This is a genomic window from Bradyrhizobium sp. INPA03-11B, assembly GCF_040446015.1.
In the GTDB taxonomy this organism is placed as follows: domain Bacteria; phylum Pseudomonadota; class Alphaproteobacteria; order Rhizobiales; family Xanthobacteraceae; genus Bradyrhizobium; species Bradyrhizobium macuxiense_A.
In genome coordinates this window covers 1-45061 of record NZ_JASGSR010000066.1, presented here as the reverse complement: position 1 = coordinate 45061, position 45061 = coordinate 1, and the positions used below count along the sequence as shown (strand labels likewise).

29 protein-coding genes and 1 pseudogene are annotated in these 45061 nt (G+C 57.3%); 14 read left to right on the top strand and 16 right to left on the bottom strand.

The window, feature by feature from the left end:
* Window positions 1–34 precede the first annotated feature (34 nt).
* Complete coding sequence (locus tag QMZ05_RS25295) at window positions 35–175, top strand: hypothetical protein (protein WP_353703216.1); 141 nt, start codon at window positions 35–37, stop codon at window positions 173–175.
* Window positions 176–204: 29 nt separating this feature from the next.
* Here QMZ05_RS25295 and QMZ05_RS25290 read toward each other — a convergent pair whose 3' ends face one another.
* Window positions 205–393: a hypothetical protein gene (locus QMZ05_RS25290; RefSeq protein ID WP_353703215.1), complete on the bottom strand. Its 189-nt coding sequence runs from the start codon at window positions 391–393 to the stop codon at window positions 205–207.
* A 694-nt stretch (window positions 394–1087) separates the two neighbouring features.
* On the opposite strand from QMZ05_RS25290, the gene QMZ05_RS25285 reads away from it, so the two are divergent.
* The 5 genes and pseudogenes from QMZ05_RS25285 to QMZ05_RS25265 all read left to right on the top strand — a co-directional run bounded on the left by QMZ05_RS25285 (window position 1088) and on the right by QMZ05_RS25265 (window position 4191).
* Window positions 1088–1309: a hypothetical protein gene (locus QMZ05_RS25285; protein WP_353703214.1), complete on the top strand. Its 222-nt coding sequence runs from the start codon at window positions 1088–1090 to the stop codon at window positions 1307–1309.
* Window positions 1310–1327: 18 nt separating this feature from the next.
* A pseudogene (locus QMZ05_RS25280) lies at window positions 1328–1640 on the top strand (ATPase, T2SS/T4P/T4SS family); the annotation flags it as partial.
* Between the two features lie 352 nt (window positions 1641–1992).
* Window positions 1993–2163 carry a hypothetical protein gene (locus tag QMZ05_RS25275; RefSeq protein ID WP_353703213.1) on the top strand — a complete coding sequence of 57 codons (171 nt, stop codon included), beginning with the start codon at window positions 1993–1995 and terminating at the stop codon, window positions 2161–2163.
* Between the two features lie 697 nt (window positions 2164–2860).
* Window positions 2861–3829 carry a hypothetical protein gene (locus QMZ05_RS25270; RefSeq protein ID WP_353703212.1) on the top strand — a complete coding sequence of 323 codons (969 nt, stop codon included), beginning with the start codon at window positions 2861–2863 and terminating at the stop codon, window positions 3827–3829.
* Between the two features lie 11 nt (window positions 3830–3840).
* Window positions 3841–4191, top strand: coding sequence for a hypothetical protein (locus QMZ05_RS25265; protein WP_353703211.1), 351 nt, complete (start codon window positions 3841–3843; stop codon window positions 4189–4191).
* A 174-nt stretch (window positions 4192–4365) separates the two neighbouring features.
* Here QMZ05_RS25265 and modC read toward each other — a convergent pair whose 3' ends face one another.
* Window positions 4366–5532 carry a molybdenum ABC transporter ATP-binding protein gene (gene modC / locus QMZ05_RS25260; RefSeq protein WP_353703210.1) on the bottom strand — a complete coding sequence of 389 codons (1167 nt, stop codon included), beginning with the start codon at window positions 5530–5532 and terminating at the stop codon, window positions 4366–4368.
* The gene (locus QMZ05_RS25255; RefSeq protein WP_353703209.1) at window positions 5529–5918 is read right to left on the bottom strand and encodes a hypothetical protein; all 390 of its coding nucleotides are present in this window, start codon (window positions 5916–5918) and stop codon (window positions 5529–5531) included. The genes modC and QMZ05_RS25255 overlap by 4 nt, the downstream gene beginning before the upstream one ends.
* Before the next feature lie 2251 nt (window positions 5919–8169).
* Between QMZ05_RS25255 and QMZ05_RS25250 the strand changes: the two genes are divergently transcribed.
* Entirely contained in the window at window positions 8170–8322 is a 153-nt protein-coding gene (locus QMZ05_RS25250; RefSeq protein ID WP_353703208.1) for a hypothetical protein, read from the top strand.
* Window positions 8323–10812: 2490 nt separating this feature from the next.
* A complete protein-coding gene (dctA, locus tag QMZ05_RS25245) occupies window positions 10813–12126 on the top strand; it encodes a C4-dicarboxylate transporter DctA (RefSeq protein ID WP_353703207.1) in 1314 nt (437 codons plus the stop codon).
* Window positions 12127–12487: 361 nt separating this feature from the next.
* On the opposite strand, the gene QMZ05_RS25240 is transcribed toward dctA, so the two are convergent.
* The 3 genes from QMZ05_RS25240 to QMZ05_RS25230 form a co-directional block, all read right to left on the bottom strand.
* A complete protein-coding gene (locus QMZ05_RS25240; RefSeq protein WP_353703206.1) occupies window positions 12488–12928 on the bottom strand; it encodes a VirK family protein in 441 nt (146 codons plus the stop codon).
* Window positions 12929–13566: 638 nt separating this feature from the next.
* Window positions 13567–14238, bottom strand: coding sequence for a hypothetical protein (locus QMZ05_RS25235; RefSeq protein WP_353703217.1), 672 nt, complete (start codon window positions 14236–14238; stop codon window positions 13567–13569).
* A gap of 61 nt (window positions 14239–14299) precedes the next feature.
* On the bottom strand, window positions 14300–15049 hold the full coding sequence (locus tag QMZ05_RS25230) for a hypothetical protein (RefSeq protein WP_353703205.1): 750 nt from the start codon (window positions 15047–15049) through the stop codon (window positions 14300–14302).
* A 648-nt stretch (window positions 15050–15697) separates the two neighbouring features.
* On the opposite strand from QMZ05_RS25230, the gene QMZ05_RS25225 reads away from it, so the two are divergent.
* Complete coding sequence (locus QMZ05_RS25225; protein ID WP_353703204.1) at window positions 15698–16915, top strand: hypothetical protein; 1218 nt, start codon at window positions 15698–15700, stop codon at window positions 16913–16915.
* Window positions 16916–18409: 1494 nt separating this feature from the next.
* On the opposite strand, the gene QMZ05_RS25220 is transcribed toward QMZ05_RS25225, so the two are convergent.
* A complete protein-coding gene (locus tag QMZ05_RS25220) occupies window positions 18410–18754 on the bottom strand; it encodes a hypothetical protein (RefSeq protein WP_353703203.1) in 345 nt (114 codons plus the stop codon).
* Between the two features lie 1830 nt (window positions 18755–20584).
* Here QMZ05_RS25220 and QMZ05_RS25215 point away from each other — a divergent pair.
* Window positions 20585–21820 (top strand): acyl-CoA dehydrogenase family protein, encoded by a 1236-nt coding sequence (locus QMZ05_RS25215; protein ID WP_353703202.1) that lies wholly within the window; start codon window positions 20585–20587, stop codon window positions 21818–21820.
* A 446-nt stretch (window positions 21821–22266) separates the two neighbouring features.
* On the top strand, window positions 22267–23127 hold the full coding sequence (locus tag QMZ05_RS25210) for a MaoC/PaaZ C-terminal domain-containing protein (RefSeq protein ID WP_353703201.1): 861 nt from the start codon (window positions 22267–22269) through the stop codon (window positions 23125–23127).
* Between the two features lie 170 nt (window positions 23128–23297).
* On the opposite strand, the gene QMZ05_RS25205 is transcribed toward QMZ05_RS25210, so the two are convergent.
* Window positions 23298–23585 carry a hypothetical protein gene (locus tag QMZ05_RS25205; protein ID WP_353703200.1) on the bottom strand — a complete coding sequence of 96 codons (288 nt, stop codon included), beginning with the start codon at window positions 23583–23585 and terminating at the stop codon, window positions 23298–23300.
* An 863-nt stretch (window positions 23586–24448) separates the two neighbouring features.
* On the opposite strand from QMZ05_RS25205, the gene QMZ05_RS25200 reads away from it, so the two are divergent.
* The 3 genes from QMZ05_RS25200 (at window position 24449) to QMZ05_RS25190 (ending at window position 31334) form a co-directional block, all read left to right on the top strand.
* A complete protein-coding gene (locus QMZ05_RS25200; protein WP_353703199.1) occupies window positions 24449–25909 on the top strand; it encodes an MDR family MFS transporter in 1461 nt (486 codons plus the stop codon).
* Between the two features lie 1882 nt (window positions 25910–27791).
* Window positions 27792–28532, top strand: coding sequence for a class II aldolase/adducin family protein (locus QMZ05_RS25195; protein ID WP_353703198.1), 741 nt, complete (start codon window positions 27792–27794; stop codon window positions 28530–28532).
* A 1641-nt stretch (window positions 28533–30173) separates the two neighbouring features.
* A complete protein-coding gene (locus tag QMZ05_RS25190; protein WP_353703197.1) occupies window positions 30174–31334 on the top strand; it encodes a Xaa-Pro peptidase family protein in 1161 nt (386 codons plus the stop codon).
* A 1707-nt stretch (window positions 31335–33041) separates the two neighbouring features.
* Here the strand turns inward: QMZ05_RS25190 and QMZ05_RS25185 are convergent.
* The 8 genes from QMZ05_RS25185 to QMZ05_RS25150 all read right to left on the bottom strand — a co-directional run bounded on the left by QMZ05_RS25185 (window position 33042) and on the right by QMZ05_RS25150 (window position 44227).
* A complete protein-coding gene (locus tag QMZ05_RS25185) occupies window positions 33042–33371 on the bottom strand; it encodes a hypothetical protein (RefSeq protein ID WP_353703196.1) in 330 nt (109 codons plus the stop codon).
* Window positions 33372–34519: 1148 nt separating this feature from the next.
* Window positions 34520–35977 carry a lyase family protein gene (locus tag QMZ05_RS25180; RefSeq protein WP_353703195.1) on the bottom strand — a complete coding sequence of 486 codons (1458 nt, stop codon included), beginning with the start codon at window positions 35975–35977 and terminating at the stop codon, window positions 34520–34522.
* A 10-nt stretch (window positions 35978–35987) separates the two neighbouring features.
* On the bottom strand, window positions 35988–37277 hold the full coding sequence (locus QMZ05_RS25175; protein ID WP_353703194.1) for an ATP-grasp domain-containing protein: 1290 nt from the start codon (window positions 37275–37277) through the stop codon (window positions 35988–35990).
* The gene (locus QMZ05_RS25170; RefSeq protein ID WP_353703193.1) at window positions 37211–38245 is read right to left on the bottom strand and encodes a pyridoxal-phosphate dependent enzyme; all 1035 of its coding nucleotides are present in this window, start codon (window positions 38243–38245) and stop codon (window positions 37211–37213) included. The genes QMZ05_RS25175 and QMZ05_RS25170 overlap by 67 nt, the downstream gene beginning before the upstream one ends.
* Window positions 38246–38255: 10 nt before the next feature.
* The gene (locus QMZ05_RS25165) at window positions 38256–39287 is read right to left on the bottom strand and encodes a hypothetical protein (RefSeq protein ID WP_353703192.1); all 1032 of its coding nucleotides are present in this window, start codon (window positions 39285–39287) and stop codon (window positions 38256–38258) included.
* Between the two features lie 1123 nt (window positions 39288–40410).
* Window positions 40411–42063: an MFS transporter gene (locus tag QMZ05_RS25160; RefSeq protein WP_353703191.1), complete on the bottom strand. Its 1653-nt coding sequence runs from the start codon at window positions 42061–42063 to the stop codon at window positions 40411–40413.
* 472 nt (window positions 42064–42535) lie between these two features.
* Window positions 42536–43012, bottom strand: coding sequence for an Lrp/AsnC family transcriptional regulator (locus QMZ05_RS25155; RefSeq protein WP_353703190.1), 477 nt, complete (start codon window positions 43010–43012; stop codon window positions 42536–42538).
* A gap of 522 nt (window positions 43013–43534) precedes the next feature.
* Window positions 43535–44227 (bottom strand): hypothetical protein, encoded by a 693-nt coding sequence (locus QMZ05_RS25150; RefSeq protein WP_353703189.1) that lies wholly within the window; start codon window positions 44225–44227, stop codon window positions 43535–43537.
* Between the last annotated feature and the right edge of the window lie 834 nt (window positions 44228–45061).

Here is a 45061-nt window from a genome sequence, read left to right as displayed (position 1 = left end):
GCGCCCTCGGATATAGGACCGGTGGAGGAACAGGATGAAGGCAACGCAGAGAGAATTGCAGGCGCTCAGGCTATTTCGTGCATTTTCGAAGATCGACGACGAATACAAACGAAAAGCCGTGCTTGAACAGGTCGAGGCCGAAGCCGAGTCTGAGAAGAATCCTAAAAAGAAATAGGAGCCGGGCCGGCTTGTTTAGGGGGCAGCCTAGCCATCGTCCCCGTGGTCGAGATGCTCCTCAACGTTTATGGAGGGGAGCACCAGCGGCTTGGTCTTCCGGGGCTGCTCGTACCGGGACGCAAGATCCAGGAGCCGCCGCTTGATAAACGGGTCGGCCCGATCGGCAAGTTCGCGAACCAGACGAGCCCGCTGCCTGTTAAATTCATCGTCCAGCATGGGATTCACCAAATAATCTCGTTTGTACGGCGGATCGTTCAAGATAGCTAGCTGTTGGATGGCGTGTGGTTAAGCGAGCCGGGCCTGATGAAATTACGAAGCCGGGACGATGCTCACACCGGCGGCGGTCGCGCAGTTTACTGTAAGAGAGCTGGATGGGACCAATGCGTGACGGGCGTTGGCGCTGCGATCGTCAACGCGATCCAATCCGACAAGGCCAGTCGGCGCCCGGCGTCGGCCACAGGCCTTGTCGAGGCAGGACCCTGTATGCGACGCAAGAGCTGCTAAGTCTTTGATTCATCGTGCTCTGTTAGGTGTTCCCGCCACGTTTCGCTTAGGATCGCGCCTGATTCATTGCGATTTAGCTGCGGAACACTCAAGATAATCAGAGCTATAAAGGGTCGCTCGCCGGCATTTTTCGGCTTACATTGTGACCAAGTTGTCAGGAGACGAGTATGCCTGCCCGCACCGAAGTCGCCGGTCGCTCGCACGCTGATTTCATGCGAGCGGCGAATGACGAGCTAACAAAATTCGAGCACCGCGAGCGCGAGTTTCGAAATGAAGACCGCCACGAACGAGCCACAAGATTGCAGTTGCCGGTGGAAAGGTACGACAGCGAGGATTGGCGCGTAAGGAGGCCATCAAGGCCAATTCGTAGAACCTGAGAGGTCATCGACCTCGCCTTTACGATGTCGTGCGCAACTCGACACACGACTTCGGCAGCGATAAATCAGGCGAACGCGTCGTGCCGCCGACGAAGCGAGACATCTACATGGAGCGTATCTCCCTTGCTGAGCGTCACGTTCTCGATCAGCAGGCCCAGCATGCACGACACAACCTGATTCAAGGAACCGCCGACGTGGTGCAGGAAGGCTGCGTGCAGGGCGTCTCCACCCGCTCCGTCAGACTGGTGTAGGCGTTGAGCATGACGCGGATCACCAACGAACTGCTCTTTCGAGATCGCCGGCACCACCGATCGCGTGGTCCTGATCGAGGACACACGCGAGCTGCAGTGACGCGCCCCGAATCTGGTCGCGCTGCGCACGAAGGATGGTGTCGCGTCCCTGTCCGATCTGGTCCGATCCTCCCTGCGTTTGCGCCCCGACCGCATTCCGATTGGCGAGGCGCGGAGCAGCGAAGCCGTGGAGCTCCTCAAAGTCTGGGGTACCGGTCATGCCGGTGGGATCAGAACGATTCACGCCGGCGGGGCGCTGGGCGCGCTTCGCCGCCTTGAACAGCTGATTCAAAGCTGATGAACTGGATAACCTCTGTAAGCGAGCCGCGACATCCGATGGTCAGGGCGTGTCGCACCAAATTCGGTGAAAGCCTTCTTTTGCCATCCCGAGAGCGATGTTGATGTCAACGTCGTCACGGTTGTCGATCGTGCGGCAGCATCTTCATGACCCGCTCGCGCTCAAGCCAGTCGTGGACGGGGCGATTTTCGGGATGCGTTCATCCGCACGTTGCATCGTCTACGGAGCGGACAGGCGTCCAGCAGCTGGGTTGACGATCGTACGTTTCGGACAGGGTGTCTGATTGCGCCGTCAACGTTCGATTGTTATCAACCATTACTCAATCGTCGCTATTAGAGGACGTTAAATGTCAAAAGTAGCTCCCTACCACACTGACTCGCCCGAATATCCGCCGTCCCACCGTAACGTCTATCACGACCGCGACAATTGTCCCGCCGGAAAGACGATCAAGCAAGCTCACCGCAAGCCTGGTGAGGCTGCAAGGCCGCGCTGCAATGACTGCAAGAAGCTCGACTGATCCAAGGTCCGCCGTCCAATTTCCACGCCTACCGACGGACTGCAGCGCGCGGCGACAGGCCCAACGCGTTAACAATTTGCGGTAGGCGAGTCTCTCCGTCTTTGACGGTGGAGCGACAAGACATGGACTGGATAAGCTGCACCTCGCCCCGAGGAGAACGCGAGGCAAGTTGATCTGCCCGGCACCACAGCAAGAGAGCGCGTTGGCTGGAGCATCGCGGGCGGCCGCAATTGAGCAGTTTGTTAGATTTCTCAAAAGGAGCTGTGCATTCTGCAGTCTGTCGGCGAGTGGAGGCGCTGGGGAGCCAACGCTAGCGTCACCTCGGGGCGAGCCAAGCCCGCCGGGGCGTTGTCCTTGATCCGAAGGGGGAGCTCTATTCTATGATGAGACCTCGGCTTTCGCAAAGAACACGTCGGACCGGTCTGCCGTATCGCGCTCTTTGCTTGCCGTTCGGAGGAGAAGGCTCACGGCTTTTCGGAGCACGGGGCTTAACCCGCTGGCGTGGTCCGCTCGCAGCAGCACTAGCACGCGCCTCCGTTTTCGAAGGCTCGATCCATAACCTGCGAGATCGAATTTCTCGATCTTCTGCTTTCTAAGCCGATTTTTTGGCTTCAAGATTTTCGGATGTTTTTCAATGATTTGTTGGGGCGCGATGAGATTACGGACGAGGGGCAATCGCCCAGTTTTGTTTTGTGCATTGTCCGTACTGAGCGGATGCGCCATTGCACCGGTCACGGATGACGTCGCGCATGTTTCAGCATCCAATATTGCAAGGCAGATCCGCTGTGAAGCACGGCAGGCTGTAATTGACGCGTTGCTCGGCTATCTCACGAGCTCCGACAACAACATGAACAAGAAGAAACTCGACGATTACTCCTTTGCCGTCGGTAACGAGCTGAAGCGGGCCTACAACGAGAATCCCGAGGCGATCCGAGCCTTCGATCCGTCTCAGGTGACTGGTTTCGCCCGTACGGTGACAAAGCTGCTCTACAGCACGGGCATTGCCTACTATTACGATCTGGCGGGCCTGGAGACGAACAACATAGATCCGGCTGCGAACCTCATTCGGCCGACGCCCATGACTTCACTGGTGACCCTCGGCCTCACCGGAAACTTCGACAGGCAGAGACAGAACGAATGGTCGTTTACGATCACGGACAACTTTGGGAACCTCGTTCAAAAGACGAGCGGGAGCTATTGCGCGAACCATCTGGTGAGAACTGAGGATTACGTCTACCCGATCGCGGGAAAAGTCGGGCTCGCCAAGTTGATCAAGGAATTCACCTTGATGAGCCTGTTTGAGAATCTCGATGAGCTCAACAAGGACGTTGCGACGGTGAAAAAGGGGCCGCCGAGCATGGTTCAGCAGCTTCAGTTCACCACGGCCATCGGCGGCGGAGCATCGCCCAAGATTGTCTTCGCGCCCTCAGGGCCGCAGCTACAAGTCACTGACGTGAGCTTTCCCGTTACGGTATCGCGCAAGGATACGCACCAGCTGACGGTGGGCTTGTATCTGGACAAGGGTGAGGCAAGGATCCTCGATATGGCCCGGGGTCCGATTTATGAAGGTTCGCTTATCACCGCTTCAGGTGGAAGAGCCGAACAAGGCGCCGCGCTGGCAGTTCAGCAATTTCTAGCACTGAAGATTTTCAAGCCAGCACTATAAGGGAGTCTGACATGGCAAAAGTCAAAAAGGCGAAGACCCGAAAACCATCTCAGGCGCGGAAGGCGCGGAAAGCTAGCAAGAAGGCCGCTCCGCCAAAGCCTGCTCGTTCGGGAGGAACCCACGTCGACTTCGGAGTGCACGGCTTGGCAAAGATCATGACTGCCATACACAACGCCGGCCTGGGTGATGAGCTCAATGCGCATCTTGCGGGTTCCGGACAGTTCCTCAAGGTGCGCCGCAAAAGCCTGACGGCGATCAAGGACTTCGTGAAGGATAGGCCGCAACTCTTGAATCTGTCTAAGATGATCGGCGATTGTGACTGTCCACCCGACGATCCGGGATGCGTTTACATTCCGGGGTGAGTGGGCAGGGCGCTGACGACACTTGAAGGTGCGTGATCGTGCCCGCCGTGTCGTCAGTACGTTCGCTGAACTTCTATTCCTGAGCTCCCGTCAAAGGACATGCTGGGTCGAGGCGCTGCGGCAGCCGTTTTGGAAGGGGGCCGACAGTCGCAGGCTCATCCTATTGTCGTGGCGTCACCTCGCGGTGCTTGTCGGTCCAGCATTTGTCGATAAGTTCGAGGTCGAAACGGCGTGCAGCGGCCGTTCAGAGGCCGAGACCAGAGAGATGCGTGCGATCTCGGCGAATATGTCCATTCCATCCCTGAGGCCCAGTTCATGAAAGGCGCGGCGCGTGATGCGCGCCAGGATCTGTGCGCCTGAATCTCCAGTCTCGAGCGCAAGCACCAATGTGACCTCCGCCGCGCTGAACGGCAAAGAGGCCTTGATGCGCGCTGGAAAGACATTGAGGATGGAGTTTGCGCGCGGTGCCTCGCGAGCAATGCCGACGTCGCTGGCTGCGATGCGTAGCCTTTGACGTGCGCCGGGTTTGAGCGGTGGTCCCGGCACCAACAGGCGCGCACCTTTGAGGCGGAGGATGATGAGCCCATAACGCCCGTCATAGCCGCCGACCAGGGCATCAAGGCTCATGGCGGCTTCGCTACGCGCCGCAAGCCAGAGCGTTGGATCGCTCTGCAAGATATGCAACGGCCCTGCCGCAGTCACCCTGCCGTGTTCCATCATGACAAGATGATCAGCAAAGCGCTCGACGTCAGCCAAATCGTGGCTGACATAGATCATCGGCAGCGTGAGCGTTTCATGCATGCGCTCGATGAACGGCAGAATCTCGCGCTTGGCGGAGCGATCGAGCAAGGCAAGTGGTTCATCCATCACAAGTAATCGGGGCTGGGACAGCAGCGCGCGGGCCACGGCGACGCGCTGCCGCTCGCCGGCGGAGAGATGTGAGGGAGAACGGTCAAGGAGTGATGTCAAGCCGAGCAATTCGACCACTTCCTCAAAACCGATCAGCGTTGGTTCCGATTTGGGCGCGGCATAGAGCAAATGGCATCTGACAGACAAATGGGCAAGAATGGTCGGATGCCGGAACACATAGCTGACGGGACGCAGATGCGCCGGGCGGAACGTGGTCTCATCCTGCCACACCTCGCCATCGATCTTACAGAAACCAGTCGGCAAATGCTGGAAGCCTGCGATGCAACGCGCCACCGTGGTCTTGCCGCACCCTGGTGGGCCGAAAATAGCCGTCATGCCACTTGCCGGTAGGCTGAATTGCGCATCGATCGGAATGCTCGCGATAGAGCCGCTGAAGGCGACTTCGATACGGCCCGGTTTTGCTGTCCTCACGCGCTCGTGCCCGGGCCGTATCGTTCGATCAAGGTTACGATCAAGACTACCGCAAGCCCTAACATCACGATGCTGCCGGCAAGCCAGCCTGTCTCGCTTGAGGATGACGTCTGCCCCGCGGCTATGCCATAAGGAGCGGGGGCAGGATTGCAGACCATCGGTTTTATGATGCCCGGCATTTTGAGCGCCTCCGTGTCACTCATCAACGCCGCGGTCGAATTGCGCGGCGCGCGGCCGCCGATCGGGCAGGTGAAGTTGCTTGGCGGAACTGCGGTGCCATGGCCGATCACTCTGCTGGGGCGGGACTCGTCGGTAGGCAGAGCCACCTGAAATGAATCGGCCTGGATAGTCTGGCTGTAGAACGATCGGCTCGTACCATAGCTCACCAGGGCCTCGTGTCGGGGTCTTCGGTTTAAACGGCGCTGCAATTTCCTGGGCGGGTAGCGCAAGGTGAGCTCTGACCGCCACAATTGATGTTCACCGCTTCAGCCCTTCCGAGCGTGAGCAGCATCAGAGCTGCAACGATCAGAATCAACTGGGCTAGTCTCAGCTTCATCAGGAACCCCGAGCGCGAGCTGTCGCGCCGCTTTCCTTGCGGCCGCCCTTGGCTCCTCATCACAGCAATCTGCGTGCCGCTCGATGAATGTGCGCGCGTTGCTTGATCGTGGTGAAATTCGCAAGTACAGCCGGCGCAGCGTCCTGGAATGGCCGCGCGGTATCCGTCCAGCTTCCGACGTTGGTGTCTCCAACCGGACACGGACAGCCGACGAGAGGCGGACTCGAACTCGACGGCGACGCCTTTGGGGGCCATCTGCATCGATGCGCGGACCGGTTCGATCATCGGCAGCGGCTCAATCGCACCGGACTACCGCCACCGTCAACGAACCTTCAACGCGGACGAGGTCGTCCGCCTCCTCGCTGGATCGCTGGAAGTGACCGCCTGGCCTCGATCGCTGTCGAGATCGAGACGGATGATCTGGTCGGACAGGGCCGCCGGATAACTGACGATCAATCCGTTTGCAGTGAAGGAGGAGGCGGTCACGGTTTTGAATCTCTCTGCACCGTCGGTTTGAACGGTCGTGGCCGGCCAGGTGCTTCGAGACGTACGAGGAAGAATATCTTCGCAACCAGCGCGCAAAAGAGCTTGAAGCGTACGTAGCGTCAGGTTGTACGATCGAAGGCGGGCGGCTGTCGCCTCTCGAAGCTTCACGTCGGGCAGTAAAGAATTCGAATGCCACTCGGATCGCGCACTTCGCAAGGCCCCTTGCGTATCCTTGTGAAGAGCTCAGTATGCGAAGTGGCATTGCTCGGCATAGGTGGTGCGGGTCAAGCTGCACCAAAGCAGGACGAGCAGTGCGAGATCAGAGCGGAACGTCCTAGCGTTGGCGCTGCTGGATTGGAGAGCGGACTCCGGGGCGAAGTGCGGTCTTCGATGTTCCGCGCGCCGCTCTTCGCAGATGGTCGAATTTGGCATGGCCGCACGTGTCATAGACGTCAGGTGCCGACGATTGGGGTGAACTGCTTACTCTCTTCAAACGGCTATGGCATCATCGACGCACTGGATTTGATTGACGCGGGATCACCGGACATCCCGGCCCGGATTCGATCCTCTTGTCGGGGTGTCGTTCGTCCAACTCTTATCGCAGCAAAGATCGTTTGGGTCTGCGCGCGAGCCAACCGGGTCATCGCTTGATGGTCAGATTATGAACAGGCGTGAGCGGCGCCCTCAAATTGATCGCGCGCTCAGGTCCGCAGCGAGAGCTTCGTATGCCAATTTCTGCCGCTGCTCGGCCGCAAATCAAGTTGGTCTCGGTTGCGAGTATTGCGTGGCGTCAAGGAGCCGAGAGCGCTGCCCTGATCTGGGGAGGTAAGAGAGCGCGTCCCTGCCGACTATGCTTCAAGAGCTTCGCCTTGTCTTCTGGTTGACAGGCCATGTTGCACATTGCGCAAGACAAGAGCGAAGGACGTCTAGCTTAAGAGAGATATGGTGAATCAAAAGCGACGCACGTATTGGATCTGCATGGCATATCGCTTTGTAGTAGCCCTCGCTATTTTAGCGACAACAACTGTGTATACAAAACACGCTCGAGCGCGAGATCTGAGGCCGGCAGGGACGTTAGCGTCTTGCAGGCCGGACTTGATACGCTTCTGTGACCACTTTACTGGGCGTGATGACCCAGACGCCGCTATGTTTTGTCTCAGGGATAACTTTAAAGCGTTGCGTGACAAATGTCGTCGCGCGGTTCCGGGCGCGACGGAGAGAAGGGGAGGCTTGCGACGAGGCGGCATCAACAAACGGCCACCTCTGAGCGTCTCCGCTCAGAAGAGAGCGTCCGGGCTGCAAGATCGCAACAGTATCACGACAAGCCGTCGAACTGATGCGACCCAGACTGTTGTTGCGCCGAGGGAATCGAGGCAATCAGTAGGGAAGAAAGAGACCTCGCCCCGCCAAGATTGGTAGCTGGTCCCCTGACGGACACGTGACTACGAGCGTAGCTAATTGTCATCCGGCCATCGATAGATGGCACACGTCGCGACAGTGGGGCTACGATGCGGTCTGGAGTACGGTCTTGGGCGGCCGCCGCAGTTGCGATCATTGGAGGCGGTGCAGGCAACTCCGCGAACCTTGATCCAACAGTGAAGCTGCCATCGCCGCTGTGGAGTTGGTGGGCGAAGTTTCTGTTCCAGTTTTATCGAGTGGCGCTCGATCTGATTGGTCGTTTGCCGCACGCCGAGTTCACGGTGCTCGCGAAGATGCGGGAGGCGGTGCCGTTGTTGCGGGATTGTTGACGGGGATCGGTTCGCCTTGCTCGAGGATCAGTCACCGGATCGAGCAAGAAAGGCCGTCTACGTCAGCTTCCAACGTCTTTCTGGAATTGGCAATTGTGCCCATTACGGCATTCTCTAATGAAACTGCACTGTGAAGGCGAAGAAGTGCGCTTAGGCAACTCTCAGTAACGGTATGCCATGGTCCGAAAGCATCCAAACATTCATCGCACGGTTTTGGCGGCACCGGCCGCGAACTTATTTCAGAGCCGGAAAGTCAAAGGAAATGTTTTCGCTAACAGCTTCTCAAAGGCAGAATGCTGTTCAAGAAGGCGATTCTCAATGAGCTTCCGATCCACATCCGGTAATTCTGTCTGAAGCAACTTACGACAACGCCAAATGTGGTTGCGTACCGATCTGATTTCACTGAGCTTATCATCAACCGAGCTCATCGCGCACGCCGACTAACTTCCAACTAACCCTTGAAATGACCAATCGTGCCGTTACGCAACAAGCCACCGCTCCATCACGCCACGTTATGCCGACTGGTTTCGTGTCTAAGCTTTTGCAAGGCGCGGGCCAATCTGCTTCGGGGGCTTTGCCGATAGTTCAGTATACGCGAAGCGTTCAATCGATATCACTCTGTCACCGCGCGTTTGATGGTCATTTGCGGTAGATCACGAATTTTATCCGCATTGTCGGCGTGCCCGTTGGGGAATTCCTGCACCGTCCCGAGGAGGTTGGGTACACACCACATAGCAGCAAAGGCCTTAAACCGAGGCTGGTCGCAGCGGAAGCCGCAAGTCCTATGAAGTTTCTAAGGCAATACGCTCATGGAGTGATAAAGGTATCGATATTGTGACGCTTGAGTGCCTTGCGAACTTTGCGAGTTTTCGATTGGAGACGTCATGTTCCGTGAGTGGCGGAATCTCACTGTATGCAGGCTCGAAGAGGTCCGTGGTTGCGAGCAGCATCGCTCTCAATTGACGCGGGATGCGGTCACTATCGATTGCGGAACAAGAAAGGAAATTGTCGTGCAGGAGGCATTCGCGGTTATTGTCCTGACAACTGGTACTCGGACGAGATGTGCTCGTTTGATGAATCAGCTCTAAAACACCAGATTGCCCATCCGGCATGTTCCAGGCGTGGGTGTCGAGGAACGAGGGGCCATCGTCGCGCCGTGGGTTTGGAGTTGGCGCCCCGCGAGCTTGATATCGATGCCGATGACGTGGCGGTTCTCGCGGACGTCCGAGAACGTTGCACCTGCTTTTCAGGTGGATGACGTTCGACCTTACCGCAAGAGCCAAGATTGATGTCCTGACGGATCCTTCCCGGTCCGAAGGAGCTCCGCCGCTGTGACCGTCCGAGAACGATCGTTAGCACGTGCTCGATCAACAGAGATGAGCCGAGACAGCGGACTGCCCGGCACCGAAAACTCGTCAGCAGACTTTGGAAACCCGTTCGATCCGGCCGCGCCGAACCCGGTGATGCTTTATCGCCGGCCGTGTCACATTCGAACGGTGCTGAATTGAAAATCTCGGACCGGGCTCGGTCGCGCAAGCCGGTAGGCAAGCCCCTGAGTGAGACCTTCATAGGAGGACGTGGTCCAGAGGGGCTAGTCCAGCACGAAAAGCACGTCAGCCTGTCAACGTTTTGTCGTGTTTCCGCAATGTCCAGTTGAAGGCCTCATGTCGCAAGTCCGACTAAGGTGCAAACGTCCCGCAGAACGTCGCAAAGCGCCTGGTGTTTTGCCCGTTTAGGGCAAAGCTCGCCCCCTTCTTTGGCGGCATGCCATTTGCTGGATGGGGAGAACAAGATAAGCGGCGACCATTGTAAGCGTTGCAGTCGCCAGTGAGGGAGGTTGGACGTGGCGAAGAGATTCGTCGAAGGTGGGCTGATAAGGAAGATACGACAGATCCTTATCCTGGGAACCCGTGCCGGCATTCGTTGGCCGTCCTCAGGATCCCGTCATCGCTACTCGCATGTCGCGGCACTGGCGAATTATCTCGATCGGGTCCACGACCGAAATGTCATCCGCTTTCCGCTCGCACACAGCGGACAGGCCCGTGGCAGCGCACACCATCGAACGACAGCCGCAAAATCCGGCCAACTTCGTGTTGGGCTTGTCGCGGCTCGCGCGGTCGCGACTTTCGACGGTGACGAACTAGCGGCGGTCAAGTGCGACCATGCGGAAATCATCGCCGTACCTATCTATAGTTTGCCGGGAGCCGCGCTCCGAAATCCTGTCCGGCGTAGCAACCGTGTGGCTCTATGCCGACGTCTCCGGTCTCGCGTGAGAGCGTCGTTCGTCAATGTAAAAATAATGCTGGGGGCGCCAATCGGATGTTGGTCCGGCAAGACGCGACCCGGCTCTTCCGGCTCGCTCGGCCTCATGAGGCCACAAGCAGCATTGGTTGCCCTGAAAAGCGGGGCTTCAGGTAATCCCGCCGAGATGAGAAGACCTGCCGCGTGCGGCTGCGGCGCGTGTCCTTGTTCGCCTGGGAAGGGGCCATCATGGTAATCATCGCAGCCGCTCCGCAGGCGGCGCCCTCGCGCTCCTGGTATAAAGTCACCTATGTCCAGGTACTTGTCGCAATCCTGATCGGCGTCATGGTCGGCTACTTGTGGCCTTCTGTTGCGACAAATGACTGGATCAAGGCGCTCGGCGATGGGTTCATCAAGCTGATCAAAATGCTTGTCGCGCCGATCATCTTCTGCACCGTCGTGTCCGGCATTTCACATATTCAAGATGCCGGAAAGGTCGGCCGGGTCGGCATCAAAGCGCTGGTCTATTTTGAGGTCGTTTCCACTTTTGCGCTGCTCCTTGGTCTGGTCGTAGGCAATCTGTTCCCGATCGGCCATGGGCTCGCGGTCAAGCCCGATGCCGCGGCTGTGGCCGGCCTGGTCAACAAATCCGAAGCGCAGAAGGGGGTCGATTTCGTCCTCAACATCATTCCGGACAGCGTGGTCGGCGCGCTGGCGCGGGGCGACATCCTGCAAGTGTTGCTGTTTGCCATTCTGTTGGGCTTTTCGCTGATGGCCCTGGGCGAGAAGGGTGAGCGGTTGCGTGGGATCATTGACGATGCCGCGCACGCAGTATTCGGCGTCATTGCCATCGTGATGAAGGCGGCGCCGATCGGCGCCTTTGGCGCCATGGCCTTCACGATCGGCAAATTCGGACCAGCTGCGCTCGGCAATCTGGTCGGATTGATCATCCTGTTCTATGCCACGGCCGCGCTCTTCGTTGTGCTTGTGCTCGGCCTGATTGCGCGCTTGATCGGCTTTTCCATCTTCAAGTTCATTGCGTATATCAAGGATGAGCTATTGATCGTGCTGGGTACCTCGTCTTCGGAAAGCGCGCTGCCGCAGCTGATGAAAAAGCTGGAACGGCTGGGTTGCTCGAAGCCGCTGGTGGGCCTCGTGGTGCCGACTGGATACTCATTCAATCTCGACGGTACCAACATTTACATGACGTTGGCGACGTTGTTCATCGCGCAGGCGCTCGACATTGAGCTGACCTTAGGCCAGCAGTTTACAATCATAATTGTAGCGATGCTTACATCGAAAGGCGCAAGCGGTGTCACCGGCGCCGGCTTCATCACGCTCGCAGCGACCTTAACCGTTGTAAGTCCCGCGCTGGTGCCGGGCATCGCGATCGTCTTCTCGATCGATAAGTTCATGAGTGAGGTGCGTGCGCTGACGAATGTCACGGGAAACGGTGTTGCGGCAATGTTTGTGTCCTGGTGGGAAGGCGAGCTCGACCAAGCGACGCTACGCAAGCTGTTCAACCGGAAAGACCGACCCGCCGATAGCGGGACGCTCGAATGAGACGGGTAAGTGCCAGTGTTTCCGCGAGCAGTGTCGGCGAAGGAACATGGCGCCGGTCGCGATCCTTTGATCGCCATCAGCGACATCGTCGCCGGCTATGGGGGGCATTTCAGCTTGAATCTCATGTTGCCTCTGGCGGTGGATGGCGGACCCACATCCGTGCCGGGAACCTGTGGAGAGGGCACCCCGACCCATAGCTTGATGTTGCAATCATGCCATCGGCGGAGTTGATGGCCTAATCTCGCGCAGGGCGACGCATCGGTTATCGCCCGGCAAAGGTCCCGTGGACTAGAGCAGGACGTGCCAGCCACCAGTATGATGCGCGAAACTGCGCTCCGGCCGTTGGCTGCGCTTTCCCCGATTACCAGACGAACTTCGCGCCGTCCGGCAGTTCGCAAACGAATTCGCCCTGGTTCACGGCTTCTGCAGTTCCGGCAGCCAGCTTGGAGGCCCGCACGGTGAGCTTGCCGTCGCGGCCGAGGCTGTGGCGAATGTATTCGGTCACAGGATGTCCCGAGGTGTCCAGGGTTTGATGCGCATCGGCGAAGCTGATGCCGTTCTGGGCGGACACTCTGAAGGCACGGATCGCCAGGCCGCCCTGCACGGCCGGTCCGGGCTTGCCGCCATCGGCGGTAGTGCATCGGTTCAGGTCCAGTATGACCTTCACATTCTTGCCGTCCTGCAGGGCACTGAGCACCTCGGCGTATTTCGGCGAGGGCTCGTCGGCCCTGGCGATCGCGCTCACGCCTGCAACCGACAGCAAGGCCAACACGATCGACAAGCATCTACCACTGAACTGCATATGGTATTCTCCTCGATAGGAATCAAAGTTCGCGCAAGCACCAACTGGCCCGGCGTCGTGTCCCTAACCACGTTGGCAGAACCCAGACATCTGGCGCGTTTGCCTTCCGACAACACCATGCGTTGCAACCGCTGGCTAGTCATCGCGAAGGCTAATCGAACGTCACAACCTCGTATGTAAGGTTTTCGAAGTGACGTTACGGTTTCCGCGTCCCTTGCTTAGAACCGAGCCGCACACCCGAATCGGTCGCTACTGTGCGGCAGAATTTCGTGAGCCTATTGGTTAGGCGGCTACGCGTATCTCCGTATTCCGCGATCAACTCCAGATGCGCGCGCCGCCATGATCTGGGCGGAGTAAGACCAAACAGTCCAAAGTGTGATGGGAAGACCCATGGACCGGATCATGTAGGTCCGAGCGAGATCAACTCATTCCGCTGTGCTCAAGGCTCGGCAGGTTCGACCGTCATCGCACCGCCCGCGCGATTGCCTATCGCAGGTCGCGCGGTGGCCCCGCATAGCGGAGGTCATCTTGGCCAATGGCCAACGACCGCGCTCATAACCGGACATTTGATGCAGTCGACCCGATTGAGCTTCACCAGCAATGGTGCCGCCTGGGCCAGCGACATTGAATCCTGGAGTCTAATATGATCTGCGTATCCGAGCGCTCAGTTCCAAGTCGCGAAGCAGGGTGTAATTCCCCCGGATCCATTGATGCAGCTCGGTCGACCAATCCTTCTCGTTGCGCAGATATCCAGTGAAGGAAAAACTCAGTCTGTCTATGTAGGCCTTTAGAAATGCCGGCAGCGCCGGGATGCGGATCACACGCCCGTCATCCATGACGTCAGGCAATGCGCCGCGTAGCACGAATTCATTGTGGACGGTGACCAGCGCTCCTGGCGGGGTCTGCCGCCTCAGCATCTCATAACTGCGCCAGGACATGCGATCTGTGCCTGCAATGAACAGGATGATCGGGACGACGTAATGGCGCACCGTCTCCTTCATGAAGCGGATCTCTTCGCACGTCTTGAAGAATTCGTCGAAGGCATGAAAGCCGAGATCAATCACCTTGGCGACCCGATCGTTGACGATAAGCGGGTCGATCAGCTGGATCTTGCCATAGGTATCGATCACATCTGCGGTCTCCGTGATGTGAGGCAGGTAATCGAGTAATGACGGCTCCCTCAGATTGACATCGAAAGAGAGCGCCGTGCCGTTCTGCAGCACCAGGAACTCGCTTACGAGGCGAGCGACCAGGGTTTTACCGACCTGCGGGCTAGGAGAGCAGATGATGTAGATGGGCGTTGCTAACATAGCCGGCAGAATCAATCGCGTTTCGTACGTGGGCTCAGCCCGTCGCTCGCCGCGTACGCGGCTATTTCTCGCCGCCGCGGGTCACCGGTTTGGCGCCGGTCAATTCGGTCAAGTTGATGCGGTCATATTCGCTCCAGACACTCGCCAGCCAGTGGCGGACATAACCGCGTAGCACGAAGGAGTAGTTCGCTGGCTCATCGCGTCGAGCCTTGTTTGCGACGAAGTCGACGAAGGGCACGGACGCGACTTCTACCTGCTCATAGGCCATCGCGTCGAGCTTGGGTATGGTCAGCTCGGTTGCATACTTGATACGATGGAAATAGGAATTGTAGGTCGATTGGTCCCACTGGAAGAACTGGGTGTCGTTGATGAAGTTCTTCACCAGGAAGTATTTCGTGCCGTTCATGAAATCGGCGGTCTCGGCGATCTCGTCCAGCGAAGCGATCGAGGGCCCCAGGATATGGAACACGGCAAATGTGATCTGGCCGGATCGCGCGGCATCCAAAAATCCGATGTCGCGCAAGGAACCCAATGCCGAGGACAGCAAGCCAGCGCGAGCATCGATCACGGTGACGGATAGCCCAGAATTCAGGGTGTCGAAAATCTTCATCTGATCCGCGGTCGTCGTCATGTCGACGATCTCGGTGATGTCAGGGTGGAAGCGCTTCAACGTTCCCCGCGGTGACTCCGTGTCGAAAGCGCGTGTCTGCACGGTGTTGTTGCTGAAGTAGTCGAGAAGCGTTCGCGATACTGTCGTCTTTCCAACGCCACCCTTGTCCGCGCCGACCACAATCACAACTGGCTTCACCATGGAATTCCCCTGAGACACTCGCTTTCGCGCCGGCGCGACATGCGCCAGCGGCGGGCGCCTGCTTTGGATGCGAACATGGCAGAACGAGGGACGATTGACGCGTTGACGTATCATCAAAGCGTTTCGTCGACAGCTTTCTTTGCCGAGCTCAGGACGTTGAATGCAATGACGATGAGAGAGCGGAGAGAGCGACAGTCGCAAATGTTGGCTCTAAGAATTTCCCACATCCGATCGAGCATTCGGAACAAGGCCAAACTGCTGAGACGATAGCGCGGATAACTGTCTCGTCGTTGGAATATGCATCATTACTAAAATGGCTTGAACCGCACGTAGCGTCAGGTTGTAGAGTTGGAAAAGCCGCGACGGAAGAGATGGCACACGGGCATCGATGATGAACAGGCAAATCAAGAGGGGGCCCGGCAGTGAGTGAGCTAGTTGGGACGCAGTCAGCTCAAGGATGAGGGGCATCCGGTGCAGGGCCACGCGCATTCTCTTGATGTGAGTGTGATGATGGAAAATGCCGCGATGCGTGGTGACGGAGTTGGTGTCGAATGTGCTCGTGTCGAGCCCGCGCCTGAGCCGGGCAATAAGGGGTTCTCAAACACCAACAGCTCCTTAACCACTGCTCTCGCGCCGTAGAGACGACCAATGTCGAACTTGGTCCCGGAGAGGAATGACGACGATGCGGAGCCGCGCAGAGTGCCGACGACGCACCTCGGAAAGGATTGTGCGTTGCTTGATGCCGCCCTGAACGAGATTGAGTGCGCGAGCGACATCAGCGACTTCTCGACTGCAGTGGTGAAGCACGGCAAGAAGTTGCGGATGATGGCGGACCGCGCAATGTGCCTGCAAAAGGCGGCCGCGGACTTCCAATTGAGATTTGTGGCGTGCTTCGAGCAAGACATTCGCGCCGGAACATCGTGGGGATACGCCACGACATGCAACGTGCTGAGTCGGGAGGCTGCAGGCCAACCTGGCATCGAAGCCTGCAAGGCAATAGCGGCCCGGGTATCGAGGCTCGATGATGATCTGCTCGGAAACATGCAATGCAAGACCCTCTCGCTGTTGGCGTCATCGTTCGGACGGCACTCCGCGATGGCCGATTGTCGCAATGGAACGATCAGAATTGCTGCATTTTGTCAGGCAAAGAGCGAACTAGTTCAGCGGCTGAACAGTCAACATGTGTCATTGCTGGTGAACGCTTTCAGCAAGTGGCCCCACGAGCCGACCCTTCGCCATGCCGCGGTCGCAATTGCGGATGAAGTCGTTCGCCGCGGGGACTACCGCGCGCGGCTCTCCGAGTGTACTCCGCAGGGATTATCGACGCTGGTGAATGGTTTCAGCATGTGGCGTGAAGATGAGAGCACTAGAAAGGCCATAGTCGCGATCGCTCGCGAAATCCGTCGCCGCGACGATTGCGCCGACATCGGGCTCTCTGAGTTTATTCCGCAGGGACTGGCGGTCCTCGTAAACGGGTTCAGCAAATCGCCGGAACAGGAAGGCTGTCGTCACGCCACAGTCGCCATCGCTGGTGAGATGTTGAAGCGCGGCGGCAAACTCTCTCGCTTTGCGCCAATAGGGCTCGCGAACCTGCTGAATGGAGTCAGCAAGTGGCCGGAAGAGCCCCCTTGTCAGAAAGTCACGATCGCGATCGCCCGGGAGGTTCTTGGCCGTGGGAATCAAATTGTTTGCTTTAATCCGCATGACTTGGCGAAGCTGGTGAGCGGCTTCAGCAAGTTGCCAGAAGAGACGGCGTCTCGTCAGGCTGCAGGTGCGATCGCGAACGAAGTCGTTTGCCGTGTCGCCCGGCTCTCTCAGCTTGCTGAGCAGGATCTATCGAACTTGGTGAATGGTTTAAGCACATAGCCCGGAGACGGTGCCTGTCGTCAAGCCACGACCGTGATCGCAGCTGAGCTCGTTCGCTGCGCTGATCGGCTCCGTGATCATGCGCAGCAGGGACTTGCGAATCTGGTGAACGGGTTCAGCAAATGGCCGGAAGAGTCTGCCTGTCGGCGGGCTGTAATCGCAATTGGTCGTGAGGTCCTTCGTCGTTGCGATCAAATTGCTTGCTTTACTCCGCAGGACCGGACGAACCTCGTGAACGGCTTCAGCAAGTGGTCAGAAGAGGCCGCGTCTCGCCAAGCCACAGTCGCAGTCGCAAATGAGATCCTTGGCCGTGTCACTCAGCTTTCTCAGTTTACGGAGCAGGATCGATCGAGCCTAGTGAATGGTTTCAGAAAGTGGCCGGAAGATGCCTCCCTGCCGGCAAGCCACAGTCATAATCGCGAGTGAGGTCGTTCGTAGCGCCGATCGTCTCCCCGACTATACCCAGCAGGGACTTACGAACCTGGTGAACGATTTTAGCAAATGGCCCCTGGAGCGGGCCTGTCGCCAGGCCGGGGTCGCATTCGCTTTATGAGGTCTTTCGCCGCGCCGACCATGATAGGCGGCTCTCTGATTTCAATCACCGGGATCTGACGAGCCTTGTAGACGGTTTCAGCACGTGGCCGGAAGAGGCGGCATGCCGGCATGCGATAGATCGTATCGCCAGAAGGCGACATGACCAAGGATCTGAATAATAATGGGAGCTGCTGACCCCGCGGAGGCGTCATTCGCGATAGCCACATGCGAGGACCTTCGTCAAATTGGCCATGGGTGACCTATCGGGAGGCGCAATGCGGAACGGCCAAGTTCATGACGTCTGAGCGTTAATTGGCATCAAGGGGGATCAGCTTTCCTCGGCCAGAATTTCTAACGACGAGCGAATTTATCGGCTAGCTGAGATGGATAGTCCTTGACCAGGGAGTGTACTGGAACAGCGCGCCACTCGTGCTCAAGAGGGACCGTGCTCACATGTGGCTCCAAACGAGCGCTAATAATCGGATGAATTGGATTTCATCACGCTGGCGTGGCGAGACTGTGCTATCGGCTTCGCGCTTATAATTGCGCGGTCGTCAGGTGAGTGGGCACAATAGCGGCACCTACGGAGAGACGATCAGAGATATGATGGTTACATGGAAGTGACTTGGCAGAGTGCCATTCCAAAAACCGGAGGGGCGCCACAAACATGCCCGCGTCGTGGAAGGCTGGAGGATTGCGGTGAGGGAACGAGTGCCCGGCGTAATATCGATTGGGAGACCTTCGGCTGCCGCGCATGTCTCATTTGCGGGAACGAGACGCGCGCCTTCGACCGAAGCGCTCTCCAATCCAACCATGCGCAGATCTTGACTAGACGTAGAGCGCCGTCAAGAAACATTTCGTTCCCGCGCGTTCGAATTGAGCAGAACCGACCTCGCGGGACTCCTTCCAAGTGCGATCTTGGCCGAAGCTGCCGCCCGTTTAAACCCACTCAGAGCACGCTCATAAAAATATCGCAGCGAGCGTGCCAAGCGCGCCGAGCGCCAGCCCGATCAGCGAACCGGCCGTAGGCGCGTCTCGAAACAGCAGAAGCGTGAGAAGCGGTTCTACCACTAAAATTGCTCCCACCGATATTGCGATGATTATCCAGATATTCTTGAGATGCATGTAGCAGAGTGCGTATCCGCAGACTAGCAGGACACCACCGAATGTTATCAGTAGGAACATCGTCAGGAGCGTTGTCAGATACCCATCGGCTTTTCCGAGCTGCTTTGAGGCGAGCAACTCCGCTATTATCGAAAGGGTTTCTCCTAAGAAAATTGCCCCAACCGCTACAATCGTCGACATTGAGCTCATCGTCTGAGAGTACCGGAAAGGACGGACGAAAGGCACCTCCCAATATTCGACTTGATTTCTGGGTTACCTTTGACAGCTGGTAACCGCTACGACGTGAAAAGCGATCGCATTGCTCCCCCGCATACCTAAGCCTGCAATGCGGGGATGTTCGAAGCTGCAATGTCGATCCAGAGGTCGATGCTTGCACAATTGCGCGCAGGGAAACGGATTGATCGGGACATCGCCGCGCTTGAAAGTCTCAGCGAGGCTTTTGGCCATGTCATTGCTGTCGGGGCTTTCCACGCGGGAAGCCGTTCCTAATATTTGGCGCGACGGCGATCATAAGGTGCGATTGGCGCCGAACAAGCGGACCGTCGTCGGTCGATCACCGCATGGTGCATCTCGGAAAATCGGTGCTAGTATCCTGATCCGGAAGTTCGCGACGTCGCGTCGTGTTCTGCTGGGGCATTGTAACGGCAGAAGCGCTCGATGGAACCAAGGATGTCATCCGCGGATTTGACCACTACCCAAGCGTGCCTTCAGATTTGCGCGTAGCATTCTGCCCGACGATCGGGCTCGCCGACTCCACAACGAGGCATTCGAGGCAGCGGATGAATGAAACGCCTTGGTCACCCGGACTATCACCGGCTTGGAGCAGAGCAGGAAGAGTGCGGCGGCTGTGCTCGACCGGATGCGTCAGTTCAACGCTCCGCCCGACCAGCTGAGCCGCGCGGTTTTTCAGCGTGGCGAAACACTACTTGGCCTGCACGGAGTGTCGGAGAAAAACGCATTACGCTCGGAACGGATGCAGTCGGTCTGCGCGGCCACTGCCGATCCGGGACGCCGAAGAGGCCGCGCTACGTCTGCACACTGGCCGGTTATTGTATAAGTGCATGCATCTGCAATCGCGGATCGCTCTCGCGCAGTTCATGATTCAGCCGCAAGCGAGCAGGTTCGAGCCAGCCGTGAGTGAAATTGTCATGGACGAGAACGGGCGGGTGCGTCTGCTCGGGACTTTCATCAAGGATGTGTTCCCCGCGTTCCTCTCGACGGCCGACGCTGTTCTGAAACAGCACCCCAGCCGCGCGGCGCCATGTTGGTCTTGATCCACGTCTCATCGATAAAGACCAGGCGCGGAGCGTCGATCCGGCCCTGCCGGACAGAACCGGCTTCTTGTGACCGCCGATCTCGCCAGGCGAACGCCTCCCGTCTTGCGCCTCAGAGTCTTCCACTTCGTCACACGGGAGGGACTGATCTGAAGCGCTTCTGCAATCGAACGGACGGTCTCGCCCGCGCCAGAGCGCGTTTGTGAATGTCTTCCGAATAGAGGCGCGTCATCCATGCTGGCGCCCGTTGCCCAGCATGGAGCTTGAATCAGAAAAAACAACATCCTCTAGCTCGCATCGATGAGCATTTCCGGACAGTTAGATAGCATGTTTCGACAGCATCCCGTCTTTTTTTGATCTGGCGAGTACATTCAGGCAGGCGCCGCCTTTGCACGCTGCCTGTGAGAATAATTCCGCAATTAAGTCGTCTTGGAGCGAGATTTATAATTCATGGCGGAGAGATGACATTGGTTAGTGCCATACGGTTGCGCCGCCGAATATCGCCCACGCGACATTGGCATGAATCGTTTCCGCAGACTGGGGCTGATCGCCCGGGTGGCCCCCCAACCTTGGGAGTTGTACATCGAGCCTTTGTGCGAAAAGCTCGTTCGCAGATGGACGTTGCCTGTCCGATCGCAGACATCGCCCTCCGCCATGAAGAGCGCGCCAACGGCCTATTGCAACGCGGTCTGGCGGGAGAACAGTGCGGTGCATGTATAGAAAAAAGGAGCGTCAAATGAACTTCACAATGTCCCCAAAACAGAAAGAGTGGCGGTACCGCGTGCAATCGTTCATGATTGAGCATGTCCATCCGGCTTTGTCCCTCTACCAGCAGCAGAACGCCGAGGGCGACCGCTGGAAGGTGATCCCCCTTATCGAAGAACTAAAGAAGAAGGCGCGTGCCGATGGTCTATGGAACATGTTTCTGCCTCCCTCCTCGTGTGATGACGATGAATTTCGCGGGGCAGGATTGAGTAATTTGGAATATGCACCGGTTGCGGAAGAGATGGGACGCATCGTCTGGGTTTCCGAAGCATTCAATTGCTCCGCGCCCGATACGGGCAATATGGAAGTGTTGATCCGCTACGGCACCAAGGACCAAAAGCGACAATGGCTTAAGCCCTTGATGAACGGAAAGATGCGCTCCGCCTTTCTGATGACGGAGCCGGCCGTGGCCTCATCGGATGCCACTAACATCGAAACCCTGATCGAACGCGATGGCGATCATTACGTGATCAACGGCCGCAAATGGTGGTCGTCCGGTGTCGGCGATCCCCGCTGTAAGCTTGCTATCGTGATGGGAAAGACCGATCGTAACGCGCCCCGCCATCAGCAGCAATCGCAGATCCTAGTTCCGCTCGATACGCCGGGTATTAAGATTGAAAGGATGCTTCCTGTGTTCGGCTATGACGATGCGCCGCACGGGCATGGTCAACTCCTACTTGAGAACGTTCGCGTTCCCGTGGGCAATCTATTGCTAGGCGAGGGTCGGGGCTTTGAGATCGCGCAAGGTCGGCTCGGCCCGGGACGCATCCATCACTGCATGCGCACCATCGGCAAGGCCGAAGAAGCGCTGGAAAAGATGGCCAAGCGGCTTAATTCGCGCGTCGCTTTCGGCAAGAAGATCGTCGAGCACTCGGTCTGGGAGCAGCGCCTCGCGGAGGCTCGCATTGACATCGAAATGAACAGGCTATTGTGCCTGAAGGCTGCCGACATGATGGACAAGCTCGGCAATAAGGGTGCTCAGCTGGAGATCGCTATGATCAAGGTGGCGGCACCTCGCATGGCGCTCAAGGTCATCGACGAGGCGATACAGGCCTTTGGCGGAGCTGGCGTCTGCGATGACGCAGGACTTGCGCGCGATTATGCGTTGATCCGTACCATGCGTCTTGCGGACGGACCCGATGAAATTCACTGCCGCGCCATTGCCAGGCTTGAACTTCGGAAGCATGCAGACACTCCTGAAAACTAAAAAGGGGAGATCGCGTAGCGTGGCTTGCGCGGTGGGTTTGGCATCGACTAGGGCTGGGCCAATAGGGCTCCGGAAAACGGAAGTTTCGAGCATCAACTAGGAAACCGAGGTACGCTTGACGGTTGGTTGGTAGGACAGATTTTAGATAAAGGGCTGCATTTGAATGCAAGAAGGTACAGACCTCCCGCGCGCATCGCGTACATTCTGCTAAAGCAACACGGATCGGGTGGAGAGGAGCGAACGGGCATTTGTATCTGCAATCAGGCAGAGGCCTCCGACCGGAGCGGTTTTGAGGCTTATTGTCCCGCTCAGGGAGCATCTATCACCTATGCGAACAGGAACGGCGCGCAGTGAAGTTTGTCGTCGTGTCGACAAAACAAGGGCCTCCGCTGTCACTGTTGACGGCGGCCTACGGCCAATAAGCGCGGCAGCAAGGAAGGGGCTCGATGCCAATCGACTATCCCGCAATACTCAACCTCAGAACGGCAGCCGCTCGCTATTCGTGGAGCGATCGTGAAGTGATGCTTTATGCGCTTGGCATCGGCATGGGCTCTGATCCTCTGAACGAAAAGGAGCTGCAGTTTGTCAACGAGGCGTTTGCAGGACCTAAGCGGCTGAAGGTGGTGCCGACCTTTGCTTCAGTCTGCGTCTCCGGGGCGCGACCCGGAGCGATGGATCTCAATCGCGTCATGCTCGTTGATGGCGAGCGCGACATCACATTTCACGAGCCGATGTCTATTGCCGCCAGCGTTACCGCGGATGCGCGGGTGCTCGGCGTGTATGACAAGGGCAAGGAGAAAGGCGCGATCATTCAGGACGAAGTAGTTGTCAGGGATGGCGATGGCCACAAGATCGTCACTATCGTTTCTTCGACCTTTGCGAGAGGCGACGGCGGCTTTGGCGGACCACCGAAGGGAATGCCCGGTCCGCACCTAGGACCCAACCGGGCGCCGGACAGATCAATAGATATTGCGACACGGCCCGACCAAGCGCTGATCTATCGTCTGTCAGGAGATCGAAATCCCTTGCATAGCGATCCGGAATTCGCGCGTCGGGCCGGATTTCCTAGGCCCATTCTCCATGGCATGTGCACCTATGGAGTGACTTGCAGGGCGGTGTTACAGACGTATGCTGACTACGACCCTTCTGCATTCCATCGGCATCGAGTCCGGTTTTCTGCTCCGGTGTTCCCGGGTGAGGTCGTCACAGTCAATCTATGGAAGGATGGTGATTCGATTTCGTTCGAAGCTGAGGTTCGAGAGCGCCAAGTTACCGTCGCCAAGCATGGGCACACGGTATTGCGCTGAGCCTTTCGCCCTGCTCCGCGCCAACAGAAGCGCGAGGCATATTGTTCGATTCTACCATGAACTGCCATACGCGAGCATCACGCTCGCTCAACGAGCTTCGGTCAGATTGCCTTGATGCATTCGCAGCTCGTTGAGCGCTAATTCGACGGGCGCGACATCGATGAAGGTCGCTATGCTAGTGATGCCGCTTCTCCCTGGTTCGAGTTGGCCGACACGATACCGACGGAGGCCAATTCGTCGTAGACATCGAGTCGCGCCAGCTTGACGGCGACACTCGGGATCGAGGTCCCCTCAGATCGGAAGGCATCGCGCAGCGAGGCAAGATCGGATAACCGTCCGGCATAGAGATCGGTTGCGATCGCCTCGGCAACTTCGGCTTCGCAGGCGCGCGTGTGGGGCAGCAGTGCCGATGATGCGGTCTGGCTATCGGCAACACCACCTGTGCCGAAGAGGGACAAACATACGGTGTCGCGGTCAATATGATTTGTCTCTCACAAGACGGAAGTTGCCAAAACACTGGTCTCAATGACACGCTTGGTGGTGAAGTCCAGTGATGATCGCATCCTGTCTGTTCCTGGGTGAGAGCTAGACGAGCCATGTGGCCATCGTCGCCTGGCGGCATTGATCCCAGTCGAGACAGGAATATTGCGGTAAGCCGACCGTCGTATGTCTCACGTGAACTGAACCGGAAGTCCATTGGAATCAACTAGCGGATAGTTCTCACTGGTGAACCCGCGAAGCAGGTCCCATAGATCTCCTATTCGAAGGGATGCAGCGCATCCATGCTGATGCGCGAAGATAATCAAGGCAGCCGCATCACAAACGGCCTCAGTGTATCTAATCCGCGGCTTCGCTGGCCAGTCGCCAAATAGCGCGCCGTGCGCGAAAACTGGTGCGGGTCTTGCTTAAAGGAAAAAGGCAAGCCATCCGGCTTCTGCCGAGTCGGCAGAGTGCGACGTCGCCAGTTGGAGTTCCGACATTAGAGTCTTCAACCGGACATGGATGGGCAGAAAACAGATGTATAAGTGGGGGATTGAGATGGCGTCAGTCGTGTGTCGTGCCCAACGCGAATGGCTGCATCTCTATTTCCATCCGCCGAGCGCCTCACAAAATAAGCCGCCGACCGTTGTGCGCCGGCGAACACAGCGGTCGAATCCGAAATGCGGAGGAGCTAACCTCCGCGACTGTGGAGCCGGCCCGCGATAAGCGGCGATCATACAGTACACGGAAGAGCGGAGTGCTCGCTTAGAGTCCGATTGCCCACATTCCGAAGTGACTGTAGGCACTCTCTCTCTCTCTCTCTCTAAAACAGAACCTTATCATGTCCAATCAGACCGTCTTACCTGCCAAGACCGAGCGCACCCGCATCGTCATCAGTGTATCGATTGCTCTCGTCTTATCGGCGCTCGATCAGACCAGTGTCTCCCCTGCCATGCCGGCCATTGGAGCGGCGCTCGGCGATAGGCTGTGGCTTAGTTGGATCATCTCTGCGTATTTGCTAACGTCGACGGCGGTCTCACCGCTTTTTGGTAAGATTGCGGATCTCAGAGGACGACGATTGGTCCTTCATTCATGTATTGCCATCTTCACCGTCGGTTCGGCGATCTGCGCGCTGGCGCCAACCATGGCTGTGTTTATCGGTGGACGCGCTATCCAGGGTATCGGTGATGGAGGTCTTGTTGCGGTGGTGCAAACGATCATTGCTGATATGGCGCCCCCGAAGGAGAGAGGGCGCTATTATGTATACATCTCTACGCTCTGGGCTGTGTCCGGCGTTGCGGGACCCGTCATTGGTGGCGTCCTCGCCGAACACGTTCACTGGACGATGATCTTCTGGATAAATCTGCCAGTCGGAGCAGCCTGTTACGCCGTCTCGTCGCGAGCACTGACCAACGTACCCGACGTTCGTCGCAACTACAACCTCGATGTTCTAGGCGCGATCATGGTGATTGTCGCAACCATGATGCTGCTCTTGGCGCTCACGTGGGGCGGCACGGCTTATCCTTGGATCTCACTGACGATCTGCGGGCTCGTCTCTGCGTCGCTGCTGCTATTTGGTACGTTTGTCTGGTATCAACTACAACGGGAAGAGCCGTTCTTGCCAATAAGCGTGCTTGGCAATCCTGTCATTGCTTACGCCGGTTCTGCTGTCTTCTTTTCAATGGCATCCTTTATTGGGCTATCGGTGTATTTTCCGGTCTATCTGCAGCTAATTGAAGAGTTCGGTGCAGCCGCGTCCGGATTGGCGTTGGTTGGGTTGATAAGCGGCATGTCGCTGGGGGCCAATATCTCGTGCCGATATATAAATAAGTCAACTCACTATAAGCGGGTTGCCCTGCTGGGCGCCTGCATCACCGCCTTAGCGCTGGTGCTGCTCGCGCTATTCACTGGCAAGGCGTCTTTCGCGGTAATCGAAACGTTGGTCACAGTGGCGGGCTTCGGTTCCGGATCGTTGTATCCGATAGCCTTGATATCGGTGCAGAACGCTTCCGAACGCCGCCACCTCGGCATCGCTACAGCAATGTTTATCTTCTTACGATCACTCGGGCTGGTCGTTGGTCTCGCGTGCCTGAGCACTATCGTCCGCGCGACCGGCATTGCCTCTCATATCGGCTCGGGACCCTCCACCCTTGGCGGTGATGTGCGCGCGCAGATAGTTGATGGCTTTCGTTGGGTGTTCTACGCAGCGGCCTCATCGCAAGTGTTGTCTATACTGTTCTTGATGCGCATGGAGGAGAAGCCGTTGCGCGGGCACGCGCCGGGCTCGACTCGGGAGGATTGAGCGCAAGTGTGAACTGCTGTCATCGTCCAAAAACGGGAATCGCCCGTAGATCGGTCTGCTCCAAGGTAGGTGAAAAGCAGCGCGCAAGACACATTACATCGTGCGAACAGCGGTATCCCATCCGTTGAGGGCCGCCTTGTTTGACGGAGGCGAGAGCTGCAGGTCCTAGGGGTGATCCTAGGAGAAGCGCTATGACGATTTTGCGGGCAGAGGTGATCACGTTGGTTGAGCGGCGGCGTCGGTGGTTGCATGACGAGAAGGTTCAACATCGGTCGAGCGTGGAGCCACTGTTTCAGAGGTAGCTCGCAAGGCGGGCCTTCATTGTGAGCCAGCTGTTCAGGTGGCGCAAAGAGCTTTGCAAGCACAGTGAGACGAGTGTACCGCACGTTAGTTCCGGTCGAGATTGGGCCGTCTGTGCCGCCGCGGGATGTGCCGAAGCGCCGCTGTTCCCGCTGAAAGCCTTGATCGTATTCGTGCCGAGATTGGAATCGTGGACGTCACCTCACGTTGAGAGGTGATTCCGACCGCCGCGTAGACAACTAAGGCAGCAGTCTCTCCAATTATGCTGGCCATCATGGAGCGTCCACGCCGGGTGCGGATCACCGGCAGCTGTCAATACCTGCTGATCCCCCCGAATCTTGCTCGACCGCAACTTCATCGCCACTGCTCCGATACAGATTCGCCTTGCTGATGTCACCTAGGCCGTTTAGCAGCCGAACCAGGATCGCGCGTTCAGAAAGCCGCGCGGTCAGGGAGCATCGCGTTCTTGAGCTGCAGTCTCGTATCTCGCACGGACCTCGCTCGATTCGGTCTCCGGACCGTTTTCCGTTCAGATCTCACGGGCGACGGAATTCATCGAGGTACACGTCATCGTCGGTGGTTCTATCTAACTGCCATGATGGACCTGTACAGCCGAAGATTGTCGGCTGGGTGCTTGCGGATCTGTCTTTGGCGGCAAGCGGATGGCGATCTCGGCTCTGCAACCAGGTGCCAGCCTGATCAGCCATTCTGATCGCGGCGTTTAGTATGCCTTCGCGGACTACCGCAAGCTGACGCAATCCGCGGGACCAATGACGTCAATGATCGCAAGGGCCACTGTTATGACAATGCTCGGATTGCGAGCGTCTTGCACAAGCTCAAGACTGAGCTCGCCCACCCGAGGTGCGATCCAATATCGGCAGCTGCCACACAGGTTATCGTTGCCTATATCGATGGCTTCTACAATCGTACTCCTCTAGTCGCGATTTGGCTATGTCAGGCGACCGAGATGGAACTGAAAGCGACGTAACTCTGCCCACTTTCGAAGGACGATCTATTAATCTCGAGGACGTTTGGTGGAAAGAGAGTGTCCGACCTATTGCAGAATGGACAGCCGTGTTGCCTCGAAAAAAAATCGAGATTGCCCCACTAACCTGCGGTCAACATTAATGCGATGGAGAACCAATTTTGCCAAGATCTTAATCTGAAGACGCGAAGGCACATCGTGAAGCAATACGACGCAATCGGAATCACCGCGGATGTGGAGGCGACCGATCCGATCCACGAAATGAGTTCAGGCAGGAAGAGGGAGCGAATATTGTGATGAGAGCAGAAATCTGCAAGGCCCGCTGCTTCCGAGCGGTGACGGACCCTCACGTGTAGTTGCGGCCAAGCTTCTCCGGCTTCGTTGCCCTTCGAAGTGGGCACCTCCCAACATTCGTAGCTTGTGGCTTCGGGCGGTTAAGTGCAAATTCCTCTGTAGCGCAGTCGAGCTGAGGCGAGACTACTATTGAGTAAGCATGTGACGAAAGAAGAGAGGTGGCGGTTTGCGAGAGCCGGAGAGTGCCTCGCTGCATGTTCTCTGGCAGCGTACGACTTGCGGTGGATAATTGGAGGAGGAAATATGTGTAACGACGCTTCCCAGGAATGGGAGATCCGCTGCGATCTGGCCGCCGCCTACCGTTTGATCGCCCATTTCGGTATGGACCATCTGATCTTTACTCACCTGTCGGCACGGCTGCCTGGCAAGGAGCGCCGTTTCCTCCTCAATCCGTATGGCATGATGTTCGACGAAATTACGGCATCCAGCCTTGTCGTGGTCGACCCTGATGGCCATACAATCCAGCCAGAGGAAGAATCTAAGATTAGTAGCGCAGGCTTCACGATCCATTCCGCCGTGCACATGAACCGTGACGATGTCCAGTGCGTCATGCACACGCATACTCTGGCCGGCATGGCGGTGGCCGCTCAGGAGCAGGGGCTGCTACCACTTAATCAGATGTCGATGGCTTTCTATGGCAGCATTGCCTATCACGACTATGAAGGCTTGGCGCTCAATCTCGAGGAGCGCGAGCGGCTGGTGAGTGATCTTAGCGACAAAGACGCGATGATCCTGAAGCACCACGGTTTGCTTACGGTCGGGCGCACGGTCTCTGAATCATTCCTCAACATGTATCTGCTGGAACAATCGTGCCGCATTCAGATTACGGCTACGCAAGGCGGGCAGGAGATCGCTCTACCATCGGACGATATCGTCGCTCACACGGCCGCGCAGTTTAAGCAAAATCAATATAATAGGAGTCCGCGCCCCTGGGCGGCGCTCAAGCGCCGCCTCGATCGTATCAGCCCAGATTACGCGACCTGATCGGCGGGCACCCAAGCGAGTAATGGGCACACGTTCCGCGACGTCATCGAGGACACCGCGGGGCTTGCCGGCTCTCAATCGAGTGAGCTCATGTCGAAGGATTATCGGAGCCACAAACGCGCCGCGCCTTCATCGCTGATCAGAAGCATGGCGTCTTCGGCTTGTTCATATACGAACCTAGGCGCCGATCAGCCATTGATCCCTGCATACATCAGCTGAGGACCGGCAGCCACTATGATCGTTTTAGGAGGTGTCATGTTATGCTGCCAACGTCAACCTGACGACCGTTAACCACAATCTCCATCCGTCTTCGCCTTGCTAGCTTTTGCCGGTGTTGATCGACCAAAGCTCGTTTGTCCGCTAACGGAAAACGCGCGGCATGATTTCCATGGATGACGTGGGCCGGGACAAGACCAGTGTTAGCTTTGCAGCACAGACGGTGGAGATGAGCGGCCAGCTTTCAACTTGCTTGCGGGCTCCGGGAAACCGCCAAACTCGCGTTGCCGAAAGTGCTGAACGCATTCAGAAAATTGCGGATACTATCGATCCGTCTTGATCGGACAATTTGGTGCTGACGCGCTTGCCGCAGCGGTGCTGGCGGGCAGGATTTATTTCGCTGGAATCGGGTTCGCCATGGCCTTCCTGCGGTCATCGCACCATCAACTGCGCAGGCATTTTGGCCCATAACCGAGTGGTGCTACAACGCACGCTGCACGCGGCGATGTCCGTGGCGCTGCTTGCTATCGGTTCCGCTATTGGTGGTCGCGTTGCGCGGAGAGCAAATACCGCTTGCTGTTGGCCAAGGGCCGGCGCAGCGTGACTTGCCTCAGCAATATCTGCTCGGGCCGACTCGGATCGGACCGACGACATCCATAGTCGGCCTAAGCTGCAACCTCTCCGCCTCTCGAACGCTCTGCTACCGCAACCGATCTCGTCAAATGTCGAATACTCAAATGTCAACACTACGTTTCTCACCAGAGTGGGTCGTGTCCCCAATCGACGATTAATGTTGTATCTTAACTTACCGAACCTCCGAGCCAGAGGCAGCTCATCACGATGGGATACCGGCTGGCAATGACAGCCGAAGCTAGTCCGTTACAAGTCTCCTGTTTCGAGGACGTGGCAGTGCCGTCGCCAAATGGGGCATCACGCTTTCGATAGGATCCGAGTTTCTTAGAGATGTCTCGACCAGGCCGGCCAACTGCAAGAAGTTGAGAGTGCCAACTGTGCTGCTACAGATCGTTCGCGAACGAAATGAGACGCGAGTTGTATCGGATCATAGGCGTTGGAAGGATGGCGGGATCACGCTTGCAGATGGGTTCGATGGTGACCGTTAATGTTAGTTTGCAGAACATCTTCAGCCCTGAGGCAATCTACGTCGTACCGGCCATGCATGCGAAACTCGCGATCCCGGTACTAATACCAAACGAAGAAGATGATCGGTAAGATGGAAAATCATGTGCATCTTTGGAAGTCGCAGCGATTTCAGCGAGGTCCTGAAAAGGCCGACCATGAGCGCAAAGCGGCACCATCTCTGGGCGCGGGTAGTTGCCCGTGGATTCTGACATTTCGTCACATGACGAGCGACAAAAGGTACGCGGGTGGCGTTGGTCTGACGTCGATGATCAAGGGAGGTGATATATGGTTGCCGCATTCTCAACGATCTCTCGAACCGGTATTCCCTTTCCGAAATCAGAGTACGAACTCCGGCAGCGCAAGGTATTTGAGGCTATGGCACGCGCGGAACTCGACGCACTCATGGTAACCGCCCTCGGTCATCTCCGGTACCTCACCGGGTACGATGGACGTGGTGTGTACTTCGCACCATTCCCGTTGATCCTCGTGCCGGGCCGGGTGCCGACATATGTTGTCCGAGAGTACGAAGTGCAGGCCGTTTGCGCCAATAGCTGCATCGATGAGATCGTTCCATATACTCAGGAGCACGATTTTGCGAATGTGTGCGCTAATGTTCTCAAGAGCTATGGATTGCAACGTCGAAGAATCGGGCTTGAGCTCGGCTGCTGGAACCTCGCGCCGGCCGATGTGAATGCGCTTCAGGCTCAATTACCTGATTTGACGATTGTCGACGCGACTCGTGTGGTTGCGTCGGTTGCAGCCGTAAAAAGCAAGCTTGAGCTCGAGGTTATGCGGGATGCTATGGCCATGACCGACCTGGCGATACGCACCTTTCAGGAGGCGCTTCGTGACGGCATCACTGAAGTGGAGATGGGCGCGACCATCGAAGCTGAGGTCAGAAAAGCCGGCGGTGAAGTCCGCCCAAACTACACTCTGGTTTTCGGCGATCGAACGAAGCTGCCTCACGGTGGCGCGATGGACCATCCCATCAGAAAGAACGAGCCGGCAATGGCGGAGATCGGCGCCGCAAAGCACGGTTACATCGCAGGATTGGTTCGGAGCGCCGTACTTGGTCAGCATCCCGAGACCGAATCTATCCATGACCTTGCGGTGGAGGCTCTCGAAGCCGCGGTCGCGGCGATCAAACCGGGGCTTACCGCGGCTGCGGTCGACGCCGCCTCGCGCGGGGTGATCGAGCGATCCGGGCGGCTGCAGGTCTTTCGCCATCGGACTGGATACCAAAGCGGCATTCATTGGTCGGAACGCGGTAGCCTGAGCTTGGAGCCAGGTGTGGACGACCTCCTTCAGGTCGACATGACCTTACACATGCCGATCATTCTATTCAGCGAAAGCGGCTACTTGTTCGGAAGCAGCGAGCACGTCGTCGTAACAGAGCATGGCGTGGAAATACTAAGCCATACACCGCACACGCTCTACCGTGCCTGAGCCGTTAGGGACTGAATGTGCACAGCGTCGCGAATTTTGGGATCTACAGCTTGGCGCTGCGACTTCCATCAAACTCCCGAGCTTGTGCAGGAACACAGCGAGAGTTGTGGCCGAGAAACTGGCTTCGTTCGGCATCAATGGCATCGAAACGAGGATAGTCGAATCCGGTATCGTCGCACTGATTGAAGGAGAGCGCGGAGAAGGGCCGACGATCGGGTCAGGGGGACAAAGACGCCATGCTAATCCTAGAGGCGTCAAAGCCTGGTAGTCAAAAATGCAAGCAAAAGTGCACGATGCGATCATGACGGGCACACGGCCTTGGTGCTGGGGAGGCGGCGAAATATCTTCCAAGTACATGGAATTTCAGCGGCTCCATCGCCTTGATTGGCCACCGCGGAAGAAGATGGACAGGGTAGCCAAAGGTCGAGGATGGAATTGTGGACCATTTCGCCGTCTCCTAAGTTTCGGGATGCAGAACGCGCCAGCATTGCGATCGGTAAGTTCGGGATTTGCGATGGCCGGAGGATTACGTCGGAGCACCAGTTTAACATTGTCGCAAGGAGCAGGGGCGCCTGCGGCCTATCCTGACGAGCCAAGCGCTCCGGCTATAATCACAGCACAGATCATCCTCGGATCTGCAAATGTTGGTGTGCCGCAACACGATCTCCGTCACGAAGTGGGACGCTGAAACGGCGTACAATCTCTTTCCAGATTTCCTTGAAATGGCGAACACCGTCGGGACCCGAGCGCTCACCCTGCGGGATTTCGTCGACGAAAGATCATGACATCGTCACGAGGCATTGCGCAGGGATTGGGAACGGATATCGAGTTCAAATGCCGCCGCTTCGTCCCCGTCACGCTTAACAACGCCGAGTGGACCGATCTAGCGATCAAAGTGCGCGCAACCTGGGACTGGGGCGGTGAACGACAGGATCAGGCTGCGGATGGTGACAGAGAAGTCCGCCTACATTCTTAGAATTGTTCCGAGTAATGGACCGACTGCTGGACTGCGCCAACCGGCGCATGATTTCGACGACGAAGTCTGCCTCTGTGTTAGCGGCTATCAGGTGAACTTGGTCGAGACGATGCTAAGTGTCTGGCGTTGGCTCAGGCAGGAACTGGTGAACTGCTCTCGCTGGCGACGTTCAACCGTTTTCCAGGTTGGCCAACAACCCAGGCCGGAAAGCCAGAATCGTGTCGAAGCCTATTAGCATATCCGCATGCTGTACATCGCGGAGCACAACGACGCTCGACGAACGCGCTGGGGTACGAGGTGCTGTTGAAGGTCAAGCCCCTCAATCTCATCTGCCTTTTTCAAAAGCCGTGCGCCAAGCGCGAAGTTGGTTTGCCAAGGCCGGGAAGAGTTGGCCAGGTGTGACCTGTTGCGGGCAGCTGGCGGGGCTGTGGCTACACAATTTCGCGGACGCGAACTCGCTGAAGTTCACGTCGGTGATCGATGGGATACCCAGGTGCTCTACCAGGGCGACACACTTGAGCCTCGCCAAGGCCGAGATATTTCCGCTGAGAGCTCTGTTTATCGGATGCTGAGCCTCTCATGCAGATCGTGCGAAGCAGGGCCGGAGGATCTCGATCACGATCGAGCCTGGGTTTTGGAATGATCAAGCCATACGACGTATCGCTGCCAACGCAGAATACCACCGAGTGTTCCGCACCGCCATGGCGATGCTTCCGCGACACACCTATTCCTCAGGCCGCTGATGCGAACGTCATTCGGCAGAGGGTCGTTATGTCGTAGATGGGTAACCTCATGATCCGGCGGATCGCCGGCGTTACTAACGGGAACGCCGTGCATTCGAACAAGATCGCTGCGATTGCCGGTTGCGCAGCGCGTAGTCCAATGAGGCAAGTGACGACGTCTGTCTCAATATCGGCGATATCGGTAATCGGGGGAGGGCGCTTCATCTCGTTTTGCCAAAACGTCCCGCCCTCGATGCCGCCGACAACTATCCTCGAGCGCTCGGCTGTATTATCGAGCGAGAGCAGGTCGTCGCCCAAGTATTTCGAGTCGGCCGTCACGACAGCGATCTTGGCGTGCCTCGGCAACTGACGGAGCAATGACGGTAGCAGGAGAAGGCTCGACATCGCCACAGGGACATTGACCGACGCTGCTACCGCTGCCTGATGCCGGATAGAGAAGCCGCAATTAGAGGTCATTGCGACGGCGCCTCGCTCGACTAGGCGCCGAGCAGCTGCAATGTATGCCGGCTCTAGTCCCGGATCGCCGCGGATAACCACATCCGCCCAGGCTCCTGCGACCGTTTCTATAATGATTGGAAATTCGAAAGTAGTCGAATTCAGTAACGAGCCGGGCCGGGGCTGGGAGCCTGGGAAGCCTCGTTCGAGATTCAGGATTCCGAGAGAGCGCGGACGCTGCGATGCCATTAGAGCCTCCTAGAGGAACGTGGGATTGTCCAAGTGTTTGAAATGCGCAAGGGCCGGTCCATGGAAATGAACTCAGCAAGTTCGACATTTACGGTTGCCACATCATGGCTGCGCGAGACGAGTTCGACCTTGCCGCGAGGGTAGAAGCGGGCATGCGGCCAATCCGAACGAGACCATCGATCTCTAGCATTATTGGAGCAGAGGCTACCGTCGGCCTGCAAGCTGTGGTCTGCGCACTCGAACCTGATAGGCTTGGCAGCGTTTCGCAGCATCGGGACACCAAGGTCATTGGAAAGTTCGTTCGTACGGAGGCTTGAGCTCGGCATGGTGGTCGATATCTTGAATATCCCGCGAATTCTGAAAATCCCGTGACGGCTATTCGGAAGGCGGCCCTGATGATCATAGCCGTTAGCTAGGAGATAGTGATTTCGAAGCACATAGGGTTCGCACAGATCCGCGTACGGCAGGCTGGCTGAATTTTCCGGTCGCCGGGTGTTCGGTCGTCTGAATCTTGAAAATTGCATTGATGGCTTCGGTACTTTGCATCGACCTCGACGAGGTGCTCGTTCAAAACGTGCTCGCTTAAAATCGGACGCGACGCGCGTAGTCGTGGAGCAGTCCATTGTCGGTTGACGCAAGACTAGTCGTGCACGTTGGATGCGCAGATCGCCAGGACGAATGCCCGTCAATTTTTCGTCCGGTGGCATTTGCGCTTTGAGAGCGTTCGGAACGTCCTTGATCTGCAAAAGGGGAAGGCAAGTTATCTCACCGCTGGACCCTTTCTAGTTTGTCGATCGGTTCGTCAAACTCGCGATTGCAGAGCGAAGCTTTTCTTGAGCATGGTTCCAACCCGCGCCGAGATCGTGCAAGAGCGCGGACGATCGCTCGATGCTCCTTGAGAACTCGTCGAGCGCCTCGGCAACTGCCTCCGGAGCGGGCCCTCCCGCCCCGCGAGCCTCTCGTACAATCACGTCGGGTGCCGGCGAGACCTCAGGATTGAGTATCCCACCCTCTCGCATGATTGCCGAGAGACGTGGTGCACCACAGTCGACAGCTATCGTAACCAGCTGCCCGACCTCATTATGAGCAGCACGAAAATCGAGGCCACTGCCGACCGCGAGCCGCGTCGCCGCTTCCATTGCATTCACGAACGACCTATCCAGCATATCAGACGCAACCTCTTCAGCGACGGTCAACCCAGAAAAGCACAGTCGGATGAGGCGCACTGATCCGATTGAATTGTCAAGTCCGGACCAGACATGGCGAGTAGCTTCCGTTCCGACTGCCACACAGTTCGTGAACGGCGTGCTATGCATGCCCGTGATTGCGGCGACCAAACAGCCGATTATCGCGCCCGCCTTTCCCTGGACCTGCTCGAGAAGGAACGGGTTCCGCTTGTGAGGCATCGCCGAGCTAGAGCCAACCAGTTCGTCTGGAAGACTGGCCAGCCCGGCGTCGCCGACCCAGAGCAATAACGTCTCAGCGATGCGGCTTAGATTGGATCCGAGAATCGCGGAACCGGCCAGCAGACGAAGAATCAGATCCCGAGATGCCACGCTATCGATGGAGTTGACCGGTGGCGTTGCGAAGCCGAGCAGCCTTGCCGTCAAGTCCGGCAAAATTGGCAAGGTTGTGCCACCCCCCGCGCCCGCACCAAGACAGGAACGATTGAGGAGCGGATGCACCGCCAGTAGTGCATCCAGATCGCGCGTGAGCGCGCCGGCGAACGCCGCCAGATGGTGCGCGAAGGTGGATGGCAAGGCAGGCTGACGGTGGGTGTGCAGCGGGAAGATGGTCTCAAAGTGGGCGCGAGCCAGCTCGCACAGCACACGTAGAAGCTCGAGGAGTTCGCGGGCCAATTCCTGATATGGCCCTCTCAACTTGAGCTTTACAAGTGTCGCATTGATGTCGTTGCGGCTCCGACCTAGATGTAGATTGCTGGCTTCGTTCCCGATCACCGTGCGGAGATGATTCTCATAGGCGAGGTAGGAGCCGCGAGGGGCAGGGGAAGCCGCAATACTCTGGAATCCCTCTGCCTGCAATCTATCGAGCTCGACGAGTACCTTTTTGGCGAGACCACGGTCGATCAATCCAACTCGCTCAAGCATGATGGCTTGGGCTCGATCGATTTCGGCGTAGAAGGGTAATTCATCGCTCGCTGCGCGCCGAAGGTCGGCGTCGAACACGATGGCGCTCGCTTCAGGATGGAGAGTCGATTTGATGCGGCCTGTGTCCTGCAATATTGTCTCCTTATGTCTTGCGGATGAAAGCTACGGCAGCCTCGGCACGCCGAGCAGCAGCCGCCGGATCGGCATCAACCGCGATAACATGACCTATCCGGTCGCGAAAATCGTTCCTGCGCCTGAATTCTATCGGCAGGGTGTGATATAGAGTAAGCTCGGCGAGCCCAAGGCGGTCCACGAGACGCTCGTGGTTCCGAGGAACGCGGAAGGGGCCTTCGCGCTCCGGTACGATGAATCGGATTGATCCATGAGCGCCTCCGATCGGAGTAGCGAAGGTCGTTCCGAGCAGGCTGCGGAGGACCGCTAGAACCGGATCGAATCCGGTCGCGTGACGGAAAAGGCTGGGGATCGAGCCCCCCGCGAGGCGTGGATTAACTTCGATAATCGTAACGCAACCTTGGTGTGCCCGGAGTTCGACATGAGCCGGTCCTCGCACATGACCCAGGACCTCAACGGCGTGAAGGGCTGCATGCACGAGCTGTACCCGCAATTGAGGCGACATGATTGCCGGCACATCATGTCCGATCTCGACGAAATACGGCAGGGCTCCGAGATATTTCCGCGTCAGCCCGATGATCTGACCGTCGAGAATCTCGACGGAATACTCGTTGCCTGCGATGTAGGGCATCAGCAGAGCACCGGATTGCGTAGGACGGCCGTTCACGTCGGTCCTGGTCCGGAGCAGGCTTCGCAAAGCTTGAATCGCGTCGTTTTCGGTCTCTACCAAGGTAACCCCGACGCTTCCGGTCCCGCTGATCGGCTTTGCGACGGCAGGTAAGCCGACCTGTGTGATCGCGTCGCGGATATCGCAGTCGACGTCGACCTTAACGCTAAACGGGACGCGGGCATCCGCCGCACGTAGCGCAGCAGCCTGACGAACCTTGTCGCGGCAAAGTGCGATGGCGTCGGGATCCGGACCAGCGAGCCCAAGTCTTCTAGCTTGCAGCGCCGCCGCGTAAAGATAGAGATCGCTCGAGGTCGTTAACAGCGTGATCGACATGGTCGCAGCTACATCATCGACAACGGCAGCAATAGCGGCCTCTGAAGTGGTGTCGCATGTACGTAGATCGAGGTCTGGACTACCTTGCAAAAAGGCGTACCGCTCAGGTGAGGCCGTGACAAAGACCGGGCGAAGCCCCAATTCTTGCGCGCGCAGAATGAACTCAGCGCCCGAGCCGGAGGTATTGGATTCGATAAAGATCGCTGCGGAGATGGCCATTGAAGTAACATTCAGTTCGCGAAATTTGAACACCGCATGACATTGGCCAACGAGCGACGGTTCCAATTCAAATGACACCAGCCTCTCTTGGCGCAAAGGGGATGATCGACGAGAATTGGCTTGATCGCGGCGAGCTCGGCCCGATAGCCGTGCTCGCGCATCCACGTTGGATCATAGACGTTGCCCTCGTAACGGTTGCTGTCATCAGGAAACACGGCGAGCACTTTGCTTTGGGGAAAACGCTCTGCATACCACTCGGCGACAAGGTAAGCTGCCCCGCTCGTGGGCCCACGTCTCAGCGAAGTCTCGCGATGAAGTCGGTGCGTTGCTTGGTATGCTTCGTTGGCACCGATCCAATGGATTTCATCGAACGCCCCGTGGGCCAAGTTGCCTGGGAGAATACTGTTGCCGAGACCTCGCAATTCGCGGCGGCCGGCCGGCTGGCCGAACAATACGCTGCCGAAGGTATCAATCCCGACAAGTTTCATTTCAGGAAAGAACGCGCGGCAGTAGTAGGCTAGGCCGCAGGATGAACCTCCCGAGCCCACCGTTGCCACCATCACGTCGATCTTGCCAAATTGCCTGATCGCTTCCTCGGCCGGACGTGCATAGGAAAGACGATTGCCGAGGTTGTCGTACTGCCTTGACCAGATGGCGCCGCTGCGATGTATGAAGTCGAGGAGCGCTGCTTTCCGGAGAAGCTGGACATTGGCGTCGGATGCTGTCGCCTCAACGAGATGCACTTTGGCCCCCAACTCCTCCATCGTGCGTTTGAGCGGAGGCTCGATGGCGCGATCGCCGAAAATATGCAACTTGAGCCCGAAGTGCATGCAAACGATAGCGAGACCGAGGGCCATTGTTCCGCTCGATGTTTCGACGACCGTCGTGTTGGGGCTGATGTCGCCGTCGCGAAGACCAATGTCGATGATGTTAAAAGCTGGGAATACCTTCATGATTCTGAAATCAATCGCGGCCAAGTTCTGTTTTAGTAGAACGACCTTGAGGGGCGCGTGGGCGCCGACGATATCGGAGAGCGTGTCCGTCACCACCTGATACTCAATACGGCGTCGAAAAGCTGCCAATGCGACCGAAACCGAGCCGAGCGATCGCGGTGCTGGCCTCAGCCAATCGGGTACGAAGGTCAGGCAGAGCCGGATCGAAGATAAGGCCTGCAACTGTACCGCTATGGGCCACGACGATGCCGGCCGAGCCGGTGCCCTCCCTGATGCAGAGCAGTTCGTCGAACTTCGGTTTCTTGAGCGGATGCTGCATGGCGGTTTCGCTGGTCAACGCGGAGAATGTCGCAACGCGGCCGACGAGAGTGACGCTCTGCTCAGCAATTGCCCGATCCAGAACTGCCAATGCGCATCCGAATGCGGCGATCTGTTCGCGCGAGTAGCGAGCTCGCGGCAATCGATCGGTGTCGAAACCGCCGCTTACGGAACTCGTATCAAATCCCAGAATACTCATTTGCGGGAGAGGACCGTTTAATGTGCGGACAATCTTGCCGATGCGTTGAGCGAACAGGACGGTGCTGCCCGAGCAGTCGAACATCAGCGAGTCACACGAACGCTCAGCAGCGACCGCGAGCTTCGCTTGCACATGAGGTGCGGGAATGATACGAGATCCCCGGTAGATACTAGCGGCATGGGCGGCCGCGCGGATCGAAGCCACTACGCCGGTCGTGGACGAGCCCATGCCAGCGCCTTCTGGTACGAACGTCATCACCTCGAGCCTAGCCGCGACGCCCTTCATTCCAAAAGCATCGAGGGCGAGTCGAGCGGCGATCTCACATTTACGGAAATGAACCGGTCTCACGTGTATGCCCGTGCGGCCGGCCATCGGCTCGAACTTGCCCGTGCGGCCGGGCTCCAACATCAGTCGAGCGACTGATCCATCGGCGTACGGCATATGAACTGAGATCAGCGCGCGCACTACCCGGCGGTGCCCACCTTCTGAGACATCGAAGGCGCCCTGGAGCAGTTCGCCGAAGTGCGGATGGCACGTCCCTACGCCGCATATCTTGGCGAGCCATCGATGGATGGTCCGCGCGCCGTACCCCGGAAGTTTCAGTGGGACCTCGATCATATCGCTACCCGCTGTGACTGCACGGCTAAGCCGCAGGTTGACTTATTCGCAGGCCACGCGGAGTCCGACCGGAACGATCTTCGCTGCTGGGAGGACAGTATCCAATGATGGCCGCACCGTTGCATCGTTCATTTACAGGTAACGCTAGTGCTTTTAAGTTTGCAAATGTGATCCGCACAGTGTGCCTCGAAGCAGTGATTTGCTGATAATCGACGGACTGAAGTGAAGAGCGGCCGACTTTGATGATTTTGACGGTCATGACGAATTTGGCTCTGGGTTTCGAATGAACGCAGTCGCTTGCCGCAGCGGCCTTGGTAGCTGACCTATTGGACCTGCTAGCAACACTAGCCAAGCGCTTAGATGCGCGCACCTACCAGTAGTGGGAGTGCGTTATCAACTGAGTGCCCCAACGTGCGATCGGTAGTCAATTCAGAGCGATCACTCTTGATCTTAAATCAGATGTCGCCCAAGGACACGATGCAATAGTTTCTGTCTGACGTTCGGTTCCAGTGGCCGCATGCGGCGTCTCGATGTAGCCGATCGCAGCGGCGATAGGTGTGCCGCTATGAGCCAACGCCATCCAACGCCGTGCCGGGGCACGGCCACATGGTCACTTAATTTTTCTCGTTCAGCGCTCCAGTCGACGAGCTGATAAAGTCTTGGAGAACTGGGTCCTGACCTCCCAAGTGTGTGGGTGGCTCGAGCTAGTGAATGAAGAATCGTCGTCGGTCATTTCACGGATCCTAGCGACCTTGCTCGAGTCAGCGCTCTGATAAGAGTGAAGATGTCGGCTATCGAGAGCGGTACGAGGATGTGTAGGGTGCGGGGTGCGAGTCGATTTAATGTTGTTCAGCGCCTGGTAGCCTCTTCTCGGTCACAGGCTATGTGGAGCTGTAGCCGGTTTTTCCGATCGCGGATAAGTCAGCAGTCTTCGTTTTCGGAATTTGAGGTACGCCAGCCTCGGATTACGATGCGGCATGAAGGCTTGCCGCAATTGAGGATGGCACGGCTGGTGGCCAAACTCTTGCCCGTTGCGAAGAGAATGCAGCGGGAGTTTCGACCGTATGCTGCGGTCTCGAACAAGGCGACCAAGCTTAGTGACTGGCCGAGCGATTCCAGATGACTAGGACGTCGTCCTGGCCGGGTCGGGCACATCTTCGGTCCGGCGCACCGATCCAAATGGGCGTTCTAACATGCGGCGGATACGCACGGGGTTAGAGCCAATGTGGAAGGCCGCCGCCCGCTGATCCAACGTCCGCTCTGATTTTGTCCAGCGGTTGCGTTGGCGCAAATAATCAAGCCATGTTGGGCAGTGATAGCGCTCCGTCCACAGCTCAGGGTCGGCGATGTCGCGCGCGATCGACCAGCCATAACCTCCGTTTCGCTGTCGAGAAAGCTGTATGTCCTGCATCAAGCTGTGAAAGGCGCGCGCATTCTCTGCCGCTACGCGATATTCGATCTCCACCACGAGCGGTCCACTGCGATTAGTAAGCGGGAGTCGCATCTCGGGGACGCTCGGTGCGTCTGTGTCCTCTCGACGTGCGCTGATTTGCGGGATAGGCAGCCAGAGCCCAATTAGCGAGGAGAGCAGCACCAGCGCGGCCGAGACGAGCATGGCGATATCGACCCCGACGGCGTCGGTGAGGTGGCCCCAACCCCAACCGCCTATGGCAATCCCGCCGGAGAGCGCAGCCTGATAGGTCGCGAGAGATCGACCGGCGACCCAGCGCGGTGCGGAGAGTTGAATGGCGATATTGAACAAAGTGATCGTCATCGTCCACACGGCGCCGGCCAGAACCAATGCGATCGCCGTCAGAGCTGGCGCTCGGCTCATCGCCACCGCCGCGATCACACCGCTCATCAACAGGGTGCAAACACGTACAGCAGCTTCGCCGCTCATTCGCTTGCGCATCTCTGCGAGACAGAGAGCCCCGATGATCGCGCCCAGACCATAGGCTCCAAGCATAACGCCATAGGTCTGCGCACCACCGTGCAGTAGATCCCGAACGACTAGCGGCATTAGCGCCGAAACAGAGCTGCCGATGATGCCTGCCACCATGGCACGCTTCAGCACAACCTTGATCGACGGCGAGTTGGAGATGTAGCGGATACCCGAAATAATCGCGCGGCTCAGCTGCTCGCCCGGTAATCGGGACGGTTCCTCCACGCGTTTCCAGCGAAATAGCGCGACCATGAGCGGCAGATAGAGTAGGGCGTTGAGCGGAAAAGCGGCTACGCTGCCTGCAAGGGCAACCACGATGCCGCCAATGGCGGGCCCAAAGCTGCGCGCGATGTTGTAGCTTATGCCGTTGAGGGCCACGGCCGCGGGCAATGCCTCTACCGAAACCTGTTCGCTGACAGATGATTGCCATGCAGGGCTCATCAGTGCCATGCCGCTGCCGACAGTAAAGCAAAGTAACAATAACAAATTCGGTGTAACGAGTCTCATCCAATCGAGCGTCGCCAGCACGGTCGCGCCGCAGAACGCGATCGAAAGTGAAACAAGCGATACGATGCGGCGATCGTACATATCGGCAATCGCGCCGGCCGGCATCGCGATTAGCATGACCGGCAGCATCAACGCGGTCAGGACAAGCGAGATCTTGCCAGCTGACTCGGTCATTTCCATCATAGCCCAAGCAGCACCAACGAACTGTATGAGAATGCCGAGATTGGATAACAAGCTTGCAAACCAGGTTCGCCGAAATGTGGCATAGTGGAGTGGCGCGCTGATGTCGTCGATCCTCGATGCCTGCGACGCTCCGGAGTCCGTCATGCCAGCTCCTGCCCTTCCGGCGATGAATTGGTTGTGAGCCAATTGAGCAGCGGTCTGTGAGCGTGCGTCTTTTTAGATTCCCTCAACTCAGGTAATATGCTTGCGAAGTCTTGATGAGGTGCACTCTCGTTCTCACATAATCCTACGATTGAGTACTCGCTGGCCCGTGTGTGGAGAAGCGGCCTATGCTGAAGCGCCAAGGACTTTCTCGATATAATGTTGACGAGATTGGGCACGATGATATCCCAACTCGGGATGGAGTTCGTCGCTGTCAGTTGTGACATGTCCCGCTTAGCTACGATTCATTCCCAAATTGCTGCAGCTTGCGTAGCTTTGAAACTCTTCACGATCGCCTGATTCAAATCAACCGGCGGAAGTTTCCTCACGCTGACAAATCATAAGGAAAGGCGGTGCGGATTTCTTGCGTTCAATTCGGTTAAGCGACGAAAAAGCGCGCCTGCGCGGGATGGCGTCATTCCTCAGTTGGGAGCTCAACTGGAACAGCAAAACCAGCTTTCACCCGGTCCAATATGACCATCGTCTTGAAACCCTTAATGTCCTTGTTCTCATAAAAGAACTGGCGGGTGAACTGCTCGTAATCTTCAATGGTCCGCGCCGTAATGTACAGGACAAAGTCAGCGTCACCAGTGACGAAGAAACCATTTACGACGTCGGCGGAGGATTTGATCGCTTTCTTGAACCTGTCCACGATATCTGACCGCTCGCGCTCCAACGTTACGAGCACCAGCATCTGGATGGGCCTTCCCACCGCTTTCGGCGAAACGATCGAAACATCGGCTTCAATGATGCCGGCTGAGCGCAGCCTCTTCAGCCGCCGTTGACATGCTGTAGCCGAAAGTCCCGTCTGCTCACCAATTACCTCGGAGGTCAGGCGGTTGTTCTTTTGAACAATCTCTAGGATGCGAGCGTCTATTCTATCATACTGCATGTGAGCTCCGGACTTAAGGTCAATCTCGCCGTCGGTTGTCGCTGCGATGCAGGAAATCCTCCGCTGGGCAGTAAAGCGCGACGCAATTCTGTTCCGGATAGGAGTATGCTGAATGTTCAGGCAATTTCAACAAGCTAAAAGGTTTTGCCATCCCATCCCATCCCATCCCTTGGCTTGCGCTAAGCAAAACACTCAGCAGCATCTGAGCGTTTCGTGTTAGCGGATGAGAATGATTGTCAACAGACGAGGAGCTTGTGCTCATCGATGCTCTCGTTCGAGGAACTTCGAGGTGGGGGGCGTTTCTCGCCTCAAGAAGACGCTCCGAAGAGCGATTCGTGGAAGGCTTGGGAGATGGTTACAGGCAACCTTGTCGAACCGCAAAGTAGCGTCAGGCATTGAAGCGGTCACAGGCAGACATTGCGCGGCCTTTTCTTCTCATCGAACCCTGTGAGGTAAGGCTAAGCAGAGGGCCTGGGCGCTGCAACTTCTGTTAGTCACTATGCCTTTCCTTGAAGCGGGTCATTAAGCGACTGATGCGAATGTCATCCGGCAGAGAGTCGTGATATCATAAATTGGTAACCCCGTGATGCGGCGCATGGCCGAGGCTACCACTGGAAACGCCGTGCATTCGAACAGGATTGTTGCAATCTGTGGATGCCTAGCGCGAAGGCGGGCGACACAACTGGCAACATCGGTCTCGATATCAACGATGGCGGTGAGCGGTGTGGGACGCTTCATCTCATTCTCCCAGAACTTGCCGCCTTCGATCCCACCGATAACGATCCTAGCTCGCTCGGCTGCATCGTTGACTCCAAGCAAATCTTCGCCGCAATACGTCGAGTCAGCGGTAACAACCGCGATTTTAGCGGACGGTGGCAACTGGCGTAGCAAAGAGGGTAGTAAGAGCAAACTCGACATTGCGACAGGAACATTCACCGAAGCGGCGACTGCCTCCTGATGCCGAATAGAGAAGCCGCAGTTCGAACTTATCGCAATTGCGCCTCGTTCTACCAGGCGCCGGGCAGCCGCGATGTAGTTTGGCTCGAGCGTTGGATCTCCGCGGATGACCCTATCAGCCCAAGCTCCCTCCACCGTCTCCACGATGATCGGAAAATCGTAGGTCGCAGGATTCAAGAAACCGCTAGGCCTGGGCGGGACCGGCTGCCCCCGTTCGAGATTTAGAATTCCAAGCGATTGTTTTGTATCAGGTGCCATTGGTGTCCTGGCAGTATGAACGCGGAAATAGATATTACTGGCCCTTGGGGCCGAATTCCTTTGATTCGTCCCTGAGTTTGGATGAAATTCTGCAGGCTACGATGCTGTGGCGACTGTCCTCATCGATCGCGTTGAAGATTTGCGTCGCAGCATCGGTCGCCGCCGAAGTCGACTGAACCTTCTCATTCGCTCTTTCCTGTTTCACGGCGGCCGATCACAGCTCGGGCGGGCTCCTTGCTGTGTACTTTCTGGCGCACCCAACGCGACTGCTAGTGGCGATCTCCGCCCATTCCTTGAAGTCGCAGGCTTAATGTGAGCGACGTCAGTATACGCACAATTTATGCTTGCTTGGGCCTGAATATGGATAATTAAAACGAAAGACGAGGTCTAGGTTGGAGGGCGTTGACTGAAGTGATGCTTCGCTCAGCAGAAACGAGAATTGCTGGGTTTGGCAAACGTCTGGTAGGCCGGAAATGGGAGCTTGCGACAAATTGCGTTCAGGGCGGAACCTTACGATCGCGGGTGGGGCAAGCTGGAGCCGAAGCGCAATGAGGCAGTTGCCTTCTCACTCTCGGATTCAGCACGTTGCTAGTCGATTACCTTGGTAGTTAAGTGCAGGTGTTTTCTCGATCACAAAATGATGGCCGCGCGCAGGGACGGTGCGAGGGATGCGCGGTGCCCCGCTCTTATTCGTAGACGAGTTCAAACAATTGGCGAAAGTGGCGCGGTTCTAGTAGACTTCCGAACGCTTCTCGCGATTGAGGACTTGGACCTGTCTCTTATACACATCTCCGAGCCCACGAGACATGTCCAGCAATCTCGGATTCCGGCTCA

Bases quoted from the DNA above. Each gene is read 5' to 3' on its own strand.
- QMZ05_RS25295 (WP_353703216.1), top strand. From the start codon at position 35: ATGAAGGCAACGCAGAGAGAATTGCAGGCGCTCAGGCTATTTCGTGCA.
- QMZ05_RS25290 (WP_353703215.1), bottom strand. From the start codon at position 393: ATGCTGGACGATGAATTTAACAGGCAGCGGGCTCGTCTGGTTCGCGAA.
- QMZ05_RS25275 (WP_353703213.1), top strand. From the start codon at position 1,993: ATGTCAAAAGTAGCTCCCTACCACACTGACTCGCCCGAATATCCGCCG.
- QMZ05_RS25265 (WP_353703211.1), top strand. From the start codon at position 3,841: ATGGCAAAAGTCAAAAAGGCGAAGACCCGAAAACCATCTCAGGCGCGG.
- dctA (WP_353703207.1), top strand. From the start codon at position 10,813: ATGGTAATCATCGCAGCCGCTCCGCAGGCGGCGCCCTCGCGCTCCTGG.
- QMZ05_RS25240 (WP_353703206.1), bottom strand. From the start codon at position 12,928: ATGCAGTTCAGTGGTAGATGCTTGTCGATCGTGTTGGCCTTGCTGTCG.
- QMZ05_RS25235 (WP_353703217.1), bottom strand. From the start codon at position 14,238: ATGTTAGCAACGCCCATCTACATCATCTGCTCTCCTAGCCCGCAGGTC.
- QMZ05_RS25230 (WP_353703205.1), bottom strand. From the start codon at position 15,049: ATGGTGAAGCCAGTTGTGATTGTGGTCGGCGCGGACAAGGGTGGCGTT.
- QMZ05_RS25225 (WP_353703204.1), top strand. From the start codon at position 15,698: ATGTCGAACTTGGTCCCGGAGAGGAATGACGACGATGCGGAGCCGCGC.
- QMZ05_RS25220 (WP_353703203.1), bottom strand. From the start codon at position 18,754: ATGTCGACGATTGTAGCGGTTGGGGCAATTTTCTTAGGAGAAACCCTT.
- QMZ05_RS25215 (WP_353703202.1), top strand. From the start codon at position 20,585: ATGAACTTCACAATGTCCCCAAAACAGAAAGAGTGGCGGTACCGCGTG.
- QMZ05_RS25210 (WP_353703201.1), top strand. From the start codon at position 22,267: ATGCCAATCGACTATCCCGCAATACTCAACCTCAGAACGGCAGCCGCT.
- QMZ05_RS25200 (WP_353703199.1), top strand. From the start codon at position 24,449: ATGTCCAATCAGACCGTCTTACCTGCCAAGACCGAGCGCACCCGCATC.
- QMZ05_RS25195 (WP_353703198.1), top strand. From the start codon at position 27,792: ATGTGTAACGACGCTTCCCAGGAATGGGAGATCCGCTGCGATCTGGCC.
- QMZ05_RS25190 (WP_353703197.1), top strand. From the start codon at position 30,174: ATGGTTGCCGCATTCTCAACGATCTCTCGAACCGGTATTCCCTTTCCG.
- QMZ05_RS25165 (WP_353703192.1), bottom strand. From the start codon at position 39,287: ATGATCGAGGTCCCACTGAAACTTCCGGGGTACGGCGCGCGGACCATC.
- QMZ05_RS25160 (WP_353703191.1), bottom strand. From the start codon at position 42,063: ATGACGGACTCCGGAGCGTCGCAGGCATCGAGGATCGACGACATCAGC.
- QMZ05_RS25155 (WP_353703190.1), bottom strand. From the start codon at position 43,012: ATGCAGTATGATAGAATAGACGCTCGCATCCTAGAGATTGTTCAAAAG.
- QMZ05_RS25150 (WP_353703189.1), bottom strand. From the start codon at position 44,227: ATGGCACCTGATACAAAACAATCGCTTGGAATTCTAAATCTCGAACGG.